Annotated in this window: 59 protein-coding genes, 1 pseudogene and 1 CRISPR repeat array; of the genes and pseudogenes, 21 read left to right on the top strand and 39 right to left on the bottom strand. The window is 37.2% G+C overall.

Going from position 1 to position 56,681, the window contains the following annotated elements; genetic code table 11:
* Nucleotides 1-351: 351 nt before the first annotated feature.
* Nucleotides 352-2,957: a CRISPR direct-repeat array (repeat unit 36 nt; unit sequence GTCTCATTAATACCTAAAATCACAGGGTGCTAAAAC).
* 16 nt (nucleotides 2,958-2,973) lie between these two features.
* The 9 genes and pseudogenes from NC797_RS14615 to NC797_RS14575 form a co-directional block, all read right to left on the bottom strand.
* Nucleotides 2,974-3,990, bottom strand: coding sequence for a hypothetical protein (locus tag NC797_RS14615; protein ID WP_272437547.1), 1,017 nt, complete (start codon nucleotides 3,988-3,990; stop codon nucleotides 2,974-2,976).
* Between the two features lie 12 nt (nucleotides 3,991-4,002).
* Nucleotides 4,003-4,296: a CRISPR-associated endonuclease Cas2 gene (cas2, locus tag NC797_RS14610; RefSeq protein WP_272437546.1), complete on the bottom strand. Its 294-nt coding sequence runs from the start codon at nucleotides 4,294-4,296 to the stop codon at nucleotides 4,003-4,005.
* A 19-nt stretch (nucleotides 4,297-4,315) separates the two neighbouring features.
* On the bottom strand, nucleotides 4,316-5,230 hold the full coding sequence (gene cas1 / locus NC797_RS14605) for a type II CRISPR-associated endonuclease Cas1 (RefSeq protein WP_272437545.1): 915 nt from the start codon (nucleotides 5,228-5,230) through the stop codon (nucleotides 4,316-4,318).
* Nucleotides 5,231-5,239: 9 nt separating this feature from the next.
* On the bottom strand, nucleotides 5,240-8,410 hold the full coding sequence (gene cas9, locus NC797_RS14600; protein ID WP_272437544.1) for a type II CRISPR RNA-guided endonuclease Cas9: 3,171 nt from the start codon (nucleotides 8,408-8,410) through the stop codon (nucleotides 5,240-5,242).
* A 472-nt stretch (nucleotides 8,411-8,882) separates the two neighbouring features.
* Nucleotides 8,883-9,140 carry a hypothetical protein gene (locus NC797_RS18530; RefSeq protein ID WP_272437543.1) on the bottom strand — a complete coding sequence of 86 codons (258 nt, stop codon included), beginning with the start codon at nucleotides 9,138-9,140 and terminating at the stop codon, nucleotides 8,883-8,885.
* A 141-nt stretch (nucleotides 9,141-9,281) separates the two neighbouring features.
* Entirely contained in the window at nucleotides 9,282-10,181 is a 900-nt protein-coding gene (locus NC797_RS14590; RefSeq protein ID WP_272437542.1) for a transposase, read from the bottom strand.
* A gap of 346 nt (nucleotides 10,182-10,527) precedes the next feature.
* Complete coding sequence (ddlA, locus tag NC797_RS14585) at nucleotides 10,528-11,631, bottom strand: D-alanine--D-alanine ligase (protein ID WP_272437541.1); 1,104 nt, start codon at nucleotides 11,629-11,631, stop codon at nucleotides 10,528-10,530.
* Between the two features lie 161 nt (nucleotides 11,632-11,792).
* Nucleotides 11,793-12,965 carry a pyridoxal phosphate-dependent aminotransferase gene (locus NC797_RS14580; protein ID WP_272437540.1) on the bottom strand — a complete coding sequence of 391 codons (1,173 nt, stop codon included), beginning with the start codon at nucleotides 12,963-12,965 and terminating at the stop codon, nucleotides 11,793-11,795.
* Nucleotides 12,966-13,316: 351 nt separating this feature from the next.
* Nucleotides 13,317-14,715: pseudogene (locus tag NC797_RS14575) on the bottom strand (ISLre2 family transposase).
* Nucleotides 14,716-14,964: 249 nt separating this feature from the next.
* Between NC797_RS14575 and NC797_RS14570 the strand changes: the two are divergent.
* Nucleotides 14,965-15,750 carry a carbon-nitrogen family hydrolase gene (locus tag NC797_RS14570; RefSeq protein WP_272437539.1) on the top strand — a complete coding sequence of 262 codons (786 nt, stop codon included), beginning with the start codon at nucleotides 14,965-14,967 and terminating at the stop codon, nucleotides 15,748-15,750.
* 238 nt (nucleotides 15,751-15,988) lie between these two features.
* On the opposite strand, the gene NC797_RS14565 is transcribed toward NC797_RS14570, so the two are convergent.
* Together NC797_RS14565 and NC797_RS14560 are read right to left on the bottom strand one after the other, a co-directional pair.
* The gene (locus tag NC797_RS14565; RefSeq protein WP_272437538.1) at nucleotides 15,989-16,465 is read right to left on the bottom strand and encodes a DUF456 domain-containing protein; all 477 of its coding nucleotides are present in this window, start codon (nucleotides 16,463-16,465) and stop codon (nucleotides 15,989-15,991) included.
* Between the two features lie 131 nt (nucleotides 16,466-16,596).
* Nucleotides 16,597-17,121, bottom strand: a complete 525-nt coding sequence (locus NC797_RS14560) for a type 1 glutamine amidotransferase domain-containing protein (protein ID WP_272437537.1) — start codon at nucleotides 17,119-17,121, stop codon at nucleotides 16,597-16,599.
* A 159-nt stretch (nucleotides 17,122-17,280) separates the two neighbouring features.
* On the opposite strand from NC797_RS14560, the gene NC797_RS14555 reads away from it, so the two are divergent.
* Nucleotides 17,281-18,477 (top strand): CynX/NimT family MFS transporter, encoded by a 1,197-nt coding sequence (locus tag NC797_RS14555; protein WP_272437536.1) that lies wholly within the window; start codon nucleotides 17,281-17,283, stop codon nucleotides 18,475-18,477.
* Here NC797_RS14555 and NC797_RS14550 read toward each other — a convergent pair.
* The gene (locus NC797_RS14550; RefSeq protein ID WP_272437550.1) at nucleotides 18,474-19,442 is read right to left on the bottom strand and encodes a tRNA dihydrouridine synthase; all 969 of its coding nucleotides are present in this window, start codon (nucleotides 19,440-19,442) and stop codon (nucleotides 18,474-18,476) included. The genes NC797_RS14555 and NC797_RS14550 overlap by 4 nt on opposite strands.
* 504 nt (nucleotides 19,443-19,946) lie before the next feature.
* Between NC797_RS14550 and yjcZ the strand changes: the two genes are divergently transcribed.
* From yjcZ to NC797_RS14530, 4 genes are all read left to right on the top strand, one after another.
* Entirely contained in the window at nucleotides 19,947-20,150 is a 204-nt protein-coding gene (yjcZ, locus tag NC797_RS14545) for a sporulation protein YjcZ (RefSeq protein WP_272437535.1), read from the top strand.
* Between the two features lie 105 nt (nucleotides 20,151-20,255).
* Nucleotides 20,256-20,366: a YjcZ family sporulation protein gene (locus tag NC797_RS14540; RefSeq protein ID WP_272437534.1), complete on the top strand. Its 111-nt coding sequence runs from the start codon at nucleotides 20,256-20,258 to the stop codon at nucleotides 20,364-20,366.
* 48 nt (nucleotides 20,367-20,414) lie between these two features.
* Nucleotides 20,415-20,531 (top strand): YjcZ family sporulation protein, encoded by a 117-nt coding sequence (locus NC797_RS14535; protein ID WP_272437533.1) that lies wholly within the window; start codon nucleotides 20,415-20,417, stop codon nucleotides 20,529-20,531.
* A 55-nt stretch (nucleotides 20,532-20,586) separates the two neighbouring features.
* The gene (locus NC797_RS14530; RefSeq protein WP_272437532.1) at nucleotides 20,587-20,694 is read left to right on the top strand and encodes a YjcZ family sporulation protein; all 108 of its coding nucleotides are present in this window, start codon (nucleotides 20,587-20,589) and stop codon (nucleotides 20,692-20,694) included.
* A gap of 121 nt (nucleotides 20,695-20,815) precedes the next feature.
* On the opposite strand, the gene NC797_RS14525 is transcribed toward NC797_RS14530, so the two are convergent.
* The 3 genes from NC797_RS14525 to NC797_RS14515 all read right to left on the bottom strand — a co-directional run bounded on the left by NC797_RS14525 (nucleotide 20,816) and on the right by NC797_RS14515 (nucleotide 23,007).
* The gene (locus NC797_RS14525; protein WP_272437531.1) at nucleotides 20,816-21,295 is read right to left on the bottom strand and encodes a GNAT family N-acetyltransferase; all 480 of its coding nucleotides are present in this window, start codon (nucleotides 21,293-21,295) and stop codon (nucleotides 20,816-20,818) included.
* A 65-nt stretch (nucleotides 21,296-21,360) separates the two neighbouring features.
* Complete coding sequence (locus NC797_RS14520; RefSeq protein ID WP_272437530.1) at nucleotides 21,361-21,780, bottom strand: organic hydroperoxide resistance protein; 420 nt, start codon at nucleotides 21,778-21,780, stop codon at nucleotides 21,361-21,363.
* 165 nt (nucleotides 21,781-21,945) lie between these two features.
* Nucleotides 21,946-23,007 (bottom strand): LysM peptidoglycan-binding domain-containing protein, encoded by a 1,062-nt coding sequence (locus tag NC797_RS14515; RefSeq protein WP_272437529.1) that lies wholly within the window; start codon nucleotides 23,005-23,007, stop codon nucleotides 21,946-21,948.
* A gap of 250 nt (nucleotides 23,008-23,257) precedes the next feature.
* Here NC797_RS14515 and NC797_RS14510 point away from each other — a divergent pair, with 250 nt between their 5' ends.
* Nucleotides 23,258-23,881 carry a LysE family transporter gene (locus NC797_RS14510; RefSeq protein WP_272437528.1) on the top strand — a complete coding sequence of 208 codons (624 nt, stop codon included), beginning with the start codon at nucleotides 23,258-23,260 and terminating at the stop codon, nucleotides 23,879-23,881.
* 218 nt (nucleotides 23,882-24,099) lie between these two features.
* Here the strand turns inward: NC797_RS14510 and NC797_RS14505 are convergent, their stop codons facing one another.
* Nucleotides 24,100-25,416, bottom strand: a complete 1,317-nt coding sequence (locus NC797_RS14505) for an amino acid permease (protein WP_272437527.1) — start codon at nucleotides 25,414-25,416, stop codon at nucleotides 24,100-24,102.
* Between the two features lie 209 nt (nucleotides 25,417-25,625).
* Here NC797_RS14505 and NC797_RS14500 point away from each other — a divergent pair, with 209 nt between their 5' ends.
* Nucleotides 25,626-26,117, top strand: coding sequence for a hypothetical protein (locus NC797_RS14500; RefSeq protein WP_272437526.1), 492 nt, complete (start codon nucleotides 25,626-25,628; stop codon nucleotides 26,115-26,117).
* Nucleotides 26,095-26,592, top strand: a complete 498-nt coding sequence (locus tag NC797_RS14495; protein ID WP_272437525.1) for a hypothetical protein — start codon at nucleotides 26,095-26,097, stop codon at nucleotides 26,590-26,592. The genes NC797_RS14500 and NC797_RS14495 overlap by 23 nt, the downstream gene beginning before the upstream one ends.
* Before the next feature lie 52 nt (nucleotides 26,593-26,644).
* Here NC797_RS14495 and NC797_RS14490 read toward each other — a convergent pair whose 3' ends face one another.
* Nucleotides 26,645-28,060, bottom strand: a complete 1,416-nt coding sequence (locus NC797_RS14490) for a DHA2 family efflux MFS transporter permease subunit (protein ID WP_272437524.1) — start codon at nucleotides 28,058-28,060, stop codon at nucleotides 26,645-26,647.
* A gap of 452 nt (nucleotides 28,061-28,512) precedes the next feature.
* Between NC797_RS14490 and fdhF the strand changes: the two genes are divergently transcribed.
* The 3 genes from fdhF to NC797_RS14475 all read left to right on the top strand — a co-directional run bounded on the left by fdhF (nucleotide 28,513) and on the right by NC797_RS14475 (nucleotide 33,664).
* The gene (gene fdhF, locus NC797_RS14485) at nucleotides 28,513-31,464 is read left to right on the top strand and encodes a formate dehydrogenase subunit alpha (RefSeq protein ID WP_272437523.1); all 2,952 of its coding nucleotides are present in this window, start codon (nucleotides 28,513-28,515) and stop codon (nucleotides 31,462-31,464) included.
* Complete coding sequence (locus tag NC797_RS14480; protein WP_272437522.1) at nucleotides 31,457-31,921, top strand: helical membrane plugin domain-containing protein; 465 nt, start codon at nucleotides 31,457-31,459, stop codon at nucleotides 31,919-31,921. The genes fdhF and NC797_RS14480 overlap by 8 nt, the downstream gene beginning before the upstream one ends.
* Before the next feature lie 576 nt (nucleotides 31,922-32,497).
* The gene (locus NC797_RS14475) at nucleotides 32,498-33,664 is read left to right on the top strand and encodes an iron-containing alcohol dehydrogenase (protein WP_272437521.1); all 1,167 of its coding nucleotides are present in this window, start codon (nucleotides 32,498-32,500) and stop codon (nucleotides 33,662-33,664) included.
* A gap of 438 nt (nucleotides 33,665-34,102) precedes the next feature.
* Here NC797_RS14475 and NC797_RS14470 read toward each other — a convergent pair whose 3' ends face one another.
* From NC797_RS14470 to NC797_RS14425, 10 genes are all read right to left on the bottom strand, one after another.
* Nucleotides 34,103-34,288, bottom strand: coding sequence for a hypothetical protein (locus NC797_RS14470; protein WP_272437549.1), 186 nt, complete (start codon nucleotides 34,286-34,288; stop codon nucleotides 34,103-34,105).
* A 131-nt stretch (nucleotides 34,289-34,419) separates the two neighbouring features.
* A complete protein-coding gene (locus NC797_RS14465; RefSeq protein ID WP_272437520.1) occupies nucleotides 34,420-34,791 on the bottom strand; it encodes a VOC family protein in 372 nt (123 codons plus the stop codon).
* Nucleotides 34,792-34,931: 140 nt separating this feature from the next.
* The gene (locus NC797_RS14460) at nucleotides 34,932-35,447 is read right to left on the bottom strand and encodes a GrpB family protein (RefSeq protein ID WP_272437519.1); all 516 of its coding nucleotides are present in this window, start codon (nucleotides 35,445-35,447) and stop codon (nucleotides 34,932-34,934) included.
* Between the two features lie 323 nt (nucleotides 35,448-35,770).
* The gene (locus NC797_RS14455; protein WP_272437518.1) at nucleotides 35,771-36,154 is read right to left on the bottom strand and encodes a hypothetical protein; all 384 of its coding nucleotides are present in this window, start codon (nucleotides 36,152-36,154) and stop codon (nucleotides 35,771-35,773) included.
* Entirely contained in the window at nucleotides 36,127-36,342 is a 216-nt protein-coding gene (locus NC797_RS14450) for a hypothetical protein (protein ID WP_272437517.1), read from the bottom strand. Before NC797_RS14450 ends, NC797_RS14455 begins: the two co-directional genes overlap by 28 nt.
* Before the next feature lie 199 nt (nucleotides 36,343-36,541).
* Entirely contained in the window at nucleotides 36,542-36,928 is a 387-nt protein-coding gene (locus NC797_RS14445; protein ID WP_272437516.1) for a retropepsin-like aspartic protease, read from the bottom strand.
* Nucleotides 36,928-37,185 carry a hypothetical protein gene (locus NC797_RS14440; RefSeq protein ID WP_272437515.1) on the bottom strand — a complete coding sequence of 86 codons (258 nt, stop codon included), beginning with the start codon at nucleotides 37,183-37,185 and terminating at the stop codon, nucleotides 36,928-36,930. The genes NC797_RS14445 and NC797_RS14440 overlap by 1 nt, the downstream gene beginning before the upstream one ends.
* A 132-nt stretch (nucleotides 37,186-37,317) precedes the next feature.
* Complete coding sequence (locus NC797_RS14435) at nucleotides 37,318-37,500, bottom strand: hypothetical protein (RefSeq protein ID WP_272437514.1); 183 nt, start codon at nucleotides 37,498-37,500, stop codon at nucleotides 37,318-37,320.
* A 147-nt stretch (nucleotides 37,501-37,647) separates the two neighbouring features.
* The gene (locus NC797_RS14430; protein ID WP_272437513.1) at nucleotides 37,648-38,169 is read right to left on the bottom strand and encodes a DUF5412 family protein; all 522 of its coding nucleotides are present in this window, start codon (nucleotides 38,167-38,169) and stop codon (nucleotides 37,648-37,650) included.
* Nucleotides 38,170-38,693: 524 nt separating this feature from the next.
* Nucleotides 38,694-39,197, bottom strand: a complete 504-nt coding sequence (locus NC797_RS14425) for a hypothetical protein (protein WP_272437512.1) — start codon at nucleotides 39,195-39,197, stop codon at nucleotides 38,694-38,696.
* Between the two features lie 91 nt (nucleotides 39,198-39,288).
* On the opposite strand from NC797_RS14425, the gene NC797_RS14420 reads away from it, so the two are divergent.
* Nucleotides 39,289-39,501 carry a hypothetical protein gene (locus NC797_RS14420; protein WP_272437511.1) on the top strand — a complete coding sequence of 71 codons (213 nt, stop codon included), beginning with the start codon at nucleotides 39,289-39,291 and terminating at the stop codon, nucleotides 39,499-39,501.
* A 416-nt stretch (nucleotides 39,502-39,917) separates the two neighbouring features.
* Here the strand turns inward: NC797_RS14420 and NC797_RS14415 are convergent, their stop codons facing one another.
* The gene (locus tag NC797_RS14415; protein ID WP_272437510.1) at nucleotides 39,918-40,148 is read right to left on the bottom strand and encodes a hypothetical protein; all 231 of its coding nucleotides are present in this window, start codon (nucleotides 40,146-40,148) and stop codon (nucleotides 39,918-39,920) included.
* Nucleotides 40,135-40,677 (bottom strand): DUF3990 domain-containing protein, encoded by a 543-nt coding sequence (locus NC797_RS14410; RefSeq protein ID WP_272437509.1) that lies wholly within the window; start codon nucleotides 40,675-40,677, stop codon nucleotides 40,135-40,137. Before NC797_RS14410 ends, NC797_RS14415 begins: the two co-directional genes overlap by 14 nt.
* Before the next feature lie 184 nt (nucleotides 40,678-40,861).
* On the opposite strand from NC797_RS14410, the gene NC797_RS14405 reads away from it, so the two are divergent.
* Nucleotides 40,862-41,125, top strand: a complete 264-nt coding sequence (locus NC797_RS14405; protein ID WP_272437508.1) for a recombinase family protein — start codon at nucleotides 40,862-40,864, stop codon at nucleotides 41,123-41,125.
* 52 nt (nucleotides 41,126-41,177) lie between these two features.
* Nucleotides 41,178-41,684 carry a recombinase zinc ribbon domain-containing protein gene (locus NC797_RS14400; RefSeq protein WP_272437507.1) on the top strand — a complete coding sequence of 169 codons (507 nt, stop codon included), beginning with the start codon at nucleotides 41,178-41,180 and terminating at the stop codon, nucleotides 41,682-41,684.
* 101 nt (nucleotides 41,685-41,785) lie between these two features.
* On the opposite strand, the gene NC797_RS14395 is transcribed toward NC797_RS14400, so the two are convergent.
* From NC797_RS14395 to ltaE, 5 genes are all read right to left on the bottom strand, one after another.
* Nucleotides 41,786-42,217: a VOC family protein gene (locus NC797_RS14395; RefSeq protein ID WP_272437506.1), complete on the bottom strand. Its 432-nt coding sequence runs from the start codon at nucleotides 42,215-42,217 to the stop codon at nucleotides 41,786-41,788.
* Between the two features lie 22 nt (nucleotides 42,218-42,239).
* Nucleotides 42,240-42,590: a VOC family protein gene (locus NC797_RS14390; RefSeq protein WP_272437505.1), complete on the bottom strand. Its 351-nt coding sequence runs from the start codon at nucleotides 42,588-42,590 to the stop codon at nucleotides 42,240-42,242.
* A gap of 19 nt (nucleotides 42,591-42,609) precedes the next feature.
* Entirely contained in the window at nucleotides 42,610-43,074 is a 465-nt protein-coding gene (locus NC797_RS14385; RefSeq protein WP_272437504.1) for a helix-hairpin-helix domain-containing protein, read from the bottom strand.
* Between the two features lie 395 nt (nucleotides 43,075-43,469).
* A complete protein-coding gene (locus NC797_RS14380) occupies nucleotides 43,470-44,390 on the bottom strand; it encodes a ketopantoate reductase family protein (RefSeq protein ID WP_272437503.1) in 921 nt (306 codons plus the stop codon).
* Between the two features lie 70 nt (nucleotides 44,391-44,460).
* Nucleotides 44,461-45,486, bottom strand: coding sequence for a low-specificity L-threonine aldolase (gene ltaE / locus NC797_RS14375; RefSeq protein WP_272437502.1), 1,026 nt, complete (start codon nucleotides 45,484-45,486; stop codon nucleotides 44,461-44,463).
* A gap of 346 nt (nucleotides 45,487-45,832) precedes the next feature.
* Between ltaE and NC797_RS14370 the strand changes: the two genes are divergently transcribed.
* Entirely contained in the window at nucleotides 45,833-46,045 is a 213-nt protein-coding gene (locus NC797_RS14370) for a hypothetical protein (RefSeq protein WP_272437501.1), read from the top strand.
* Between the two features lie 741 nt (nucleotides 46,046-46,786).
* Here NC797_RS14370 and treR read toward each other — a convergent pair.
* The 4 genes from treR to NC797_RS14350 all read right to left on the bottom strand — a co-directional run bounded on the left by treR (nucleotide 46,787) and on the right by NC797_RS14350 (nucleotide 51,178).
* Nucleotides 46,787-47,497, bottom strand: coding sequence for a trehalose operon repressor (gene treR / locus NC797_RS14365; protein ID WP_272437500.1), 711 nt, complete (start codon nucleotides 47,495-47,497; stop codon nucleotides 46,787-46,789).
* 23 nt (nucleotides 47,498-47,520) lie between these two features.
* The gene (gene treC, locus NC797_RS14360; RefSeq protein WP_272437499.1) at nucleotides 47,521-49,206 is read right to left on the bottom strand and encodes an alpha,alpha-phosphotrehalase; all 1,686 of its coding nucleotides are present in this window, start codon (nucleotides 49,204-49,206) and stop codon (nucleotides 47,521-47,523) included.
* An 85-nt stretch (nucleotides 49,207-49,291) separates the two neighbouring features.
* On the bottom strand, nucleotides 49,292-49,780 hold the full coding sequence (locus NC797_RS14355; protein WP_272437498.1) for a PTS sugar transporter subunit IIA: 489 nt from the start codon (nucleotides 49,778-49,780) through the stop codon (nucleotides 49,292-49,294).
* A 204-nt stretch (nucleotides 49,781-49,984) separates the two neighbouring features.
* The gene (locus NC797_RS14350; RefSeq protein WP_272437497.1) at nucleotides 49,985-51,178 is read right to left on the bottom strand and encodes an MFS transporter; all 1,194 of its coding nucleotides are present in this window, start codon (nucleotides 51,176-51,178) and stop codon (nucleotides 49,985-49,987) included.
* A gap of 142 nt (nucleotides 51,179-51,320) precedes the next feature.
* Between NC797_RS14350 and NC797_RS14345 the strand changes: the two genes are divergently transcribed.
* A complete protein-coding gene (locus tag NC797_RS14345) occupies nucleotides 51,321-51,656 on the top strand; it encodes a hypothetical protein (protein ID WP_272437496.1) in 336 nt (111 codons plus the stop codon).
* A 233-nt stretch (nucleotides 51,657-51,889) separates the two neighbouring features.
* Here the strand turns inward: NC797_RS14345 and NC797_RS14340 are convergent, their stop codons facing one another.
* Nucleotides 51,890-52,855 carry a bile acid:sodium symporter family protein gene (locus NC797_RS14340; RefSeq protein WP_272437495.1) on the bottom strand — a complete coding sequence of 322 codons (966 nt, stop codon included), beginning with the start codon at nucleotides 52,853-52,855 and terminating at the stop codon, nucleotides 51,890-51,892.
* A gap of 569 nt (nucleotides 52,856-53,424) precedes the next feature.
* On the opposite strand from NC797_RS14340, the gene ectA reads away from it, so the two are divergent.
* From ectA to NC797_RS14320, 4 genes are all read left to right on the top strand, one after another.
* Nucleotides 53,425-53,919 (top strand): diaminobutyrate acetyltransferase, encoded by a 495-nt coding sequence (ectA, locus tag NC797_RS14335; protein ID WP_334313187.1) that lies wholly within the window; start codon nucleotides 53,425-53,427, stop codon nucleotides 53,917-53,919.
* Nucleotides 53,920-53,985: 66 nt separating this feature from the next.
* The gene (gene ectB, locus NC797_RS14330; RefSeq protein WP_272437494.1) at nucleotides 53,986-55,260 is read left to right on the top strand and encodes a diaminobutyrate--2-oxoglutarate transaminase; all 1,275 of its coding nucleotides are present in this window, start codon (nucleotides 53,986-53,988) and stop codon (nucleotides 55,258-55,260) included.
* Nucleotides 55,261-55,295: 35 nt separating this feature from the next.
* On the top strand, nucleotides 55,296-55,682 hold the full coding sequence (locus NC797_RS14325; protein WP_272437493.1) for an ectoine synthase: 387 nt from the start codon (nucleotides 55,296-55,298) through the stop codon (nucleotides 55,680-55,682).
* 312 nt (nucleotides 55,683-55,994) lie between these two features.
* Nucleotides 55,995-56,603 (top strand): transporter substrate-binding domain-containing protein, encoded by a 609-nt coding sequence (locus NC797_RS14320; RefSeq protein ID WP_272437492.1) that lies wholly within the window; start codon nucleotides 55,995-55,997, stop codon nucleotides 56,601-56,603.
* Nucleotides 56,604-56,681: the final 78 nt, after the last annotated feature.

The following is a 56,681-nucleotide window of genomic DNA, read 5'->3' as shown; positions in this document are numbered from 1 at the left end:
TAAGATAGTTATATAAAAATGAATAAAACACACAAGCCAAGGGATGAAAAAGTAAAGTTTTTCATCCCTTTACAATAGTATAAACACGGACGAAATAGATTATTACGAGAGCAAGGAAAAACGAACGGAAGATCTCGAGAGATTATTAATAAAGAGGAAATAATTACAAACTGAAAACAACGAAATGAAAAAGATATTAGCTAGATAAGGTATTGAGGTAGACCTTTAGAAGTTTATCGTAAAATCCCGACAACATATTGACTATTGTTTATAGCCAGTGGCATTGTGTGTGCCTAACAATGGGCAGCCACGTCATTGCCACTGGCATTTGAACCGACACTGAACCAGACTGCGGACATAATACCTAAAATCACAGGGTGCTAAAACGGTGTGGGAATTTCTCTATAAGATAATGGGGTCTCATTAATACCTAAAATCACAGGGTGCTAAAACCTGGAGTCGTTTTCTTATCTTTTTTCTGTTGTCTCATTAATACCTAAAATCACAGGGTGCTAAAACCGATTGCCTTCTTCTTCAAGAACCGCTACAGTCTCATTAATACCTAAAATCACAGGGTGCTAAAACCTTTGAGTGCGTCAATCACTATGTTATCTGGTCTCATTAATACCTAAAATCACAGGGTGCTAAAACTTGTGTTGAGATGTGGTTTCAAATAATAATGTCTCATTAATACCTAAAATCACAGGGTGCTAAAACAGCGACATGGATTCAAGAAATTACAATACAGTCTCATTAATACCTAAAATCACAGGGTGCTAAAACCACGAAGAAAGATAATCAGTACGATTGTAGGTCTCATTAATACCTAAAATCACAGGGTGCTAAAACTATGTAGACATGATTAAAAAGCAAGGCAAAGTCTCATTAATACCTAAAATCACAGGGTGCTAAAACCAATTGAGACTCGATCGTTATGCATTTTTAGTCTCATTAATACCTAAAATCACAGGGTGCTAAAACTATAAATATTATGCGCCAAAGTTAATCGATGTCTCATTAATACCTAAAATCACAGGGTGCTAAAACGCCAACGTTAGTTGTGTCCGCACTTGTATTGTCTCATTAATACCTAAAATCACAGGGTGCTAAAACAACAACGAATGCTTGAAGTGACTTATGATAGTCTCATTAATACCTAAAATCACAGGGTGCTAAAACGTGACCACAAATTTGTTCATCTTGAAACTCGTCTCATTAATACCTAAAATCACAGGGTGCTAAAACCCATTTGACACCGTTTGGCTCCAACCAAGAGTCTCATTAATACCTAAAATCACAGGGTGCTAAAACCATCAGTTCGGGCGGTTCGGGAGATGCGGAGTCTCATTAATACCTAAAATCACAGGGTGCTAAAACTTCAAACTTTGACTTAGGCTTATCATCCTGTCTCATTAATACCTAAAATCACAGGGTGCTAAAACAAAAATGGGAAACGGTAGGATTATATGTAGGTCTCATTAATACCTAAAATCACAGGGTGCTAAAACCAAAAGCAACTTCAGTAGGCCCACACGCTAGTCTCATTAATACCTAAAATCACAGGGTGCTAAAACCTGGCAATAATTCTAAAAGTTCCTCTTCTAGTCTCATTAATACCTAAAATCACAGGGTGCTAAAACATACATCGAATTTGGCACCGGTAAATTTGTGTCTCATTAATACCTAAAATCACAGGGTGCTAAAACTGATAGCAGTTGTTACCGTATCACCGTTTGGTCTCATTAATACCTAAAATCACAGGGTGCTAAAACATAGTGAAACATCGTTATAGTAACAGGCGAGTCTCATTAATACCTAAAATCACAGGGTGCTAAAACCCATTTCAAAACCGTGTTCATCCATGATGGGTCTCATTAATACCTAAAATCACAGGGTGCTAAAACTGGCTTCTGCGGCAGGGATAGCAAAGGCACGTCTCATTAATACCTAAAATCACAGGGTGCTAAAACCTGCTATATTTTTGTATCGACTTTGCCAATGTCTCATTAATACCTAAAATCACAGGGTGCTAAAACCTACATCACGACTATCCGTTACTAAGTTCGTCTCATTAATACCTAAAATCACAGGGTGCTAAAACTATGTAAATGATAAGGTATGTAATTATCAGGTCTCATTAATACCTAAAATCACAGGGTGCTAAAACTGAAGAAGAGTGGTTAATGTTAGCGAAGAAGTCTCATTAATACCTAAAATCACAGGGTGCTAAAACATAATACAAGTCATACAGACTCTAACTATTGTCTCATTAATACCTAAAATCACAGGGTGCTAAAACGCCATTCTTGACGTAATCGATCTTGTTCAGTCTCATTAATACCTAAAATCACAGGGTGCTAAAACCCTGTGGTACAAGGTCTATGGTAGCTTGTGGTCTCATTAATACCTAAAATCACAGGGTGCTAAAACTTCCAATCCTTTTTCTTTTGCAACTTCTCGGTCTCATTAATACCTAAAATCACAGGGTGCTAAAACAGTAAAAAAAAGAAGAAAATCTCTTTATGGTCTCATTAATACCTAAAATCACAGGGTGCTAAAACCTGCCTGGACCTTACCTTTTGCAAACATTTGTCTCATTAATACCTAAAATCACAGGGTGCTAAAACTTAATTGCGTCTTTTTAAAAGCCAGTTCCAGTCTCATTAATACCTAAAATCACAGGGTGCTAAAACATCGGATTGTCATTTGTCAAATTCCCTACAGTCTCATTAATACCTAAAATCACAGGGTGCTAAAACCTGTTATTACATTTATCGTCAAAATGCTAAGTCTCATTAATACCTAAAATCACAGGGTGCTAAAACCTGATTATTCTCCTGCTGTAATTCCTCATTGTCTCATTAATACCTAAAATCACAGGGTGCTAAAACTTATTCCAGCGGCTTAAACAATGCAGCAAGGTCTCATTAATACCTAAAATCACAGGGTGCTAAAACCTCTAATGAAAATATATCACATTTTTTCATAAACATCCATTATATACTCAAATACTGGTTTATCAACATTTTCAGAGGTTAATTCGATTGAAAAATTCAATTTCAATCTTCTCATAACAAAAACAAATACATATAAATCAATGGATTTAAATAAAATTACATCCGATTGTTTGTAATTTGATACAGTAGGGCTTAACTCGATTAATTCAATATATTTTCTCATTATAAACAAAAAGCTTAACTTCAATTCGTCCTGCGTAAAAGGAAGTGGGCTTTCCCATTCCAAATCATGGATTAGCTCTTTGGTAATCAGTTGCCTTCCATTTTTATAATAATTGTTTCCATCGAATTCATCGGAGAGAAAGCTGTTTGATTTTGTTATGACAAAAACATTTATTTGTTCAGTTATACTCATCAACAACTCTTTCATTTCTAACTGTTCCCTCGGACTTAGTAAATCTTCGGGAAAAACAAAGAACAGTAATAAGGGGCTTTTATACTTGTTTATTAAATAACTTTTGATTATTGGTAATAGGATTTTATTTTGATTCAAAACCTTATTTGATTCATTACTACTATTTTCCAAATTAATATCTAATTCGATTAACTTCATTATTGAATCAACAGTAAGTGGTTTTGTTTTTATCGGAAGATTATCTATACCAGTACCTAACAAGTCTTGTAATAAGGTGTTAATTGTCAACATATACCCATCTGTCTCTATATTGTTAATTAATTGCATTTTAATCTGATCTTTCATTAAGGTTTTTGAACCTAAGGTGGTCTCTTCAGACATGATTTGGTTTGATAATTTAATCGCCAAATAATCACGATAATTAATTTCGTCATAATCTTGTAATATATCTTTAATTACTATAGAATTTTTCAATTTACTCTTTGACTGAAAATATTGAAGGATAGGGTCAATAATTGAATCCAGATTTGTAGAATAATCTATAAAGAGCGAACTGTATGTAGAGAGATTTATTTGATATGTATTGTTTTCTGTATTTACTAACCATTTCATATTCATTAGTATCACCCTTTAAAATTCGATCGTCCTATTTTCACCAAGGATCTCAAGATTTCGATTTTCCTCCCCAACCAGTATAGCCATCTGTTCAAATTGCTTCTCAGTAATTATCATTGAGCGAACATGACCATTTTTAGGCAAAAATCGTCTAATAAGGTTTATTGATCCTTGCGCAGCCTCTTTGTTTAGACATGATTTAATATAGATAGAGTACTGCATCATTAAAAAACCATGTCTTATTAATTCTTTTCTAAATCTATTATAAGTCCTAACCTGTGCTTTTGTTTCTACTGGTAAATCAAACATAATCATAACTCTCACGAATCTATAACTCATACATTTTTATTTTTTCAATACTTGGTAATTTCAATTTTTCTGATTTACCAGAATCAAAGAACTCGAAAATTGAATTCAGAAAAATTTCGATAGCACGTATAACAGTTTGAGACTTATTATCGATTAAGACCTTGGTATGAAGTAAATTAATCAATTTAACTCTGTATTCCTTCGTTAAATAACCATTTGGTGGGGAACTTATCACAAAATAATCAACGATAGGCCGAAATGGTTCAATGATGTCCGAGGCTAAATTATTAGGGTTTCGAACGCCTTTATGGTGAATGCCTAATCCAGGTATTAATCCTTTTGCAACAATAGTTCTTGCTATAGCAGAATGAAGAATAGCATATCCATAATTCAATGCTGCATTTTCAATATAGTTTAGGTTTGAACGGGTATAACCTTCATTAAAGAAACTATTAAAGTATATCCTCGCAGCTTGTCCCTCAATATTAGTTACATCACCAGGCTCAATAGAGCTACACATTTCTGCCATTTTCTCAATGCGATTAATTTCAACTACATTTTGTTTCATTACTATTAACTGATTTAATACTTTTTGTTTTATTATAAATTGCCACAATAGTTGCTTTTTGGGTTCTTCCCAATTGAGTTGTTTCATCATTTGCATATGTTGGCCAAAGTGCCCTGAAACTGGGTGGATTACACATTCAGGTAAGTATTGTTGATTACATAAGAGTACTAGGACATTATTTTTCGATAACTCGACCATTAATCTGCTAGTTAATTTGCATGCCAAATCTTCAATTATCAAAGCAAATATATCTCTTAAGGGAATTTTCACATCTAAATCGCCTTGTACGACTCTTAAATTATCCTGTTGTACAGACATTAGACCAACATTACTTACATGAATGACACGCCACCCCACCCAAGCCATCTCCTTTTATTATTCTTTTGGATAAAAGAATTTTATTTTTTCATTTTTATTGATGTATCTATTTCCCAACACGTCTGTAGAAATCTTATTAAATGAAGAAGTGTTTTTACTAATATATTTAAAGATTCTATTTGTCTTAATATTGTTGATTCTACTATATTCCTTATAATCATTCGTTATATTATTTATTTCAATTTTGTTAACTGTATCTTGGTTAACACCTATTAATCTATACTCTTCTCTATTTATTTCCAATAAATCGTTTTTATATAAGCTAAAAATAAAATTTTTTACATTTTCTATACTTTTAGCCCTAAGCTTGTCATGATAAACTTTTTCATCAAGGATGAAGCCGTCCTTTATTTCGATTAAATCATTGTAACGAATAGTTATAAATTTATAGACCCCATCATCAAAAAAAACATCCATCCTAAAAGGTTTAAGGGAAAGATTTACTACTCGCTTATTTTTCGAGGTGAACTTATGAGACATATCCTTGTGTTCTTTCAATAAAGAGCCATAATATTTCATCGATTTAATAATAGGGCCATTTCCCCTTTTACTATATTTCCGAACAAATTCTCCTTCCTCCTCGTGGAATTTATACAGAGGATTTTTAGCTTCACTATATTGATCCATTATTTTTTTCAGTTGTTCAAATGTCTGTCGATCATTATGATACATCAGCAATTTATCCGGATTCTTATTGATTAGTTTGGATAATTTATCATTGTCTTTATCATACAAATTTTTAATTTTTTCAATAACATATTCCTTGTTATCTTTTTTCCGTGTCGAATATAATGTATCATTCATTAATTGTCGATTCGGCTTCTTATCTATTCTATGGGAGTATTTAAAGTTTTTATAATTTTTCACCGCTTGAATTTTGTGATATTTATCGGTAAACGTTGCTTTGAAAGTAGATTCGTCTAAAATTTCTCCAGTTTCCCTGTCAGCCTTTTTATCTTCTGAAAGAATCATATTTTGATTTACAAATTCACTTTTTTGTTCAAAAATATAACTTGCCATGGCAACAATAAGTGCATCTTCAGCGTGATGTTTAAAATCTACTCCTCGGTCTTTTTTAAACTTCCATAAATTGCGTAAATAGTTCGTGAATGAACCATTTATTGACTTTACTTTTACCCCTTTATTATTTTCTTTAAAAAATGCTGATAATAGAAATAATATTTCACGAGTTGCGTATCTTGTATCAACCAAATTTCGATTAATAAATTCTTTCTGAACATCAAATTTATTAATATCCCGTTCTTCTAGTAAATAATGCAGTTTTTTCTTCGGTATCTTGTCTTTTGACTTAGCTAGCTGCAACACATGTACTTTAAATTTTTCATAGGATACGGATGTCTCGTTGCTACGAAAATATTGAAACGGGGTCATGTTTCCTTTTTGCTGATTTTCTTCTCTTGCTACAAGAACCCGGTTATTCTGTGAATCGTCAAATGAAACAGACCGAGGAATAATATGATCAATTTCGTATAAGCTCGGATTGTTCAATAATTTATCCAGAGGAATTGGTCTCAATGAATATAAACAAAAACCATCCTGAAGGTGCCACAACCGTAGCATATTAAAAAGGCCCTTCGATGCATTGATATCCTTTGATTCTAACTTTTCTTTCACTTGCCTATTTAAAGCAGCATTTTTTTTATTTAGATCATTTAAAAAGTTCTTTTTATCTTGACTGTTTTTTTCTCGCGCTAACTCTATTACTATTTCCTTTGGCGTTCCATATTTTTTCATAATTTCATTAATTACTCGAATTGACTGCTTTAAAGATCTTTTAACTACTGGTGATAAAATCCAATCATCAATGTGATCATAAGGAATATATTTTCTGTTAGTTAATTTAACCTTTTCTGGGCTAATCCCCATTTCAGAGAACAATTCCATTTGATTTTTTGGTGTTGACCATAAATCCGGCAAAATTTGCTTAATTAATTTCAAACTTAGTGAATGAGTTTTGCTATAATTCAACTTGCTTAATTCGTTTAGTTCTTCCTCGTTAACTGGGAGATTTAATTTTTCTAGTTCTTCTTTTACATCCTCAGGTGATTGAAATATTGTTGTTATTTCAGCAATTTGATCCAAAAGATCAGGATTATTAATTAATAACTGTTTTTCAGTTATTTTCCTTACATCATGATAAATTGTTAACTGAGTAAAAATTGGAGTCCCCGACGCATTTACCTTATACCCTTTTATATCATGAACCTCGACATCTAGTTGTTTAGCCAATCTAGTTAATGTTACATTTTTGTATTTTATAAAAACTTCAGATACCATGTTTTCTTTTTCCACTTGGGTTAACTTATCATTTTCATCACGATTTATAACCAAATTGTTCAATTCGTTTAATAAATTAAATAGCTGAGCGGAATATGATTCTTTAACAGCCCTAAGTTCTTCTGGATAATAACTACATCTACCCATCATTTCTTCATACCATTTTTTAATATCTTGATCCCATCCGTACTGACTCCCAAAACCAGGTCCTTCATAGTATTCACGGCGCGTTTCAATTAGATTTATATACTTCTCAATAAATTCAGAATCAATTTCTCGATAATAATTGGCTTGTGTTTTCAGAATCTGTTTAGCTTCTTTAACATAATCCGATGTTTTAAAACGATTTTCATGCCCTCTTACCTGGCCGTTTTTGTCTAATCTTTCTAATTGAAGCTCGCAGACATACCTATCAACTAAGTTTTTTTCATTTCTATTGATTTGTTCTTTTGTAGATAATTCATTTTCATTTTTATCTGCTTCAGATGCCTCTACATTATGTATTCCACGGCGTTTACCTAAATGCACTAAGGCTACGGCTATATCATTTTTTGATAGTTTTTCACTTAAGCCTTTTACACGAATATGATAAGGAGTATTTATATCCCGATAATCTATTTCTTCAACATCATTAATAAGTTCAAATTCTTTTAACAAATTTTTTATACGTTGAATACGATGGCTTCTTCTTCTTAGTAAGCGACGTGTACTGCGATAACTCCTCCTGCCATTATTATTAGATACATCGGCTTCAGGAAACAGCCTTGTTCCCGCATCTACTATCTCTTGTTTCTCATCGATTACTCCCCACCCAACTGATCCAATACCGATGTCTAGACCTAGCGTATAATTCCCATCATTTGTTTTCAAATCTTATCCCTCCATCTCTTATATTTGAATTTATTTCCATTATACCTCTGAGTTTTAATTTTTTCCACAAAAAAAGAACCTGCCATTAAATTGACAAGTTCTTTTAGATCCGGTTTGGATCAAATCCGGCACAATGGCCTTATTTTAGCAGATCCAAATGACCTTAGGTATTAAAAGTAATCCGTCGATTACTTTGAGACATTTCCATAATACCTTAAATAACCTTTACTGTCAACTATAATTTTAAATGAGTTTTGCGTTGTACCTATTTTTAGCGAAAAACGAAAAACGAAAAATCCTCTACAAGGCTCTATTTGTTTAAAAAAAAGCATTTTTTAAGTGGCTATCGTAAATTTACCAAAAATACCCTTATTCCCACTAAAAAATGGACAGACGTATCCTGTTATCCACAAAATCCATTTTGTGGATTTTCAAATTCAAAGAGTTATCCCCATGTGGATAGCTACATTAACTAAGCGCTAGCGAGGCTTCTCATTTTTTTAGGCTGGTTTTCTTTGATCCTGCCCAGTGCCATTGCTAGCATGACACAGAGTGCCAGCCCGCAACGCAGCTTCATTTCGGCCATCCCGCGAATTGTATGAAGCTCAAATCCAAATGAAACATCCAATCGGCTGTTGACACGTTCAACGGCTGTACGCTTGTCATATTCTTTTTCCCATTTATAGCTCGACCGATCGATGGGTGTAAAAATGCGCCGGTCTTCTGACAATGGAATGCGTATCCCTTGCGCAACTGGGCACTGAGCTTGACCTTCACATATAATGCCCATTTGCTTAGCAGGGCAAAGTTTCTTTAAAGTTTGGCGGTCTTTCTCGAATCCACCGTTGCACATTTCCCGTTGCTTTCCAGTTTAAGGGCACACACATGAAACGGTTCCTTTGTAATCATAAACGACATTCTCTCGTCCCACAATTAAACGTGTCTTATCAGGATCTTTCCACATATTACGGATATCAATGACGGGCTTAATTTTATGATCATCCCAAAGTTTAACAAGGAGTTTCGTATCGTCGTAGCCACGATCCGCCGCCATTGTTTCGGCCGTTTCCAACAGCGCCGGTTGCTGCTCATTCATTTGTTTCAAGATCGCATGGCCTTCCGTAATATCTGAGGCGGATGCTTTTGTGACTTTGAAGGTCACCGGAAGTTCGTAAGTCGCATCCACTACAAGATGCAATTTATAACCAAACCATTTCACGATTTTTTCCCAAGGCTTGCCATCTTTATGCACACCATAATACTTCTTCTGGCTATAGTCGGCATCAAGATCCCGACGTCCAACTTCGGTATCCTTTTTGTTCTTATGTTTGGCAAACGACGATATGGCCTTACTATCTATAGCCAAATGCTTGCCGTACTCCGGCAATACGACCGCTATTTCATCTACGAGTGTCTCGAACATTTTATCAATCATCACTTCATGGTCCATAAGCGTTTTTAAAAAGCGCGTATACGCTGAGGCCGTCGGCACTTGCCCTTCAAAGCCGCACATCTCCCGTAGTTGACCGTTACGAGAAAGCTCACGGCGTAATTTTTCAACATTGTCATGCTGGAATACAATTCCCGCCAACACTGAATTCCACATTGCGCGAATTGGATAGTCGTCACGACCTTTTCCTCTGTTCTTTTCGAGCGTTCTCTTCAACTCTTCGTCCGGCATATAGTCAAGCACAAGTCGTAATCGATTTAAATCTCCTAATTCATCAATTTCTTTCCACGAAAACAGACTCATTTGTGGTATAATAGCCATGCAGGTAAACCCCCTAAGTTTAAGATTGTTTTTGTTGCTATTAACATCTTAACCTACTTATGGCGCGGTTTCACCTGTCTTTTTACCTTTTGGGGTGGATCTTATCAATCTCCTTTTTTCTCCTCGCAAAGCCTATTCCCTTGTTCCATTTTGGGGGAAAATAAATATTATACCTCATTCAAACCCTTGAGCCACTTGAATCCTGAGACATCGAAATTAGCTCTAAATGAGCTTCTTACGATGTACACCTTTTTGGTATGGGGATTTAAACAGTATCATGCTGTTCACTAGTTATACTGCGCTAAATTGTTTACCTGTACACCTGTTAGATTTAGGAAAAATGAAATTATTCATCCCACATCACATTTTTTAACTGCATATCCCTTTTGTGCCGCTCCACTGCCAACTCGATCAAACGATTTATCAACTCATGATATGGAACACCACTAATTTCCCATAGCTTCGGGTACATGCTAATTTTTGTAAAGCCAGGAAGGGTGTTTACTTCATTTACAACAAGTTCACCGTCTTCTTTCAAGAAAAAGTCAACGCGCGCCAATCCTTCACATTCTAACGATTGAAATACTTCCACCGCTGTTTGCTTTACCTTTTCTGTTAGTTCTGAAGAAAGTTCTGCCGGTATTGCCAACTCCGCACCTGTTTCATCGATATATTTGGATTCATAAGAATAAAACCCTTTTTTTGGTTTAATTTCACCTGGCAAAGAAGCAATCGGCTCCTCGTTTCCAAGTACAGCACATTCGATTTCACGACCAATAATACTTTCTTCTATGATGATTTTATGGTCAAATTGAAATGCATCTTTAATTCCCTGATGAAAATCTTCCTCATTTTCAACTTTTGACACACCCACGGATGAACCTTGATTTGCTGGCTTAATAAACAAGGGCAAGCCTAGATTACTTTTCACTTTATTAAAGTCCATTTTACCTATTGATTTTCTTGTGAAAGTCATCGATTTTGCAACCGAAATACCAGATTCTCTAAGAAGCCGTTTGGCGATGTCTTTATCCATACACACTGCTGAACCTAATACGTTTGCGCCGACAAAGGGCAAATTAGCTAAGCGCAGCATCCCTTGCATGCTTCCGTCTTCTCCTAATGTTCCATGGACAATCGGGAAAACAACATCGATTTGATCCAAGTCACTAGATTGTGCTGCACTTTTCAATTGACGTTGGTTTTCACCAGGGATCACCGCAATTCCTTGGTTCGTTTTGTTCAGTTGAATGAGTTTTGGATTCTCTTCGTTTAACAAGTAGGAGGTTTGATCACTGATATGCCACTTCCCTTCCTTATCAATACCGATTAAAGCAACGTCGTATTTTTCCTTATCGATCGCATCAACGATATTTTTTGCGGATTGTAAAGAGACCTCATGTTCCGCAGACTTTCCGCCAAAAATAATACCAATCTTTTTTTTAATCAATATACATCTTCCTTTACCAAATGGTTTTCCTTTTTTAGTTTATGTAGGAATAGATAACCGTACGACAACAAGACACTTTTACTTATGAAGGATGTTCAAAAAGTCATCAATGATAAGCTGCGCATCACTTTGTTAGCAAGACTCACTGGGCTTCATAGGGCTTAACGAAATAAGCCTAAATGATCAATACGTTCTACCGCTTCCCTTAACCTTTCTTCACTGTCCAACAACCCAACGCGCACATAACCCTCACCATAGTCACCAAAGCCCTTACCTGGAGCTACGACTACATGTGCTTTTTCTAATAGTAGATCCGCAAATTCCTCTGATGTATATCCTTTTGGAACTGGCAACCAAGTAAAGAACGTTCCTCTAGGAGCCTGAACCTTCCAGCCGATTTTGTGTAATTCCGTAACAAACGCATCCCTTCGATCTCGATACGTCTGAACTAATTCTTCAACAGGCGACTGATCTCCTTTTAATGCTTCAGCAGCGGCTTTTTGAACGGCTCCAAACAAGCTTACATATAAATGATCCTGTATCAAATTTATGCTTTCTATAACAGAATGGTTGCCAACTGCAAACGCAATACGCCATCCAGCCATGTTATACGTTTTCGACATGGTATAGATTTCGACCCCAATGTCTTTTGCTCCTTCTGATTGAAGAAAACTTTGTGGTTTGCCATCAAACCCTAGTGCACTATAAGCAAAATCGTGTACTACACAAATGTTATGTTTCTTCGCTACATGAACCGTTTGATCAAAAAATTGTTTATTCGCGATTGCGGCTGTCGGGTTATTGGGGTAATTTAAAAACATTAATTTCGCCTGATCCAATACGCGCTTTTCTATATTTTGATAGTCTGGCAAAAATTTGTTTTTTTCCAGAAGTGGCATCTTTGCTATTTTGGCGTTGGCAAGTGCAATCCCTGACAGATAGTCTGGATATCCGGGATCAGGTAATAACGCTAAGTCGCCTGGATTTAACAAACATTGACTTATTTCAACTAGACCTGCTTTTGCACCAAATAAAATCGCAACTTCCTTCTCTGGTTCAAGTTTCACCCCATATTCCCTATTATAAAACTCAGCAACAGCCTCCTTCAAAAAAAGATGTCCCTGAAAAGGTGCGTATTTATGGTAAAGTGGGTCATCTGCTGCTTCTTTTAATTCCTCCACAATTGGCTGGGGTGTGGGTAAATCTGGATTTCCTTGGCCTAAGTTGATCACGTCATGCCCTTCACTGGTAAGGAGTTGAACCTTTTTAACAAGTTTTGCAAAAAATTGTTCGGGTAACCTTTTTAATGTAGAAGACTGTTCAAAAGAATGCACACGTTTCACTCCTCAGAAAAACTCCGCTTATCGTCAATCCCTAATGGCAAAAGCCTTGAATTTTTTTTATACTATTCTGCTTAGACCCCTAAATATGCCTCGAAAGTTATACCTTCTGTTATTAAAAATAGTGTAGTAAAATATAGTTATTAATGATAACATCTATTCTGTTTTTGTAAAGACGCGAATGTTTCGAGTATGTGTCAAGTTTTTCTCGACGTAGTTTTTATACCAATGTTTCTGGCACTCTATTTTTGTACACTTTTTTTGACCTACCGCGCTTTCGCTTGCTGTCCAGTAAGTAGTTGTCACGTTCTTAAAAAACAAGAACCTGCCAACTACTTACCGGTGTTATCGAAAACTCTTCAGCAGTTGTCCTCTTGCGCTTGAGTGGGCAACGTATAAGCTAATAGATCCTTGCTTCGCTCCTATTGATGGACGTGTTGGCTGACTCAGAATTTGCGCCATACGAACGGTCTGCTTCACGTGTCGTTGTTTCCTTTCACTTCTCTTTTGATGGTTGAGATAGACATCGCGTAACGTTCCATTTAAAATGCCCTGGATAATCTTTACCATTCCTTCTCCGCCTGCTTTGCTCCAATGCATCCCTCTTTTTTTCATGCGGAAAGAAACGTGTCGTTGATTGGATTCCATTGCCCCTAAGCTGCGCGCATCTTCAGGAGGATTCTCCACCTTTTCTCTCCAATCATAAATGCGTTCCCAGTTATGATCGATATACGTCCGTAACGCCTCTAGTTTTTCTACGCCTTTTTGTTCTTCAAGCGTACTTTCAAAGGTGTCCACCCAAAGCTTGAAATCAGCTTGATTATGTTCTTTTAGCGCTTTTTTTGCGCCATCCTTAAACGTACTCTTCCCTCCGCCAAACGCACGATTTAAAGCTTGTGAAACATGGTAGGGATCTAATTGGTTTAAGACTGGGTATTTCGATTGCGAGAACGCTTCTTGAAACTTCTCTGCGGTATATCCTGCACCACCATCACTATTACTCACAACTTGTGTATCTTCTAACGAATATTGATGGGCCGTAAAGGCTTGAATCTCTTTCCAAAACTCCGCGGTAGGTTGTGTTGTCATAATCACTTTGGGGTTCCGTAAAGAGACGCGTTTCCCGTTTTTATCCCAGCCTTCATGTACAACGGCATGACGAACTTCCAAGCCTTTTTTCTTCTGTGTCCCCCGCACAAATACACCATCTGCCTCTGCATATAAAAAGTCCACTTTCTTTCCTTCTGGAAGAAAATCCGCCTCTTCCAATTCAATCACCATGTCCTCATCCGCTTTGGCCTGGGCTTTGCCTACACGCTTTACAATACTCCCAACCGTTGTATGACTGATGTTTACAGCTGTCCATTCTTTTAAGACGCGTGCTGTTTCACGGTAGTCGGTTTCACTGGCCATTTCCGCCACCTTCACTTCCACCAAAGAGCTATGGCGTTGGTGCTTTCGTAGTCCTAACCATTCATCAAAAGGATGCCTACAATTGCCGCTTTCATCCCTCATCGATGTGTGACGAAACGTCACGCCCCCAAAGGTAAACTGAACTGTTTTATCGTCGTCTCTTATTACTGTCCAACCTGATTCTTGTTTTTGTTCTTTTATCACTTGATCCAACGTCCCCCAACAGAGAAGCAAACAGATCATGCATATACATTTTAACGTTTTCTTCTAACTCGATTAAGCTACTTGTGCTCTTTATTAATTGATATAAATTTGATATAATCTTTTCCATGAGAAGGCCTCTTTCTATAAATGTACTAGCTGGTCAAGCATACATTTATGATAGAGTGCCTTCTCTTTTTTTACTAGAAATTAGCTCCAAATACCCTCGAGAAATATTTTACACATACATGTTTCGACAGATGTAGTATAATGTGCCCATAATCTTATTAATACGAGTCGCGGTTCGTCAGTTGTTGAAGAATAAGCTGAAGATGGTATTTATAAGGATGAAAATAGTAATGTCGAAAGGTGGCTAAGTATGTGCTTACAGATTGCTTTACTACAAATTGATGTTGCCTTTGGCGATCCTCAAGCTAATTTTAACCACGTCGAGGTGAAACTTCAAGAAGCAGCCAAGAATGTTGACGTCATCGTTTTGCCGGAACTATGGACGACTGGATATGACCTTACTCGCTTAGATGAAATTGCAGATCCAGAAGCACAGGAGGCTTTTTCATTTTTATCGAAGCTTGCCAAGCGGTATCAAGTCCATATTGTTGGTGGTTCCGTTGCAAAAAGAGGCGAGAACGGAGTAACGAACACACTACTTGTTATTAACCGGAAAGGGCAGCTTGTCAAAGAATATAGTAAGGCACACCTATTCCGACTTATGGACGAGGAAAAATATTTGATCGAGGGGCATGAACGCGGGAACTTTGAATTAGAAGGACACCCTAGTGCAGGGGTGATCTGTTATGATATCCGCTTCCCCGAGTGGATTCGTACCCATGTGATTGACCAAACAAAAGTATTATTTGTTGTAGCAGAGTGGCCCAAACCACGAATCGACCATTGGCGTGCACTACTCATAAGCCGTGCCATCGAAAATCAATGCTTCGTTATTGCCTGTAATCGGGTTGGCTCCGATCCCAATAATGAATTTGGCGGTCACTCCATTGTCGTCGGTTCTTGGGGGGAAATCATCGTTGAGGCTGCTGAAGAAGAAACAATCTTGTATGCAGAAATCGACCTGGACCAAGTGGATGAAGTAAGACAACGAATCCCCATTTTCTCAGACCGCAGACCCGATATTTATAAGCTGTAGAAACTTTAGCTCCCTTTCTCTAACCATTGTGAAAGGGAGTTACTATCATTCGGATATCTAGACTGGATACGCTTAACTCCCAATGATTACAAGCAATTTTGCCTTGGATATGCTTAACTTTCTTCTGAATGCGAGCATCTTTGGCTCAACTGTAAACAGTCCTCTTAAAATCCACCTCCACCCCATGGCGGAACGTTTCCGTTTTTCTATTTCGATTTGCTTTTCCATCTTTTACAGTCTAAATTTCAATCAAGAACCACACTATCATAATAACTTGAATAACAATCTTAGCAATGGAGCCTCCAAGAAAGCCCATTAGTGACCCAAGAGAGGCCATCCATGCATCTTTTGACGTTTTTCTCTGCAACAATTCAACGATGAACACAGCTGCAAATGGAACGATGATGATTCCAAATGGTGGGAGTATAAATGAGCCAACAATCACACCAATTGCTGCTGCTCTTTCCCCCCATTTGCTTCCTCCAAACCTTTTCACAAAATAACTGTTCGCAATTATATCTGCGACAATAAGTAGACCTGTAAGCAGAACCATTGCTACCCAGAAAATGGCTGATAAATTCGATCCATCAAGAAAAAAGAAATATAACAAGAAACCGATCCATAATACAAGAGGACCAGGAATGATTGGAAAGACAATACTTACAAAGCTAAGTACGAAAAAAACAGCGATTAATATCCATATGAGAATATCCATTGGCAAACCACATCCTTTACTTGTGCATAGTATGATTATAACCTAGACTTTTGCCAATACAAAAATAAGGATCAATGAAATAAAGGAAGATCCTCCTTATATTTTCACCATGTTAATCATCACCACCCGATTTAACCTTCCGCTAGTAAATCCGCGAATTCTTTTACATATGGAGGTAAATCAGGCGGGCGGCGGCTTGAAACGATATGACCGTCGACTACTACCGCTTCATCGACCCATTTTGCTCCCGCATTGGTCATATCATCTTTAATTCCAGGTGTGCTCGTTACTTTTCTACCATGTAAAATATCAGCTGAGATGAGCACCCATCCCGCATGACATATCTGTCCAATTGGTTTTTCTGCTTCATCCATCTTCCTTACGAGTTCTAACACTTCAGGGTACCTTCTTAGCTTATCTGGTGCCCATCCACCAGGGACTAAAATAGCATCATAGTCATCAACGCTCACTTCTGAAAATGCCAAATCCGATTCAGCTGGAACTCCGTATTTCCCTACATATTTTTCCTTCGCTTTATCTCCAACTAAATCTACCTTGGCCCCTTCTTCCCTTAGGCGGAGAACGGGATACCAGAGTTCTAAATCTTCAAACTCAGGCCCAACAAGGGCAATCACTTTTTTATTTTGTAAACGCATTGTTTGCCTCCTTCTTTTCTACCTTCTTAAATTTTAACATGTTCAACCGGAAACAACATGTGTTTCGGTTTGTTGTACCAATTTTTTATATTGAGTACGATGGCGAGCTAAATTATAATGAAACGATACAACGTTAAAATAGTAGGGGAGCTTTTTCTTATGAGTCATTCTTTAAACAAATCAGAAAATAAACCTGTGAGACAAATGCTTCTGATCACAGGTATCATACTTGTTGCCTTTAATTTACGTCCAGCCATTACGTCGATTGGGCCACTATTAGGGACGATCCGGGATGATATTGGATTAGCTAATTGGAGTGCTGGGTTAATCACAAGCCTCCCCTTATTAGCATTTGCAGTTATGTCACCAATGGCGCCAAAATTCGCTAATCGATTAGGCAATGAACGGACACTACTAATTGGACTAACCGTTCTTCTAATTGGAATTAGCGTGCGCTCGATAGCAATTACTCCTACTCTTTTTATCGGTACTACACTAGTTGGCCTTGGCATCGCGATTTGCAATGTATTGTTACCTGGGGTGATTAAAGATAAATTTCCTGATAAGATCGGCATGTTGACCAGTATTTATTCCACCTCAATGGGAATGCTTGCCGCCACTGCGTCTGGTTTAAGCATACCACTAGCAAATGGTTTAGGACTAGGATGGCAAAAATCATTATTTAGTTGGGCTGGTCTTGTTGCAGTCGGGATATTGGTATGGATCGTTCTTATCCGAACAATCGATTCACCCCGTCATACGCCAATAGTAAACAATTCTGTTGCAAAACTCTGGTCATCCATGCTCGCTTGGCAGGTCACACTTTTTATGGGTTTACAGTCGTTTATGTTTTATGTCACGATATCCTGGTTACCTGAAATTTTAAACGATTTTGGGCTAGCAATAGCAACTTCAGGCTGGCTACTATCTTATATGCAATTCGTCAGCTTACCTGCAACATTTCTTTCTCCTATCCTTGCTGGCAAGTTTTCGAATCAACAAGGCATTGTTGTAGTGATTGGTTCCCTCTCCATTGTAGGGTTTGGGGGATTATTCTTTGCAGATACACTAGTAGCAATGATCTTGTTCATCACCCTAATTGGTATAGCACAAGGAGCAAGCATCAGTCTGTCGCTTGCTTTCTTAGGTATGCGTGCGTCCAATGCAAAACAAGCGGCAGAACTATCTGGTATGGCTCAATCAATCGGTTATTTGTTAGCAGCAATTGGGCCTATGTTCATCGGCTTACTATATGATTTAACCAACAATTGGACGTTACCACTTACTACGCTTTTAATCGTAGCAGGGATGATGATTTTCTTTGGTTTAGGAGCTGGTAGGAATAAGGTTGTTTAACGCGCAACCCAAGTAAAGTTATCAAGCAATGCACGCACTTCATCTGTTGACTCTGTGCTCATCAATTGATTTCTTAATTCACTCGCCCCTTTAAACTCACGGACATATATCTTGAAAAAGCGACGGAGAGGTTTGAATGGACGCGGTTCAAATTCCTTTGAATATTGATCATGGAGGTCAAGTTGCAACCTTAAAAGATCAAGCAATTCATTACTACTATGGTCTTTTGGCTGCTTCTCAAAGGCAAATGGATTTTTAAAAATACCGCGCCCAATCATAACCCCATCAACACCATACCTGTGAACGAGATCCAAGCCAGTTTGACGGTCAGGAATATCCCCATTGATCGTCAAAAGTGTATCTGGCGCCACATGATCACGAAGTTTCTTAATCTCCGGAATCAGTTCCCAATGAGCATCCACATTACTCATTTCTTTTTTTGTACGTAGATGAATAGAGAGATTAACGATGTCTTGTTTCAACAAGTGCGCAAGCCAGTCGTGCCATTCATCTACATCCGTGTAACCAAGCCTTGTTTTCACACTTACAGGCAATCCTCCCGCTTTTGCTGCTTGTATTAGATCGGCGGCAACTTCTGGACGACGGATAAGACCGCATCCCTTCCCCTTTGGTGCCACATTAGGAGCAGGACAGCCCATATTTATATCCACACCGCTAAAACCTTCTTTCGCCATTCCAATACTCATTTGGCGAAAATATTCGGGTTTATCCCCCCATATATGAGCCACAATTGGTTGTTCATCTTCTGTAAAAGTCAAACGCCCACCAACGCTATGGCGCCCCTTTGGATGACAATAGCTTTCCGTGTTCATAAACTCTGTAAAAAACACATCAGGTCTAGCTGCCGTGCTTACTACATGTCGGAAAACAACATCCGTCACATCTTCCATTGGTGCCAATATAAAAAACGGCCGTGGTAAATCACGCCAAAAATTATCTGTCATATTCAAATTCAAATCCTCTCATTAACGGGGCACATGGACAAACCATGATGTGACCCCAAAAAATAAAAACCAAGGATATCCCTGCTTCCTTTACACTTATACCATGTTTAAGTATTTTTTATCAACTAGTTGATTACAGCCACTGAAAGTCATTATAAACATATACAAAGTTAGAGTAGCGTTCTAAAGTATCAAGATTTCGATCTCGAAATGATTAATAGAATGTTGAGGCCGAATGAGTGCGCGTTACCTTCAATTTTACCTCTACATGGGTTCTCATAAACCGAATGAGAGCGCATTACCGCCAATTTTACCTCTGCATGGGTTCTCATAGGCCGAATGAGTGCGCATTATCACCAATTTTGCCACAATTTCTAAAATCCCTTCCTAATTACATCAATTAGCAGATACCCGCCTATTTTCTTAAAAATTAGACGTTTGCTTCACTCAGAGAGGTCTTCCCTACATAAGTTATTAGTACCAAAGCAAAGGAGGTGCTTAGCGATGGGTTGGTTTGGTGGCTACGGCTACGGCGGCTATGGCTATGGTGGCCATGGTTATGGATTAGGAGGTCACGGCTATGGTGGCCACGGCTATGGTTGCGGACACAGCGGAAGTAATGGTTTTGTACTTTTAGTTGTGTTGTTTGTTCTGCTTGTAATTATAGGTGGAACCTCTTATTCAATAGGTGAAGTAGCTGGTGAATAATCCCTCTAGACATTCATTGAGTTTTTCATTCATTGATATAGAGGCCCATTCAATCGGTACAAAAAAACCATAAAATATAGTAAATCGTGAAGGAGGTGACATGACATGAGTTACGGTGGATTTGGAAATGACGGGTTTATCCTTTTAGTCGTAATTTTCGTACTATTAGTCATCGTTGGTAATAACTACCCTATGGGTGGTGGATATGGATATTAATCTAAGATTACCATTAGGCTAATTTTTAAGAAAGGGGGGTATCATGATATGAGTTACGGCGCTTTTAACAATAACGGGTTCATTCTATTAGTAGTGCTTTTCGTACTACTAGTCATCGTTGGTAACAATTACCCTATGGGCGGTGACTGGGGTTGGGGTACCTAATCCCAGTTTCAGCATGAACACACCATAACTTCTGGAAAGGAGGGTATGTTCACCCATGAGTTACGGCGCTTTTAACAACGACGGGTTTATTCTTTTAGTAGTGCTTTTCGTGCTATTAGTAATCGTTGGTAACAACTATCCTATGGGCGGTTGGGGTTACTAAGACCAACCAATCTATCCCTTGATTAACCTAATCGTTTGACTTTCACTATGGTCGGCTATTCAAAACTTGGCAATTGTCATTTTTGATAGCCGCTTGCCATAGTTCTTCCTTCTTTTCTTGCTTATTCGTCCAATATTAACGATAGTCTTCTCATTTTTGAATGCATTTCCATTCGTTCTTGCATGTAATGAAGCCTTTCCTGATCATAATCCCATATATCTAACAAAATTTCATCTGCACCAATTTTTTTTGCATGATTTTTGACCTTATGGAATAAGTGATGGTCAATTCCTTTTGCAGAGTAAGCGGAACGAACACACAACTCATCTATTAAGATAATATTTCGTTCGACTTGACCCTTCCAAGGTGACGTTTTTCGACCTTCTATCATTACAAATCCAACGATATCGTCTCCTTGCACAACCACAAAAAGCTCTTTGTTTTCACTTTGAATCACTTCTTCAAAATTGGATTGGATCATCGGAACTTCTGTACTTCTAAAATGATGGGGAGCATTTTCGAGATGTCTCATATATGTATCTTTATACACTTCAAGCACCTGTTCATAATCGCTAAGCAGCCCTTTTCTGATTCGAAACATTTCATCACCTTCTCTTTATAAATGGCATGCGAAACCCCCGCCATTGGAAAAGCGAGGGTACTCATTTATACAGCCTTCACATTAAGGTTAACGTCAATGTTACCTCTTGTTGCTTTTGAATATGGACAAAACTCGTGCGCTTCCTCTGCAAGTTCTTCAGCCTCAGATTGGCTTACACCTTTTATTTCCACATTCAACGTAACACCAACTTTAAAGCCATTATCGCTTTGGTCTTTCAGGAAACTTACATCTGCTGTAATGGTTGAATCTATTTCTTTGTTACGGTTAGAAGCCTTTAAATTAAGTGCACCATCGTAGCAAGCAGCATATCCTGCCGCAAATAGTTGTTCTGGGTTGGTGCCCTTTTCCTTAGAACCACCAGCAGGATTGACAAGATTAAGATCAATTATACCATCATCAGACTTAACATGCCCGTCTCTTCCACCTTTAGCAGTTGCATGGGAAGTAAATAATACATCGCTCACAAAAATCACTCCTTTATATAGTGTGTTTAGCTTATTTCGACGAAAAAGTCAAAATTCCTTCATCCATACATTATTCTATTCCATACAATAGGTATTCCTCTTGGGTTCATCGTTTAAACCTTTCTTATGACTTTGCTCTTCCTATTTTGAATTTTAACCTTATGTTTACTCAGGAATCACTAATTCTTGACCAACCAGTAAATAATCATTAGGGTCTATTCCATTTGCTGCTGCGATGGCGTCTATGGTTGTTCCATACTTTTGTGCAATGAACCATAAACTGTCACCTTGTTCTACGACGTGAGATTGGCTTCTTTCCTTAGGTTGTTCAGTGCCTGCTCCCTCTTTACCTGGAATGATCAATTCTTGTCCAACCCATATATAGTCGTTAGGGTCTATACCATTTGCTGCTACAATGGTATCTACGGTTGTGCCATACTTTTGTGCAATGAACCATAAACTTTCACCTTGTTCCACGACGTGCATTCGTTTTTCGTCGTTCGTTTGTTTAAACCGGATTCTTGACCAATCAAACAACGACCCAGGATCCGTTTTCCTTTCCGGTGCATACTCATCGTGTCCTACAACATGTTTTCTGTTTCTAAGAACGGAAGGATACCTGTCAAAAATAGTTTCCAACAAGAGGTTTAGGGAACGGTATTGAGCATCCGTATATCCAATATCAGAAGGGTTAATTGAATCATACGTCTTACCCGACATCATGGATAACATTTCATCCCTTGTTCCTACTGCCAAAAGTTCAATTCCAATCGAATATTCGTTCATTTTGTTTTGGTACGTTGGAAACTCTGGAAGATTTCCTTTCCCTGAATGAAAAGCGACACGGCTCTCGTCCACCAACTGATAGATCTCCCCATCTCTTCCAATCATGTAATGGGCAGATAAACCATAGTCAAGAAAAATACGATACACGTCTTTTGCATTGTAAGGGTCATTTGGTTTCACTCCAGCATTTGAAATAAAGTGAATCATAACATGCGTCACTTTCTCTGTTCGAGTTTTTGAATTTTGAGATGGGAGAGTCGCGTCGGTAATTGGAACATCCCTCTTTTGATTTGAGGCATTATCCCCTACATGTGAAGACTGTTGAATATCGTTTGTAATGGTTCCATCTAGGTCATTATTTGTATGTGGATTATTATTTACTGTACATCCCGAAAGTAGTACCCACCCAAGAGCAAACAGGAAAATAGCTTTCTTCTGCATGAAATCCCTCCTTACTTTCTTGAAAAGCGGTATTTATTTTAGCAAAATAAACGTATTTTTCATGGATGAAACCTGATTATTATAGTTTGCGGTTTTGAATGTGAAATATGCTACCACAACATTGCTTCATGTGCGCCAAATCATGTAGAGCGTTTAAACAAATCAATGCGTTATTTTTTTGTGTTAACTTCCTTATCCTCCGAATAGAATGTGTACAAGCATATGTATAATTCTTAAAGGAGCCTGACACATGACTATTTATTTGAGCTACATCTTATTGGGATTATCTTTAGCCGCACCAATTGGCCCAGTAAACGCTGCACAATTAGACAGGGGAATTAAAAGTGGCTTTTTCTATGCTTGGCTTGTTGGCTTAGGGTCTCTGGCTTCCGACATATTGTTCATGCTTGCTGTTTATTTTGGAGTTGTTCATTTTTTAGAAACGCCTTTTATGAAAACCTTCTTATGGTCATTCGGGAGTTTCGTTTTAATCTATTCTGGAATTGAAGGGATTGTTGGGGCAGGAAAAGTACAATCAAATTACTTCCGACAAGGGGACAGTGCCACGAAGTCTTTTTTTACTGGCTTTTTAATGGCCTTATCCAATCCACTCTCCATTTTGTTTTGGTTGGGGATATATGGTTCTGTGTTAGCGCAAACTTCACACTCCTATGACCACTACCATTTGCTCTTATATAGTAGCGCCATTCTTTTAGGGCTGATCGTATGGGATGTGTCTATGGCCGCAGTATCAAGTGGTTTCCGCAGATTACTTACAGACCGTGTGCTCAAAGGTATTTCAATATTTTCGGGTTTATCGCTAATAGGCTTTGGGCTTTACTTTGGTTATCAAGCCGCTATCATGCTGTTGTAGATTCGTATAGCCAGTGTGCGGATACGGTACGCCGGCTATACTATTCCCATAATACAAAAAAAGGATCAACACTCCATATAAATTGGAGTCGATCCTTTTTTTCTTATAGTGCGTGTTCAAAAAGTCGCTGAATTAGAAGCAAGCAGTCAAACGCTAACCGAGCACGTCGTGGACATGCAGAAACCAGCTTATCATTTGGTGACTTTTGGAACATTCTCTTAAACTTTTTCCCATTTCTTCCGCATTAAAAAGGTAATCACCCCAATGAGTACCACAAACAATAAACTGACGAAAAAACCTGGTTTACTAGATCCATCTACTAACGTCCCTCCTACTGCAGCAAGAATTAACAAAGTCCCCACATACCGTTTAATATGTTGAAATGTAGAAAGTTTCGTTAATTGTTTATAAGAGAACAAAATAAATAACCAAGTATATAAAAGCATTAGACCGGCAGCGGTTGTCATGTATTCGTAAATTCTTTCTGGTAATAACAACGAGACAATAATAGATAAAAGAAGTCCAGACACGGTTAATCCTAGTGCGTGAACTGGTAAGTTTCTTTTTCCCACCTTTGCAAAAAATGCTGGTGCATCCCCGTCCTTCGCTAAAGTTACGATCATTGTGGTTATGGCATACAAGGAAGCTGTCATTGTTGAAAAACCTGCGATCACTAAAGCACCATTAAAGACATGCGGGACAAAGGAAAGGTCATATTTCTCTAGCGCAATGATAAACGGACTCTCATCTGTCGAAAATCGGTCTATTGGTACTAAAAAAATAGCTAGGATTAAAGACAATAAATAAATGACGGTTAACACCATAAGCATAATCTTACCGGCCTTTGGTGCCTGCTTCGGATCTTTTAACTCATTGGCCATGATGCCCATAACTTCAATACCACCAAAAGCATAAAAAGTATAAATGAATGCTGTCCATGCACCTTTAAGCCCATTTGGCATGATCCCACCATAATCAAAGGTGAATGCAACTTTCTCTTTCTCACCACCAAGGAAACCGAATATTGCTGCCCCAGCAACAAGAATAAACATGACGATTGCAGCGATCTTAACAACAGCAAAAATGTTTTCAAATCGTTCAAAGCCATTTACTCCTGTCAGAATCACAATAATACCTAAAGCGCCATAGATTGTAGCAAATACCCAAAGCGGCACGTTTGAAAACCAAAATTTCGTAAAAATGCCAAGGGCCGTTAGCTGACTACCCATGATGAGCATTTCTGATGACCAATACACCCACCCATTACTGAATCCAGCCCAATTTCCAAATGCCTGTTTTGCATAAGAACGAAATGACCCTTGTTTTGGTTGGGATGCTGTCATCGTAGCTAAAGCATCATAAACAATATATGTTCCTAAGGCTGCTAATACAAACATGATTAGGACAGATGGACCAGCCTTTTGTATGGCGATGCTAGATGCTAGAAAGTAACCAGTTCCAATAATACTTCCGACCCCAAGTAGAGAAAGCTGCCACCAGGTGATCTTTCTCTGCTTTGATTTTCCGTTTTCCACTTTAGCTACCCCCATTTCATCTGGCTTATTTTTGCAGATAAAAGAAGGAATTATTCAATTTAGATTCGTTATCAAAAATGTGCCGCTTATCATTTGGCGAGTGACTTTTTGAATACGTACTTTCAAATTTATTTTCAATAACATAGATGATCCATGGTTAAATAACCAAAAATTACACAAATTAAATATTAAATATTGGAGGTGATTCGATGGCTTTGCCACTTATTACTACTATAACGATTATGGCCTTGTTTATTTTATGGTTACACGATAAAAAACTAAGCTTTTTGCAAAATTCCATTGTTTTTATGGTATTGGAGATTATCGTTAGAAATAATGCTACGTTACTGACGATGGAACTAAAATGGATAGATCCAACCGAAAATTCATTTTTAAACATATTCTTTTTAATGCATCGGGAAATTATTACACCTCTTTTTATACTTCTGTTCGTTAATAGCTATTTATTATTATTTTCTTTGAGGAAAAAAACGCTTCTTTTCCTAATTTTCCTTACTCTCATGCAAGGAATGGAATATCTGGCTGTTTATTTTGGTGTAATAAAGTATGTGGAATGGAACTATGTGTATGCCATGCTTTTAAACACCGCTTACCTTCTAATCGGCTTAGGGATTTCTAAGATAACACTATTACTGGACAAAAACGGGGTTCATCAAAATGGTAGTCGTATACGAACGTGAATTTGATTGGAATGAATGGTTTGTTATTATCGGTGTTGTACTATTAAGCTTATTCGTATGGGTTGCCCCAAAGATTTTTTCATTATTGGAATCCATAGCTTTTTACTTGTACGGTGTATTTTTTGGTATGTTTTTTGATCATACCATTAGTGTGCGACCTTGGGATTTTTATGATGTAAATGACTCGTCAGCATATCAACTGATAGACTTCTTAAGTTACGTTATGTACGGTCCATATAGCTATTTTTTTCTGTATTTTTATGTGAAGTTTAGAATCAAAGGGTTTTTGAATATCCCTTATGTATTAGCTTGGACATGTATTTCCTTGTTAACTGGATGGATCGGCGTACAGATTGGGTTGTTTCATTTTGAAAAAGGTTATAACCATTACTGGTCTTTGCCTATTTATTTATTTGTCCAGATATTGCAGATTGCTTTTTATCATATTATTAAAAACAGTAAGGATTCAACATAAACGTACAAATGGGTTTGATTTCGTGACGGAATCAAACCCATTTTTCCCCTCGTTAACTCCCCTCTCCTTCGATTACTTTGTACTCTAAGGGTTTGATGAAGAAAGAAAGAAGTAAGGAAACAATAGACAAAATGGATGCAACAATAAAGGCAACATTAACCCCATGGATCATTGATGTTGGATTTGAAATATCTGCAGAATTCAATGCTGCACTGGTCATAATGGTAACCAAGATTGCTGTTCCAATCGATGCTGCGACCTGTCGCATCGTATTGTTCATCGCTGTACCGTGTGGAATTAACCGGATTGGTAATTCATTTAATCCTGCTGTTGTAACAGGCATCATAACCATTGACATACCAAACATTCGAATACCAAACACAACTGTTATGTAGGTCAATGAAGTGGTGGTCGTTAAATTGGTGAACATGAAAGTCGTGACCGTCATAATGGAAAGTCCAGTGATTGCTAACCACCTAGCCCCAACCTTATCAAAAATTCTACCTGTAATTGGAGACATAAAACCCATCAATAGTGCTCCAGGCATGATCATTAAACCTGATTCTAAGGGAGAATAATCCAGCATATTTTGCATATATATTGGTAAAATCGTTTCGGAGCCAATCAACCCAATAAAAACAATCATTCCAATAATGGTAGTGATTGTAAATGTCTTATACTGAAATACTCTAAATTCTAGGATCGGCTGTTCCAGCTTAAATTGCCGTAAAATAAAAAAGGTTAAAGAAATGGTGCCAACAATTAAACTGACAACCACCTGTATACTCCCCCACCCAGTATTTCCAGCACTACTAAAGCCGTACAATAATCCTCCAAACCCTAAGGTAGAGAGAATAATCGACAAAAAGTCAACCTTGGGATAGGTTTGCTTTGTTACATTTTGCAAGACAAAATATGCAATGACAATATCGATGATTGCAATTGGAAGAATCACAAAAAACATGTATCTCCATGGTAAATTCCCAATGATCCAGCCAGAAAGCGAGGGGCCAATTGCTGGTGCAAAAGATATAACGAGCCCAACCATTCCCATTGCCGCTCCTCGTTTTTCTAATGGAAAAATGATAAGAAAGACCGTCATCATTAATGGAAGCATAATTCCAGCACCACTTGCCTGGATAATTCTACCTACCATCAGAATAAAAAAGTTTGGTGCTATCCCACAAATTACTGTACCAACGGCAAAAATAGTCATTGCTGTTATAAAAAGTCGCCTTGTCGTAAAAGTTTCAATTAAAAAGGCTGTAATTGGAATCATGATCCCATTCACTAACATGAAGATGGTGGTCAACCACTGTGCAGTGTTTTCGGTTAAATCTAAGTCACTCATTATATAAGGTATTGCAGTTGCTAGCAATGTTTGATTTAAAATAGCAACGAATGAACCAGCCAACAATATCGCTACAATGGTGAGATTACTATTCTTTTGGGTATGATTTATTCCCATACATCTTCGCTCCTTTTTGAATCTTTGTTGTTTCATAAGATTGATCTTAGTTATCTGCACAAGGAATCGCATTTCTGTTTCTGAACATATGTTCGTTGTTTCACAACTATAAATCCTTCGATAATATGTACGTCAAGCAGTTTTCGTTTTTGCGTCAGTAAAATTTTTGATGACTTGCGATGCGAGTATTATAGAAAGGATCACAGCGCATGTCAATTCACTCACATTCGTTTGTGTTGTAATGCATGCCTCCCTGTTTTGAACTGGTGTTAATAATACCGGTGTTTTCTATCATATGAATAAGGGTATAGATGAATTAAACTTACTCTTGAAAGCTTTTACATAGAAAGGGGAATCAAAATAGCTTATGAGACCAAACAGCGTCTTATCACAAGAATGAAACATGACTGGGCAACGGGAATATTCGGGGTATTACTTGGGGAGGGGATAAAATGCATAATCAAGATCATATCCTCATTACGATTAATGGGGAAGAATTTTTAGCAGAACCCGACCAGAATTTACTAGATTTTATTAACACAACTGGCGAGTTTGTACCACAGATTTGTTATAACGAATCACTTGGACCAATACAAACGTGTGATACGTGCATGGTTGAGGTTGACGGACAAATTGTACGCGCATGCGGGACGTACGTATCACCTGGTATGCAAGTCAATACTACCATTGATCAAGTGAATACAGCGCAAAAAGAGGCACTAGATAGAATTACGGAAAAACATGAATTATACTGCACTGTTTGTGATTATAATAATGGCTCATGTGAGATTCATAATACAGTTGCAGCATTTGGAATGGAGGAACAATCAAGACCTTTTGAGTCAAAGCCTTATGACGTTGATCAATCAAGTCCATTCTATCGTTACGATCCCGATCAGTGTATTTTGTGCGGACGTTGTGTGGAAGTCTGCCAAGATGTTCAGGTGAATGAGACACTTCTAATTGACTGGGAACGGGAAAAGCCACGTGTCGTATGGGATAACGATGTCCCTATTGATCAATCATCTTGTGTAAGCTGTGGGCAATGTGTAACTGTCTGCCCATGTAACGCATTGATGGAAACGGAAATGGTTGGGGAGACTGGCTATATGACAAACCACAGTCCTGGACTATTGCGGTCCATGATCGATTTAACAAAAAAAGCGGAACCTGGTTATGGTCCATTGTTTGCGGTGTCTGATACCGAAGCAGCAATGCGTGAAGAACGTATTGAAAAGACAAAAACCGTTTGCACTTACTGTGGTGTCGGATGCACGTTTGATGTATGGACAAAGGATCGAAAAGTACTGAAGGTCGAACCTCAGCATGACTCACCTGCAAACGGGATTTCTTCATGTATTAAAGGGAAATTCGGCTGGGATTATGTAAATGCAGAAGAACGCTTGACGAAACCTTTAATTCGTGATGGCGAATCTTTTGTAGAAGTAGAATGGGATCAAGCATTAAGCTATGTTGCAAAGCGTTTTTCTGAGATTAAAGACGAAAATGGTGCAGATGCACTTGGGTTTATCTCATCGTCTAAAGCAACAAATGAAGAATCTTATTTAATGCAAAAGTTGGCACGACAGGCAATCGGAACAAACAATATTGATAACTGTTCACGCTATTGTCAATCTCCTGCAACGAAAGGACTGTTCCGCACCGTAGGACATGGAGGAGATTCGGGATCAATTGACGATATTGCCGAAGCTGAAATGGTGATTACGATTGGATCTAACACAACAGAGTCACACCCCGTTTTAGCCTCTCGAATTAAGCGTTCGCAAAAATTATTCGGTCAAAAATTATATGTATTTGATTTACGAAAGCACGAAATGGGGCAGCGTGCCGATCAATTTTTCCAACCGAAAAGCGGTACCGATTTAGTATGGTTATCTGCAGTAACGAAATATATTATTGATCAAGGTTGGGAAAACCGAACATTTATTAATAAATGGGTAAATGGTTTTGAGGAATATAAGGAATCCTTAAGCACATTTACTCTGGAATATGCAGAAAAATTAACTGGTTTAACGAAAGACGATTTAATTGGAATTGCCAAACAGATTGTTCGTGTTGATAAGCTTGCTATTTGCTGGGCAATGGGTGTAACACAACATCAGCTTGGAAGTGACACGAGTACAGCAATCTCCAATCTATTATTAATCACTGGAAACTACATGCGAAACGGTACAGGGGCATACCCATTACGTGGACATAACAATGTGCAAGGCTGCAGTGATTTTGGTAGCATGCCGAATTTCTTGCCAGGTTATGAAGAAGTAGAAGACGATACTGCCCGCAATCGTTATGAAAATGCTTGGGGCGTAAAAATTCCAAACAAACCAGGAAAAGATAACCATGAAATGATCAAAGCTATTCATGACGGTGAGCTGCACTCCTTATATGTATTAGGTGAGGATACCGGTATAGTAGATGCAAATATCAATTACGTAACAGCAGCATTTGAAAAGCTTGATTTTTTTGTTGTCCAAGATTTATTTTTAACTGAAACGGCGAAATATGCAGATGTTATTCTACCAGCAGCACCAAGCTTAGAAAAAGAAGGAACCTTCACAAATACTGAACGTCGTATTCAACGATTATACAAAGCGCTTGATCCTTTAGGCGATTCCCGTCCAGACTGGGAGATTATCATGAATCTAGCAAACAGATTGGATTATAACTGGAAATATGCCAACCCAGCTGACATTATGGATGAAGCTGCATCACTTGCACCATTATTTGCTGGTGTTCGTTATGATAGATTGACTCAATATAACAGTCTGCAATGGCCTGTTCATGCAGATGGTACGGATACGCCATTGTTGTATGCAGATGGATTCCCTTTTGATGACCATAAAGCAAGACTATATCCACTAGACTTTGAATTAAAACATGATACGAATGAAACATACGATTTGCATGTAAATAATGGTAGAGTCCTTGAACATTTTCATGAGGGTAACATGACCTATAAATCAACAGCAATATCTAGTAAAATTCCGAATGCATTTATTGAAGTTTCACCTGAATTAGCCGAGGAACGTGGGATAAATGAAGGGGCAAAAGTGAGGCTTACATCAGAATCTGGAGAAGTTACTGGACTGGTTCATATTACAGACCGCGTACGTGGCAAGGAACTATTTATACCACTGAATGATAACGGGAAAACAGCAGTGAACTATTTAACAAACAACAATGTGGATAAAGATACGAATACCCCTTCCTACAAAGAGATAGCCGTAAAAATGGACGTTCTGAAGCAGAAAGGGAAAAGCCCTCTGAAATCAAATAATTACCGACGAGGGAACCCGCAGCCACAGATTGGTGTGCAAGTAGAACGAAAGTGGGATCGTGAAGACTACATTTTTCCGGGAAGTCAGGTGAAACAAAATGGCTAGTCCAATTTCAGATATAAAGCGAATGGAGCTTTCAGAAGCGGATGTCCACAAACAAAATTTGGATGAGGTTACAAAGGCAGTCAGCGATAACAAGGAAGCTATTTTAAAAGGCATTGACTTATTAGCAACAATCAACAAGAGTGGAACATTGGATATGGTGAATGCCTTTGTGAAGCACAAAGAGGAAGCGCTAGAAAATGTGATGGGTGAGCTAAACAAACCACAATATTCCGCTACGTTAGAGAATCTTAGTAAATTATTCTTTTTTGCTGGTGAATTAAATGTTGATGAAATTCAATACTTCTCCGAGAAGTTGAATCACGGAATGGAAGTAGCAAGTACAATGGAGGATTCCGAAAAAACATCGTATATGGAACTTTTTAAAGCATTAAAGGATCCAGAGATTAACCGAAGTATCACAATGCTACTAAAGTTTCTACGTGGAATGGGAAAATAATAATACAAGTCTTGTCCCGACGGTTGGTAATCCAGCTGTTATCGGGGCATTTTTTTTGCAAGATCAGAAATGGTTGATCCCCAAGGAGGTGAACTGAGAGGCCAGCCGTTAATTGCCGAAAAGCCAGCCAATATAAGCACATTTATAGCAAATAGCGGCCTCTCAGTCCGCTTAACCAAAGAAAACAGGCTATTTTTCGAAAATAAGGGTCTCTGAGTCCGCATAAAAAATTTAGCGGACTGAGAGGCCGCTATTTGGCCAAAAACCGTGGTATTGACGGGTTTCGCGGACTCAGAGGCCGTTAATTGCCGAAAAGCCAGCCAATATAAGCACATTTATAGCAAATAACGGCCTCTCAGTCCGCTTAACCAAAGAAAACAGGCTATTTTTCGAAAATAAGGGTCTCTGAGTCCGCATAAAAAATTTAGCGGACTGAGAGGCCCTTATTTGGCCAAAAACTGTGGTATTGACGGGTTTCGCGGAATGTGAGGTGGGCGTATTGTTCTTTTCCTTGTATCAAATACTTTACATGATACACATTTTTCTTCATGATAAACAAAGGAGGCGATTTCACCTATGGAAAACTTTACATATTACAACCCTACAAAATTAATTTTTGGAAAAGGTCAGCTAGATAAATTGAAAGAGGAAGTTCCACAGTACGGAAGCAAAGTGTTAGTTGTTTATGGTGGTGGAAGCATTAAACGAAACGGTCTTTATGATCAAGTGTTAGCATATTTAGCTGATATGAACGCGGAGGTCTTTGAACTTTCTGGAGTCGAACCTAACCCACGTGTTACAACTGCCAGAAAAGGCATCAATATATGTAAACAAGAAGGAATTGAATTTCTTCTAGCTGTTGGCGGTGGAAGTACAATTGACTGTACAAAGGCCATTGCAACAGGCGCAAAAACGGACGAAGACATTTGGGATATCGTTACAAAAAAGGCGGAGGCAAACGACGCGTTACCATTTGGAACGGTATTAACCCTAGCCGCAACAGGCTCTGAAATGAATGCTGGCTCTGTTATTACGAACTGGGAAACAAACGAAAAACACGGTTGGGGTACACCATATACTTTTCCCAAATTTTCTATTCTAGATCCAGTTCACACGTATTCCGTCCCAAGAAATCAAACTGTATACGGGATCGTTGATATGATGTCCCACGTCCTTGAACATTATTTTCATCACACACCAAATACGTTACTACAGGATAGAATGTGTGAAGGAGCATTACAAACCGTAATGGAAACAGCCCCAAAGCTTCTTGAGGATCCTGAAAATTATGATTATCGTGCGACGATTATGTATAATGGGACAATGGCATTAAATGGAATGTTCAACATGGGCTATCATGGTGACTGGGCAACTCACAACCTAGAGCATGCTGTCTCAGCTGTACATGATATACCGCATGGTGGTGGGCTAGCAATTTTGTTTCCAAACTGGATGAAATATTCTTTGGATGAAAACGTTGAACGCTTCAAACAGCTTGCTGTCCGCGTTTTTGATATTGATCCAGAAGGAAAATCAGATCGAGAAACAGCACTACAAGGCATAGAAAAACTCCGTGCATTTTGGGATAGCATCGGTGCACCTTCCCGACTAGCTGATTATGATATTAATGAAGACAGTATAGATGAGATGGCTCAAAAGACCGTCATTGCTCGCCCAGAATACGGCAATTTTAATAAACTAAATATAGAGGATTCCAAAGCGATTTTTCGTGCTTCACTATAAATTAAAATAAAATGACTCCTTTGACTACAAGTTCGTGTTCAAAATGTCGCCGAATTAGAAGCAAGCAGATCTTATCATTTGGTGACTTTTTGAACAACTTCTTTAAAAAACCTCTTCTGATAGCGTAAGTAGTTCACTTACCGTGGAGAAAGTATCAATGAGTAAAGATAATCCTTACTCAGAAGCGATGTTTCGGACACTCAAATATCGGCCTGATTTCCCAAAAAGGCACCCTATAGTTTAAGTTAAAAAATTTGCAACGACTATTGAATTTACCATAAAAAAAGATTAGAAGTAAAATCTAAATCTTTAACTAAAAAGTTGAGGGATATAGCTCTAACTTATCCATATCCACAATAAATCGATATTGTTTTAGTACATAAGTCACAATTAAAGAAGTTGTAATAAGTTGTCCATCATATGAAAGTTTCATTAAATTCATCTCACTTTCATCAGGGGATCTCTACGAATATGAATAACAAACTCTTCATTTGAGGTATGATACACAACTGTTTCTTCTTCTGCTTTAAAAAACTCTTTATTAGCATCTTCGTCTGCAATTGGGCGTATTGGTGCTACTTCATCAACAATTTTCTTATCACCTTCTTCATGATAATCCAAAATTGAAACTAAAAGAAATTGATTTGTGAATAACTCTCTGACTTCTCACCACTTCATCTTCGCATTCCTCCTTTTCCTTTAATTATACTGGTTACCCCGCTTGTAGAATAAGAAATAGAGTTAAGAAATAGAGTTTAGGACATCCCTAAATCTTGAATCATTTCCACTCTGTTTCCGAATGGGTCTCTGAACTCAAAACGTTCAAAACCCGGTATTGGTACCCCTTCAATTATCTGAATGTTATTTTGTTCTAACATATTTCTCCAGTATGATATATCCTCTACTTGATAAGCTAAATGAGCTTTTGTTTTTAATCGGTCAAAACCATCTTCTGCACCTATATGTACATCTCTATCTCCGACTTTTAACCAGAATCCTCCACGTCCTTTTAGTGATTTGGGCTTTTCTTTCTCAGGTAGACCGAGAAGCCCACAATAAAACTTTTTTCCCTCTTCTTCAGCTTCTTTTGGAATAGTTATCTGAGCATGATGTAAACCAAGAATCATAAAATCGCACCGCCAATTATCATTTTAAATTTTTGATTATCTTTTATATAAGATTCAACATCTTAAATATAAACTCCTTCCTCCACTAACCTGCTTTGTTAGCGAAAAAAATTGTTTAGTAATCGTCACCCTTAGTTTAATTACCGATTCCTTCTCCACTTTTCTGCTTTATTATCAATCTCTTTTATAAAATGGTTTTTTCCTTCTATATATTTTTCAATGTTATTAGGGAATTTTCCAGCCAAGTTTTGTTTTAATTGACTGTATTTCACAGCCTCTTCTGGATGTGCTATCATATAATCTCTAAATGTTAGATGACGACTAATTTCCTCATTTCCTTGTTCAAAAATGTGAACGTGATGAGTCCTATTGTCACCACCCTTTCTAAAAAAACGTCTCCTTGAAATCCCGTTTTCACCAAGAACTTCATAACCTAACTGCTCCATATCGTTATTAAAATTATTAACATTTTCAATGTTAATGACTTCAACCATAATATCAATTACTGGTTTAGCATTTATATTTGGTATTGCTGTACTCCCAATATGAAATATATTTAAAATCTCCTCTTCAAATACATTTTTAATTCTTTTACTCTCTTCTCGAAACATCTTAGACCATTCTGCTTGATGGGGCAGAACCTCAACCTTTCGCATAAATACACCTCTTTTCAAAATAATCAATCCTTTAAGTCCTTCTTTTACTTTAATAAGTCCCTATTTCGATAAAAAAGTAAATAATTCCTTTAAAAATATATTTTCATTAATTTCGAATGTTCGATTGATTTAATAGTGTCCCTAGTTTATTTTCCTTGAAAAAATGCGAAATATAAGAATGAGCCTCGTTTTTGGATTCAGAATCTGGTAAAATAGTAGCCATAAATACATCCCTTTCTGGTTATGGTTGTCCTAACTATATTTTACCAAATCGGGATGTATTTTTGTGTGTTTTTTTAATATTATTTCTTGGGAGATCTCAGTTATATCAAGGGATTACAAATGGTTTTTAGCTGCGAAAGTTGAGTAAGTAATTTTATCTCTTTAATCTTAGATTTATCGTTTATTTCAAAACACTTCTCATCGTTTAAAGTTTCGTAGATACAAATGCTTTTTGGAAGCTCTTCAACCCAAGAGGTTGATTTATATATAGGAGTTTTATCAAACATAACTTCTGTTTCTTCTTCAAACTGATTATAACTTGCTGATATCAGCAACTCACCATCAAAACCTTCTTTTCTCCAATGAGAATAAAAACCAGACCAATCGTTTTCATTATCGTTATCATCTAAAGCTGATTGTACATACTCAACTTCCCAACCAAGGGTAGGAAGTTTACTCATATAAAAATCATAAATTTTTCCCAATGGTTTCCCCTTATTACATATTCATTTTGAGTTGGTTTCAACCCCTTATACAAAGGAATATCTTTGTGTTGTTCTGGAATAATAGACATCCCCTCATAAGTATCATCAGTGGCTTTTTGATAGGAAAGCCAACCCATAGTAATTAAAATCGTAATGCACACATATAATAATAAACTTTTTTTATTCACTTAATCCCCCCTAATTATTTTTCTACTAAAAAAGCATTACTTGAATAAGAGTACAGGAGCCGTTGAAACGACAACTCCTTGTTTCAATCTTGCCCCCGTTACTTTAAGTGAAAGTCTTCACAAAATTTAATTGCCCCTTACATTAAAGCTGTAACATAAAAAAACAGCAAGTATAGAAGTGCACCTAATATACTTGCCATTAGCAATTTGACTGTAATAATAATTCGTCTATATTTATAACTGCTTTCAATTTTTGTAATAAGTCCAATCCAATGATACCATCCAAATCAAATCCGTAATTCATTGGACCTATTTCTAAAGCAAAACCTTCTGTTTGCATATTTCCAATTTTTACTGAATCAACCGTTTTAGAGTAGACAAACTCTGATCCCCCAACTCCACTTATACGATATATCATATCATTTTCTTCTGCTACAATCCCTATTGACTCTGCTAAGTCAGTTGATACAACTGTACTTCCTGAGCCAGTATCGACTAAAACACGTTTAAAATGAAGCAATTGTCCGTTAAATGTTAGTTCCATATCCGTAAGCAATAAACCATCTTCAATAATTAGTTTTTTCACTATCTCCTAACACCTACCCATTTTTTCTCAATGATATTAGGCTTTTTACGGCTAGTATGAAGAACATATAATTCTCGATTAGGTTCTTCTCTATGAATTTCTTGATATCCCTTCATCGCCTCTGGAGAATTAGCAAATTTCTTCAGAGGGGCAATCTCATCTAAAATACGCTCACTTTCCTCATTTGTATGTGCTTGTACAGCTTCTATTAACACCCATTGGTCTGGAAACGCTTGGCACACATCTTCCCACTTCATAACGACTCACCTCCAGAAATATTTACTTATATTGTACCATGAAAATGTAAGGGTGGAATAACACTGATTAGCTCAACAAAGGTGCAAATCCTTATTGAAGATAAGCATCCCAATAGTTGAAGAAGTTATTTTCTAATCATTGTCTAAATCATCATCTAAAAAGGATTTTTTATTTTTTTTAATATCATACTTATCCTCAATATATCGACCAATTATTGAACTGTTGATACCTCTCCTGACTGCTGTTTCTATAACGATATACAGTATAAATAAACCAACTAAATATAAAAAAATAGAAAGACCGATACCCACCATAAAAAACCCTCCAATATTTCAAATTCCTTCTACAGTAAGATTTCATACGCTTTATTGAACACTATGCTTCGTTAGTACAATAACTTCAACAAAAAATCATCAATCCCTTCTTGGGTCAACGCTACCCGTTAGCACAATAAGAATTTGTTAATCCGAAAAAGTTTCCCCTTTATTCAAGTCCAAAGCATGGTTGTTAATTATGATGGTATGGTTATTTGTCCATTCGACATCTGCTTTGTGCATATTGTTATCATCATAGATATTTTTCTTAAACCAAAGGGGGCCATTTACTATTCCTAATACACCAATGGAGGTAGCAGCTCCGCCATTTACAGTATAAAAGTCGATAGTGATTTTAGAATCGGGTGACTTTATAGTTTTAATGGGTTCTCTCGTAAATGTATTCACTGCTATCCCTAATATAAGAACTGCTGAAAGAGAGAATGTCACTAAGACCGTCAGCCAACTTCTCCATCTTGCCCCCCTGCTTCTTTTGTCCTTAAATCCTACAATCCCCATAACAAAAGCAATAACTGTAAGTAACCATAAAATAGAAACAGGCGGTGATACTGACCAAGTTTGGTTATTAAAAGCATATATAGAATGTAATGAAACCAATAAGGATAATAGACATAAAAAGAATGACCATAAATTGTATTTTCTTTCCAACAAATCATCTCCCCTTAGAAGTTCTCTTATAATTATCACTTTAGCCCTTATAATTAACTATTCCGATCCTTTAGTGAAAAGTGAAATTCCTTATTTAACAATCGCATCCTTTTTAGTTTAAGTGTACACCTTCACAAAACATCATCTTTACAAATAGTTGACAATAAATTTTCATAAGAAAAGACCATAACTAATTGTAATGGTCAAATGATTTCATATATAAGTTTTATTTAGTTTTCACCAGGAAAAAGGATAGCTAAGATAACAACATCATTCTCAATCAAGTGTAAGTTTTCCTTTGCCAAGAATAGAAAACTGGAATACAGAGTTATCACTATTCATATTCGAAATATATTTCATAAGCTCTTCTGAAGATTGAATTTTTCCCATACTAATAAATCACCACCATTTATATCCTTGTTTTTATAATATCATATCAAGCCGTTCATGTAACGAATCAAAAATACTTATTGTGGTAAAGGAAGCATCCAATAGTTGAAAAAGAATTTTATGAATTTAAAAATTTATTTAAATTCAGCATTATAAATACGCTGACCATCCTTGTTAAGTCCAATTAAATTTGATGTTCCATATGTCCAAACCAAATACCAATAAGACGTGCCGTTATGATTTACAATTGTTGCTTTCAAAACTTCTCCACTTAATTTTTCCACTTGGACCTTTTCAATATTTGGATCATTGATTTTACCAAAAAGAACTTCTTCATTTTTTTCCCCTTGATGAGTGAAACCAAAGGATAATTTTCCAGCGTTATTTTCTGAAATGTCACTTGACCCTTTCCATTTATTGTTCACCTGACGGTATTCTGCCGCACTAACCTTATTATCTTTATTTAAGGTGTATAGAATAACTGCTTCGGTTTCGTCATTAAACTTCAAGACCTTTATAATATCGTTATTTGTATGTTCACTTGTGAATGTATCTTCTAAGCTTTTCGGATTATTACAGCCTACTAGCAAATTAGTAATAACAAATACCATTAAAAATAGATAAAATCTTCTTTTCACCTTATCCCCCCCTGTATTTTTTCAACGCTACAATAATGTTATTGGAATTCAAAACATTGAATCGAAAGAAAAAATTGTAAGTCTCAACAATATGGTGACACAAAAAAACAGAATTCAAAAATCGAATGCTTTGATGGTATATCGTTACTTTGATAAGGATATTCAAGTTGAAAGAGTATCGGCACATCATTTTGGAGTAGATGGGATAAATGAAGTTAGGTATGCGATTTGTAAGGAAGATGAATTCGGCTATTGGTTTATGTGTTTTGAAGAAGAATTTGAGAGGTTGAATAAGGAAGGTTAAGTTTTTATATCCACACCTTCAAATGATCACTCTTATTTATTCATGACAACCAAAGTGAACTTATCCCAAAATAAGTACCTTACTCCACAAAGTTGTCCACAAAAACGATTGTAAAGTAGATTATCCACAGAATTTTGCAGAAGTGTTGCTTTAGATTATACTGGTTTCATCTCATTAACAGTACTTGATGTTTAAATAGCGTTATGGACGTAATAGATTCATATGGCCCGGAAAAAGCGGACCAAAAAGTAGACATGGGCCGAAAATTGGTCCGCAGCTCGAATTCTGGACCGCAAATAACGGTATGGAATATAAAATGAATGGCTGCGAGAAAACTGCTGCTTTTCCTGATTTGTAAGTTGCGGCTCTTATAAAACAAGGAAGGAGTAACTAATCACTGTATTAGCTACTTCTTCCTAGTTTACCGTACTATTAGATTTTTTCACATGAAGTGCCCGAATTCGCTCCGCCCAATATGTTTCATCATAATGGTGAACATACATTGGATCATCTGCTAGCCTCTTTAAGAAATCCGACTGAACTAAAACGGTAGATGCCTCTTTTCCAAAATGTTTTTCTAGTTCAAATTGAACATCTAAAATGAATTCCATGTCCATTTCATCGAAGTTATATTTATTTAATGTCAATGCGTTTCACCTCCATGTATTTAATACATTTTATTGCTTGTAATGTGTTTAGTGATAGTTGGTTACTGATTTCTGTATAGGGCATGATACCTTGATGAAATTGTTCAAAACTAATTCTCTGACTTTCTAGTCGCTTTAGAAGCGGTACAATCTTTCCGTCCGCCAGGGGACCACAAACATAATCATCTTGATGATATAGACCGCCACGTTTACCAATTCTTCTACAATTATAAACAAAGTTGGCCCATAGTGTAGAAGGATTTTCAAACTCTTGCCCATTTAAACGGCTTAGTTTTTCAATATCTAATTCCAGCACAATAATAGTTGGGAACAACATTTGGTTCATTTCTTTATAGTCGTTAAATTTCTTTAATGCCCACTTTTCTGCCTGGTTCATGTTATTTGTCACATAGAACCCTTGCCCAAAATCTGTGAATGTCCTACCTGCTGTTATATCTATATTGCCCACAATTTTATCTGCATAATCACTGATTGTGCCATGATAACTAATATTAAATTTTTCTAACAAGTTCCTGCTCCTCTAATTTCCCTTTCTTACATTATAGCATATTTTCTGGGGGGGAATTACAAGTGAGTTTATTAGATCTATTTCAGAGAACTCTACCTGGGGAATCAGGCGACGATTTGAACAGGGAAAAGTCGCCATCAACGATACAAAAATTCTAGGATATGCCAAAGATGAAGATGGCAACTTGATCATTAACGAGCCACAAGCCAAGATTGTTAGAAGGATATTTAAAGACTACCTTGATGGGAAAGGGCCAAATCGAATTGCTAGAGAGCTTGAGGAAGAGCATGTTCCAAACTGGAACGGAACAGCAAAATGGTATGAAGGCAGTATTAGAAAGATGTTGAGTAATGAGAAGTATAAAGGCGATGTCCTTCTTCAAAAGACCTACACCGTTGATTATTTATCCAAGAAAAGAGTAGAGAATACCGGTCAAGTTCCACGATGACAATCACCCCGCGATTATTGACAAAGACATGTGGGAAGCCGTACAGCTTGAAATGGAAAGAAAAAAGAAATTTGCTGAGAAACATGGATTTAAAAGAATAGACTATGGAACCACCGATAATCCATTTGCAGGAAAGGTGATATGCAGCGATTGTAGCAGCGCCTTTGGCAGAAAGGTTTGGAACTCCAATGATGATCGATTTAGAAGGAAAGTATGGAGATGTAATAAGAAGTATGCAGAGAAAGGGAAAAAGGGCTGCAACAATACACACATTGAAGATAAGGTACTCTACCAAATTTTCATCAATGTTTTTAATGCCATAATAGAAAACAGCGAGTATTTTATGCAAAAGTGGGAGGAAAAGTACACCAGCGAGAACCAACTCGAGAAATATAAAGCCAAGCAGTTTATTGAAATTATAAAAGATGCTACACCAACTACAACGTTTGATGCGAATTTATTCTTCAAACTTGTAGAGAAGATGACGATCTACAAAGATGAAAAGGTGATTGTGACTTTGCTAGATGGCACAGAAGTTGAGTGTCAAATTGACAAATAAGAAAAGGGCTTGGAAATAGCTCCAAGCCTCAATTGCTTCCTCCACTAACGCCCCCGTTAGTTTAAGTGTAAAGTTTCACAAAGTCATTAATACTTATAATCTTACTTTATAATTAACATTTCATTATTTTCAAATTCCCAAATATCAGCATAAGCTACCTCCCAATGATAACCATCAGGGTCTGAAAAATAGCCACTGTAACCACCCCAAAAAACATGTTCAGGGGATTTGACTATTTTCCCACCTGCTTTTTCAGCTTGCTTCATTACTTCATCTACTTCTTCAACCGAATTAGCATTAAAAGCAAAGGTAATACCCGAAAATCCTTTGCTAATAAGTTGTTCATTTTCTTTTATATCTTTTGATAATTCATCTAATGGATATAGAGCCAATTTGGTTCCTTTATTGTTAAAGAAGACAATACCTGGACTTTCCTCTTTAACAGAAGTTTCAAATCCTAAACCATCTCTATAAAAGATTAATGATTTATTAATGTCTTTTACTCCCAATGTTATTATGTTTATCCTGTTCATTTTAAACAAACTCCTTTAACATTTAATTATCTTGTACAAATCCTAATTCATTTCCATCAATATCTCGAATAGTAAATTTTCTTGTCCCATAAGGAGTAGAAAATAGCTCTTCCACTACTTCAACTTTGTCTTTTAATTGATTCCATAAATTATCAACATCGCTTACATTAAAGTTAAATCTACCGTGAGAAGGGTAATTTTCATCCTCCATAATTGCAAAAATAGCACCACCAGAATGTTCAAAATGAATATAATTCGGTTTATCTGGAGGGTATATTGCTGATACCTTAAAACCTAAATTGTTTGTATACCATTCTCTTGCAAGTATTAAATCTTTTACATTAACCCGTACATGCATAAGTTTCGTTTGCATACTTTTCACTCTCCTATATTTAATCAAACCATGCTTTCTTCGGTCTTGATTGAGGGTAGCCATTATCTTTACGATACTTTTTTCTTTCTTCAGTAAAGTCAAACCATTGTTTATCACAATTAGAAGTATTAGCGAAATAAATTACACAACGTATCTGGTCCTCCACACACCCATCAGTCCAAACTCCAAGGTTTTCTTCTAATTTGTCGAATAGATAAGCTCCGTCTTTATCCTTTATGTCATTTAATGAATAAAGCTGAAGGTTATAAACTAATTTCTCGGCTAATTTGAATCCAATTGAAGGTACACATTGGAAAATTGCTAAGCCCCTTAATATTTTTGCTCTTTCAATTGATACATCTAAAACCTTCGATATATGTTCTAACTCTAAACTATGTATTGCACTAATCTTAATCTTGAATTTTCTTAGGGAATCTTTTTCGGATTTGGTTAGTGGTAACTTTGGATTATAACTTGAGCCCAATTATACACCTCCTTACAATTAAATATATCTACTTATAGTATAAGCGAATTGCATTCGCCATCAAGCCATTAACTGAATATTCCTTCTTCAACTATCCTGCCCGTTAGTTTAAGTACATAATTTCACAATATCTTATATCTATATTCTAACATGTATTTGAATTACCCTGATAACATCTGTTAGTGGTCGGTTGATTTGCGTGCTAATTAAACTGTGTTAATTACAAGTAAACACTGATATACCAACGAAAAAAAGCATACCAATCAAAGTGCGATTTGGTATGCCATTTAATCAGTTATTTAAGTTTTTCTCCATCAAAAGTGAACTACTTACTGATAGCAGAAGAGGTTTTTGCATGCTAAGAAAGTATAAAATACCTTATTTTTTGGATGGGTTTAAACCATTTCGTTTTCAAACGGCTTTATCAGCCCATAAGTTGTTCTTGTATATGGAAGATCTAATCCAATTTTTTCAGCTAATCGAAGCGCTCCCCCATGCAAGTGATCTACCTCTAATGTTAATCCTTTCCGACGATCTTGATGCATGGAAGAGGTAGCCTCATCAGGTAGTCCTTTTAATTTGTTTAGGGCATTTTCAACATGTTCATCCGTTAAAGGTATCTCATAACCATTCGCTAATGTTTTCATCTCTTGCAAAAAATTCTTGACTAGATCAAACGTTTCCTTGTAATTTCGAATCTCGCCAATCGGCAGATTGGAAGCAGTGGTGATTCCAGAAAAGGCAGTAATAAACATGTATTTATTCCATAGTTCCTCCGAAATGGATTCGCTTAATTTATTACCTATTTTTGCATTCTCTGAGATTCGGTCCAATTCTTCTACCACAGATTGCTGGGAAGGGTGTAATACTCCATAAACCAAATCATGAAAAGGACTTGAATGAACTACATGTCCTTTATCGTCCAGTGTTGAAATAATGAAGGATAGCCCACCAAGCACAGATTCTTTACCAAGCTCTTGCTGAAGAATGGGTATATGCTCGATTCCATTTAAAATCGGAAGGACTTTAGCACCTTTATTCACTAAGGATTTTAGAGTATCCATTGTTCCATCGAGGTGGTATCCTTTTACAGCAAGAAGAACAAGATCAGCATCTTGAATATCATTAACTTCTTCTACGACTTTTGGATCACTTACCTTGTACTCACCTTGTTTACTATGTAACTGAATACCATGTTCACGTATTTGTTTCGCTCGCTTCTCCCTTACCAAAAACGTAACATCTTGCCCGACTTCAGTCCATCTAGCACCAAAGTACGCTCCTAACGCACCTGCACCAAGAACAACGATTTTCATATAATCACCCCTGTTTTCAATAGTATTCGTAAAGTATATGCCTTTCTAAAAAAGTAAAGCACAATATGAATTAGCTTCTCAACAAACTTTGGACACAACTTAGTACGTGTTGAACATCTTCATTAGAAACACCATAGTTCGTCACCATTCGAAGCGTATGCGGACCAAACGCTACCGCTAGGATCCCTTCTGACTTTAATGCTTCAAGGAAGGCATTTGCCGTATATCCAGCACCTTCTACATTCACTAAAATAATGTTTGTCTCAACGATATTTTCTATCATCAATCCATTTACTGCGGCAAGTCCATCCGCTAGCAACTGGGCATTTTGGTGATCCTCTACTAAGCGTTCAACACCTTCTTCCAACGCAACAAGACCTGGTGCTGCAATTATTCCCGCCTGTCGTAGTCCACCACCTAGACGTTTGCGCCATTTACGAGCATGCTGGATGAACTCCTTTGTGCCTGCAATGATGGAACCGACTGGCGCGCCAAGACCTTTTGATAAACAAAATTGAACCGTGTCTGTGCACGCTGCATACTGACTAATTGGAATACCCGTTGCAACAGATGCATTAAAAAGCCTTGCCCCATCTAAATGTATAGGGATATTGTTTTGGCTAGCAATTTCAGCTATAGCCTCCATGTTTTCAAAAGGTAGAATCGCACCGCCCGCCTTGTTATGTGTATTTTCCAAACAAATCAACCCTGTTTCTGGAAAATGAATGTCTTCTGCACGTATTGCCGCGGCTACATCACTCGGATTCATCGCCCCTCGATCTCCTTGTATCGTATATGGCTGTACCCCAGCTAGTGCCGACATGGATGCACCTTCGTAGACAAATAGATGTGCATTTGCTTCAATAATGACCTCATTTCCAGGGTTGCAATGAGTTAACACAGCAATTTGATTACCTTGGGTGCCACTCGTAACTAATAGAGCCTCTTCCTTGCCAAGTAACTCGGCAGCTTTTTCTTCTAACTTATTAACGGTTGGATCCTCACCATAAACATCATCTCCAACCTCTGCCTCGTATGCAGCTTTTCGCATTGATTCTGTTGGCTTCGTTACTGTGTCACTTCGTAAATCTATCATACCCTCGACTCCCACTTTTTCTCCCATTCTACTAGAAAAAACACTGGGATACCATATTTAAGATTGATACACAAAGGAAAGGGCACCTTATCGATAGTATTTTGTGGTTTCTCCTGAGTAAATAAAGGTTGGTTACCAGAGCCGGATATCGTAAATCTTATTGGCAAGAGCAATGGAATAGATCGTTTTTTATACATGTAGTCACCCTTTTCTAGTTTCTTAAAATATCTGGATATCCAGCTATATTTTATAATTTATTTTAAAATTTTTAATTTTCAATAAATAATAACTGAAATTTTATGATAAAATGGGATTTAATACAAAAAATTATGTAGGGAGGATACCAATGATTTTACCATTTTTACCTTATTTAATTGAGTTAGTTTTATTTTTAATTGGGATTTACTTTATAGCATTAGGAGTTTGGGAACACAAATTAGGGACAAATAAAAAACATTTAATTACTTTTTTTCTTATCGGGGCACTGTTTATTGCGATAAGCCAATCGTTCTTAGAATTATGGGAATTATACAAATTACTTTATTCCCAAGCGAATTGAACAACTTAGTAATGCTCTTGAGAACTCGTTCCCCAGCTTTTCGGCTTTTAACAAAGATGTTGCAGTGAACCTCTCAACTCATACGGCTCCCATTATTCATCGCCGGTAGTATTCTATGTCCACTCTTTCTGACAATATCTGTCCAGTCTAATGCTTATTAATTATCTGTTTTTTGTATAATTATAAAGAATAGATGCAATCCAATTATAGAGGTAGGTGTTGAAAAATGAGGAATAATAGGGACAACGACAAAGATAATGATTTGTTTGACCGAGCATTTTTCGGAAGTCCTGGAGTCATGATAATAGTAATATTAGTGATTATAGTAATTAGTCTAATTGTTAATTATTTTAAATGAACCTTGGTGACTACTTAGACTTTTCGCCACACCATGAATCATATTGGTCGGGGAGCTAAAATTGTTTTATACAGGGATTTCAAAAAACAAAAAAATAGAAATTTAAAGAGGTTCATTCTTCATTCGGAAAAATGTATGATCAACCATTACACTTTCAACCGATGTCTTATGAATAGGTATATGAAAAAATTAATGGTGCAGACATTTCCACACTGACAAAGGGAATGGAGAAGGGCTACTTTTAGCCCTCTTTCCAACACGATAATCCGAATACCCAAAAATTACTTGGCGAATACACTTTTAGTACGTACAACTTCCTATTTTGTTATTTGAAACCAACCTCGGACAAATCCCTACTCACGCACTTTCATTAGCGTATTCTTTCAATTTCTTCGTGCAAAGTCTACAAAACGAAATTTATCTGGTCGATGCCTGGACTCTGTATACTGAAAAACGGTTGCATCGGACATGTAGACAAAACTCCGTATAACGACAACTTGTTCATGTCCTTGTAAATCAAGGAATTCTCGATCCTCTTCAGACACTTTTTCCACTACGATCTCTTTTTTGGCAAAGCTTATATCCTTCTTTAATTCCTGTTCAATGTATGCATAGATAGAGTGTTCACATATCGATTTTGTTAAACCAGGAATGATGTCTTCCCTAATTAGTTCCTTATCCAGGATAATATTTTCTCCATCAATTTTCCTAGTTCTCGTTACTTTCCAAATCATCGTTTCGTCAGAACAATGAAGCATATTCTTTACAGATGATTCTGGTTGAAACAAAATTAACTCATGTACCTTTGTACGAACGTTTTGTCCAAGTCGACTAGATAATTCTTTAAAACTCACTAATCCAGAAACAGGAAATTCAAATTTGTTACGGTCAAGAACTAATGAGCCCTTTCCCCTTACTTTTTGGATAAACCCATTTTGGGATAATAAATGGAGCGCTTTACGAATTGTCTCCCGTGATGTTTCGTATTCCTCTGCTAATTCATTTTCGGAAGGAAGCTTATCCCCGTTGCTGAGAATACCAGACTGAATTTTTTCTACTAATTCCTGATAAATAAGATCATATTTATTCTTCATCGGCGATCACCACTCTAAGTATATCAATTCTTACCAATATAATATACGACAGATTCATAAGGGCGAAGTTTTAACTTACGATAGTCTGTAGGGGTATCCTTATAATTGGAAATAAGTACATCAACCTTATCCCCTTCAATGGAAATGTTTTGCGGTAGTGCAAAATTCGTTTCTTCCCCATAAAAATTGTTGACAACGAGTACTGTTTCTTTTCCCTGCTGTCTAATGTAAGCAAATATTTGATCATGATCTTCTAGAATTAACTGATAATTTCCATCTGTAATAATCCCATATTCTTTTCTCAGTTGAATCAGTTTCTGATAATGATAAAAGATGGAATCAGGGTCATCTAATGCGGCCTCTGCATTTACTGATTTATAATTTTCTGCTATTGGGATCCAAGGGGTACCTGAGGTGAAACCAGCATTTTGAGCGGCATTCCATTGGACAGGCGTTCGTGCGTTATCACGTGATTTCTGTTTTAAAATAGCCAAAATAGAAGCCTCATCGATTCCGTCCTGTTTCATCATGTTATAAACGTTGAGAGATTCCACATCTCGATATTGCTCAATCGATGCAAACTTCGGATTGGTCATTCCAATTTCTTCTCCCTGGTAAATATATGGCGTACCTTGCATCATATGAATCGTCGTTGCCAGCATCTTTGCGGATTCCTTTGGATAATGTTCATCATCGCCAAACCGAGACAATACTCTCGGCTGGTCATGGTTACACCAGAACAATGCATTCCAACCGCCTCCACGATTCATCTCGGTTTGCCATAAGGAAAGGATTTTTTTTAACTTATAAAAATCAAAATCTGCAACGGTCCATTTTTCACCGTTTGGATAGTCTACCTTCAAGTGGTGAAAGTTAAAGGTCATGCTTAGCTCTTTTCGATCCGGGTTCGTGTACTTGATGCAATGATCAATCGTTGTTGAGGACATTTCCCCAACAGTTACTAAGTCATATTTAGCAAAAACTTCCTTGTTCAATTCCTGCATAAACTCGTGAACTCTCGGGCCATCTGTATAATATTTACGGCCGTCACCAGGTGGAACCGATCCGTCATCATCAGGGAAACGTTGATCTTTCGATATTAAATTAATCACATCCAGGCGAAAACCATCGAGCCCTTTTTTCGCCCAAAACCGCATCATTTCGTAAATCTTTTGGCGCAATGCTTCATTCTCCCAATTTAAATCAGCTTGGGTTACATCAAAAAGGTGAAGATAGTATTGATCCGTTATTTCGTCGAACTCCCATGCCGAACCACCAAACTTTGACTCCCAATTGGTAGGCTCTGCACCATTCTGACTATCCTTCCATATATAAAAATCACGATACGGATTTGTCTTGGACTGTTTTGCTTTCTGAAACCACTCATGTTCCGTGGATGTATGGTTCACAACAATATCCATCATGAGCTTCATGTTTCTTTTGTGTAGAGCTGTAATTAAACGGTCTACGTCGTCCATTGAACCGTATTCCTCAAATATCGCGTAATAATCACTTATATCGTACCCATTATCATTTTGTGGGGATTCATAGATAGGCGTTAACCAAATGACATCAACCCCTAGCTTTTTTAAATAATCCAATTTTTCAATGACACCTTGTATATCCCCAACACCATTGCCTGTCGTGTCATGAAAGCTTTTTGGATAAATTTGATAAACTACCGCTTTTTTCCACCACGGTTCCGACATACCGATCACCTCGAGTTTATATGCTAGTCATGTAGTAAATTAGCCATGTTTCTAGTCTGGCCCATTTGAAATGAGGTTCTTTCTTTTATGCTTTTGTTACATGTAGTAATTCAGTTGAAGCTGCTGTTACGCTTTCTTCTTGTAAAATTTCAACCGAATACTGATCACTGTTTGTTATGATGACAGGTGTAACCGTGCTTGAGGCCTTTTGTTTGATTAAGTCTAAGTCGAAGGAAACAAGTGGATCACCAACTTTTACTTTGTCTCCTTGTTTGACATGTGCTTCAAAGCCCTCGCCGTTCATACCGACTGTTTCTAATCCAATATGAATTAGCAGTTCTATTCCACTTTTACTTTTCAAACCAATTGCATGCTTTGTGGGGAACACCTGCACAATTTCTGCATCCATTGGTGCAACCACCTTGCCTTCAGCAGGTTCAATCGCAACCCCTTCCCCCATCATTTTTTGCGAAAAAGTTGGGTCTGGTACTTCTTCTAATGAAACAACCTTCCCTGTCGCTGGTGCTTTAATATAAACATCTGTTTCCTTATTACCAAACAAGCCTTTTAACATCATGTGTGCCTCCTTCATTGTACTCTTATTTGTATTTAAAACTGGGACCCCTCTGGATTTCCCGACCATGCCAATTGTTTAAATAATATAATCAAAGTATAACTTGTATATACAAGTTTATCAATTGTAATCTGTCTTTTTTCTAATCTTACTTTATCCCAATTCCCTTTAACTATTAGTGCGAGTTCGTCATAATTCCATGTATTACGAAGAATGTTTCAGACTTCCTTTTGATCGTTGCACACGAGTTTGGTAAAGAACAAACAACCCCATCACCAATACGACAATTAATGCACTAAAGAGATACAAATAAGTAAAGCCTAGGGAAGAAACAATGATTCCGAAAATGAATGATCCCACAGCAATACCAGAGTCATACAACGTAAAAAAAGTGGCTGTAGCATGACCGCTTCTTGCTTTATTTGAGGATTGGATGGCCATTGTTTGAAAGCTTGGCACTAACGCACCATAACCTAAGCCAATTAACCCTCCAGAAACCAACAGCATCCAGGCTGACTGGGTAATGCTTAGAGTGATTAGTCCGATTGCAAAAAGAAGTAAACATGGCAGAATAACATATGCAGGCCCGCTCAAATCAAAACGTCTACCGAGATATGGCCTAGATAGGATCATCATGATCGCGAAAACGACAAAAAAGTAACTTGACACGGTGGATAGACCAACCTCATTTGTAAAAACCGATAAAAAGGAAACCACACTAGAATAAGAAAAGGCAACCAAACTGCTAATGAACGCAATCGGCATCGCCTTTCGTTCAAGAAGATCATGAAAAGAAATTTTTTTTGCTGGATGATGAACTGCTTCACTATCAGCTGGAACCTCAATAAGAAAAGAACACCCTGCACCAATCACCATGATGACACTTAAAAGTAAAAATAAATCAAAAAATGGGTAATACTGCAAAAGTGTTAAACCAATAAACGGCCCAACAACAATCGCAACATTCATTGACATTGCAAAATAACCTAATCCCTCACCCCGCCTATCATCTGGTACTAAGTCTGCAGCTAATGCCCCAGTTGCAGTGGTCAACACAGCAAACGATAAACCGTGAAGAAAACGAATAGCTAACAGTAAAAAATAAGTGTTGGTAAACATGTAAAACACTGTCGTCACCGCAAATAGAATCGCACTAATAACCAATCCATTCTTTTTCCCCATAATTTCTAGAATTTTCCCCGAAAAAGGCCGAATCAAAATTGCTGCGATTAACATTACTGTTACGACCAAACCACCTTCAGCCTCTGTACCTGCTAAATCATCGATTACATATATCGGTAAGGTTGTTAGCAGCGAATAAAACACTGTAAAAACAATGAATTGAATTAAAGAAATACTAATAAAGCTTCGTGTCCAAATGGGTTGTTTTTCCTTCATATCGTTCTCACTCCAATTTTATTTGTACATATTTTGTCTTAACGTAGATGAAGCATCTTATGTTGAAAATTGCGATTAAAAGAGATTTACAAATTGCTCAATCTGTATTACTATGTAATACTACCAATACATTAAAAGAAGGGTGTGGGATGCGATCAAAAAGATCATCAGTATTGCTAGTCTCATTATCTTTCTATTCACGCTAACAAGTGTTCATTTCTCCATTGTAGAAAGAGAAAATCCAGTTAGTGATGTTATTAGTAAGTCTTCTGACGTATTTTCTGAGCAGGTTACAGATGAACCTAGCAGCAGTAAATACCCTTCTGCCCTAAGTCTGATACTACCTCCAATTCTTACACTATTCTTTGTAGGATCCATCTTGCTTTGGCGTCGGTCTTTAAAGGATCGTTTAATGCAGATCTTCTTGCTCGCTGTTTTCTATCAATCATCCTATTTTTCTTCTTCTAATGGTACCTAATTGATACTAGTACCAAAAAGGAGGAACAATACCGATGATGTTATTTGTTCGATTTTTAATGATTGCGGCTTTTTCTTTTACTGCTATTTGGTTATTCATCTTCCAAGGGATTGAGATTTTTCAATCCTTTATGAGTTACTTCCATGAAAAGTAAGACCGTTTCATAAAGGAAACAACCGCACTTATCACGGTGCGGTTGTTTCTTTTTTTATTGACAATTCCTTTTTTAAACACTACACAACTACCCTTTGTTCCTGTGTTTTTTTGTTGTAATACCTGTCAATTAGGAGACCAAAAGGCGAGGCCAACACCTGTTGAAACAACATACCTACTACAACAGGAACTGCGACTGGTGGCGGAAAATAGGCAATTGCAATAACTGCACCAGTAGAGATATTTCTCATTCCACCAGTAAATGTCATCGTCATAATATCCTCTTTTTCCCGTTTTAATAGCCCTCCTATTACCCAGGAAATAAAATAACCCGAAAATGCGACAAAAAACACCACAATTCCGATCATTACTAACTTTAAGTTAATTTGAATCAAATAAGGCGCAATTACTGCACTATTTAGAATAACAACGGTTGCCAATGAAAGCTTTGCGAAGGGTGCCAGTCGTCCAACCCAATTTTCTTCTACTCTTCCTTTGGTAAAATGATTTAAGCTCATTCCGATTATAGAAGGTATCACAATCATCCCTAATAAACCCTTCATAATACGCCAAACATCCATTTCGATTCCGCTCCCAACTAGTAAAGAAAGACTAGTAGGAACAATAACTGGCGAAAGCATTGTATCGATTAAGATGATCGACAACGTTAAAGCAATATTCCCTTTGTAAAGGGATACCCATATGAAACTAGTAATCCCAGTAGGAATAATAACGGATAGAATTAGTCCAGTGATCGTATAAACATCATCTTGAAACACAACCTTCCCGATCCCTAACGCCCACAATGGCATGATCACATGGAGGATAGTGAGAACAATTAGAATTGGAATGGGATGTAAAATGGCCTTTTTCATTGAATGGAAATTTGAACTCAAACTTCCAGAAAAGGTCATGAATGCAAAAATCCAAGGAACAAGAAAAGAAAAATCTGCTAAATAGTTGGCAAGTAAAACACCAATTACTACACTTGCAGGAGTGATCAATGGCATTCTCTTTTGTAGTTGCTGGTTTAAACGTATAAGCAATATCACATCTCCCCATTTACATTCATATGGTCAAAACATTACTCCTTTTATCGCTCGATATCAATAAGTTTGCACCCGATCATCCTATGGGTATTTTTACTAATTGAAATATCTCTAGTGTTAATTATTTAAATTAATTATTAATAAACATTTATTTTTAAAAGATTATATTATATTTATAAAGCAGATCCCGAATTTGGTAAACGCATTGCGGAAGGATTAGGATTATCCGTTCCCCAAAACGCATAGTATTTCAGTGTTTACCGCAAATTAATAATCTACGAAAGATAAAATCTAGATCTATTTCTTTTGATCTAACAGTAGGACTTTCATCCCGAAAGTTTTAAAATAGTTAGAATACTTAACAAAATCGTAGCATTTTTAACGCTCGCCTTTCTGATTGCTAGTCATCCCTAATAGCCACGAATAAAGCTTGTTATTCAAGCTTAAACTGGTTTGATTATCCTGTTCCTTACACCTATGATAATACATGTAGTTTGAGTTATCATTAAATAATTGAAGCGAAGGGAGAATTTAACATTAACAGTCAAGTTGTAGAAGCGCCGCAAATAGCAGCAACGAAAACGATTGTTTTTAAAAAGCCTACCGTAGAAGATGGTGCAGAGATGTGGGAATTGGTGGACAAATCAACACTCGACCAGAACTCTGCTTATAAGTACATTATGATGTGTGAGTTTTTTTCAGAAACATGTGTTGTCGCTAAACAAGAAGGTAAATTAGTTGGTTTTGTAACCGCATTTATCCCTCCTGAACGTAAGGATGTGGTATTTGTCTGGCAAATAGGAGTTGACCCCTCACAACAAGGAAATGGTATTGCATCAAAGCTCCTAACTGAACTTATCACCCGAAAAGCTTGCCAGAATGTTCGCTTTGTTGAAGCAACAGTTACCCCGTCAAACAAGGCATCCAAGTCATTATTTCGACGCTTTGCCCGTGATAACCAGACCAAATGTAGGGTAAGCGAGTGCTTTTCAGAAGACCTCTTTCCAAGTGATGAACACGAGGAAGAACTGAGCTTCCGAATAGGACCAATTCATTCATAAATTCACCATTTGTGCGGTGTGATTAAATACCGATTTAAGAAAGAGAATCTTAAGGAGGAACATAATTTGAGTCAAACAGATAAAAGCATTTTTGAAGAATTCGAATCAGAGGTCCGCAGTTACTGCCGTAATTTCCCAAGCATTTTCACAAAAGCGAAGGGCTACAAAATGTGGGACGAAGCAGGTCAAGAATACATTGACTTTTTTTCTGGGGCAGGTGCACTAAATTACGGCCACAATGATCCTGTAATGAAATCAAAACTTGTTGAATATATATCAAATGATGGGATTACACACTCCCTCGACATGGCTACATCCGCTAAAGCAGAATTTATATCTAAGTTTAATGACGTTATTTTAAAACCACGTAAATTGGATTACAAAATTATGTTCCCTGGACCTACAGGAACAAACACCGTGGAAAGCGCCTTAAAGCTAGCAAGAAAAGTAACTGGTCGTACGGATGTTATCAGTTTTACGAATGGGTTCCACGGTATGACAATTGGATCCCTCTCTGTTACAGGAAATGCAGCTAAACGTAAGGGGGCAGGAATTCCGCTTCATCATAGTGTAACAATGCCATACGACAATTTTGTGGATAACAATAGTTCACTAGACTACCTTGAAAGCTTTCTAGAAGGTGGTGGTAGCGGAGTTGATATTCCTGCTGCAATGATCTTGGAAACAGTTCAAGGGGAAGGCGGAATTAACGCAGCCAGTTTTGATTGGTTAAAGAAAATCGAACAAATTTGTAAGCGTTGGGGGATTCTCCTAATCATCGATGATGTTCAGGCAGGCGTTGGACGAACAGGTACGTTCTTTAGCTTTGAACCAGCTGGAATTACTCCTGATATCGTTTGTATGTCAAAATCATTAAGCGGATTCGGTCTGCCTTTTGCCATTACATTATTTCATCCTGAACTTGATATCTGGTCTCCTGGAGAACACAATGGGACATTCCGAGGCAATAATCACGCCTTTGTTACTGCAACAGCAGCATTAAGTTACTGGGAAGATAAAGAATTTGAAAAATCGATTCAAAACAAATCAAAAATGATTCATGATTTCTTAGTCAAGCTCAATCAAGATACTCCTGAACTAAACGGAGAAGTATGCGGCCGTGGATTTATGACAGGTATTGTATCTGAAGTGGATGGTCTGGCCTCAAAAATTACCGCTGAAGCGTTCGAACGAGGATTAATCATGGAAACTTCTGGTCCAAATGATGAAGTATTTAAGCTATTTCCACCTATCACAATTGACGAAGATGGGTTGAAAAAAGGATTTAACATTATCGAGGAAAGTGTTAAAAGTATTTTAAAAGAACCTGTTACCAATTAACAACAATATTGCAACACTATGGGAGGAAAACGATCATGAAAGTGATTTCACTAGAAGATGTACAAGGAACGGAACACGATGTGGATGGCGGTAACTGGATTAGCAGACGCCTCATTTTAAAAAAGGATGGCATGGGCTATTCTGTTCATGACACAATCATCAAAGCTGGAACCGAAACACACATTTGGTATCAAAACCATTTAGAATCTGTTTATTGTATCGAAGGAGAAGGGGAAGTTGTTACACTTAAAGACAACAAAGTATGGCCGATTCAAAAAGATACCCTTTATGCACTTGACCAAAACGATGAGCACCTCCTACGTGCGACAACCGATATGCGGATGGTTTGTGTATTCAATCCTCCGATTACTGGAAAAGAAGTACACGACGAAAATGGTGTGTATCCCGTCGATGAAGATTAACATTGGATATTGCGCAAATGAAGAGAGAAGGCTTCTCTCTTCATTTGCGCGCTTTTAAGAGGATTCATATTAAATGCATACGCCTGCGCTACTCAAAATTGCGCCACCTCGACCTGCTTGCGATGCACAGGACATGCTAGTGGCGACATTAGTCGACCTTCTAATTTGTCGACTTTTTGAACACACACTTTAACGTAAACATTTTGTCTAATTGGAAGAATTCCCAACAGTTATATTTTGAAAATTCATTATAATTGTATTATTCTATTTATATGGGCGTACAAGCCCTAACATAAAAGGGGGAAATATTGAATGCTAAAAAAATCTATGTTGATACTTTTGCTTGGGCTATTCCTTGTTGTTTTAGCCGCATGTGGTACATCAAGCGAAGAAACAGGCGGCGATGGTGGTGAACAACCAGCAGATACGGAAGAAACGGAAGATACTGGTTCCGATGCAGAAGCAACTGAAGATGATAGTGCAGCTGACACAGAAGATGATAAAGTATATACCGTTGCAACGGATAACGGATATGTTCCTTTTGAATACCTTGACGAAGATTCTGGTGAACTTGTTGGTTTTGACATCGACTTAATTAAAGCCCTTGCTGATGAAGTTGGAATTGAAATTGATATTCAAGCGATGGAATTTTCTGGAGTCGTTGCTGGTATTGGTTCTGGCCGATTTGATATTGGGATTGCTGGCATGACCATCACCGAAGAGCGGAAGGAAAATATTGATTTTTCTCAGCCATATTATGACGCTGGTCTCATTCTTGCCGTACGCAGTGATAACGATGAAATTAAATCAGTTGATGACCTTTCAGGAAAAACCGTTGCAACCCGTTCTGGATCCACAAGCGAAACGTATATCCCGAGTTTGGCGTTAAATTTTTCCAATTGCAGTCGTATCAAGGGTTAGAGGCATGTAGAAAAAAGCTTGTTGTCACTACATGCTCTTTTTTAGTTTTTCCACTATTTTTTTAATGCTTGTTTGCTT

The organism is Terrihalobacillus insolitus (genome assembly GCF_028416575.1).
Taxonomy (GTDB): Bacteria; Bacillota; Bacilli; order Bacillales; family Amphibacillaceae; genus Terrihalobacillus; species Terrihalobacillus insolitus.
The sequence above is the reverse complement of the archived record's forward strand: the minus strand, read 5'-3'. Positions and strand labels throughout refer to the sequence as shown.

Excerpts from the sequence above, each read along its gene's own strand:
- NC797_RS14320 (WP_272437492.1), top strand. The coding sequence starts at position 55,995 with ATGCTAAAAAAATCTATGTTGATACTTTTGCTTGGGCTATTCCTTGTT.
- fdhF (WP_272437523.1), top strand. The coding sequence starts at position 28,513 with ATGCATAATCAAGATCATATCCTCATTACGATTAATGGGGAAGAATTT.
- NC797_RS14460 (WP_272437519.1), bottom strand. The coding sequence starts at position 35,447 with ATGCGAAAGGTTGAGGTTCTGCCCCATCAAGCAGAATGGTCTAAGATG.
- NC797_RS14440 (WP_272437515.1), bottom strand. The coding sequence starts at position 37,185 with ATGAAGTGGGAAGATGTGTGCCAAGCGTTTCCAGACCAATGGGTGTTA.
- NC797_RS14395 (WP_272437506.1), bottom strand. The coding sequence starts at position 42,217 with ATGAACAGGATAAACATAATAACATTGGGAGTAAAAGACATTAATAAA.
- NC797_RS14380 (WP_272437503.1), bottom strand. The coding sequence starts at position 44,390 with ATGAAAATCGTTGTTCTTGGTGCAGGTGCGTTAGGAGCGTACTTTGGT.
- NC797_RS14535 (WP_272437533.1), top strand. The coding sequence starts at position 20,415 with ATGAGTTACGGCGCTTTTAACAATAACGGGTTCATTCTATTAGTAGTG.
- ltaE (WP_272437502.1), bottom strand. The coding sequence starts at position 45,486 with ATGATAGATTTACGAAGTGACACAGTAACGAAGCCAACAGAATCAATG.
- NC797_RS14420 (WP_272437511.1), top strand. The coding sequence starts at position 39,289 with ATGGTGACACAAAAAAACAGAATTCAAAAATCGAATGCTTTGATGGTA.
- NC797_RS14480 (WP_272437522.1), top strand. The coding sequence starts at position 31,457 with ATGGCTAGTCCAATTTCAGATATAAAGCGAATGGAGCTTTCAGAAGCG.
- NC797_RS14390 (WP_272437505.1), bottom strand. The coding sequence starts at position 42,590 with ATGCAAACGAAACTTATGCATGTACGGGTTAATGTAAAAGATTTAATA.
- NC797_RS14510 (WP_272437528.1), top strand. The coding sequence starts at position 23,258 with ATGACTATTTATTTGAGCTACATCTTATTGGGATTATCTTTAGCCGCA.
- NC797_RS14540 (WP_272437534.1), top strand. The coding sequence starts at position 20,256 with ATGAGTTACGGTGGATTTGGAAATGACGGGTTTATCCTTTTAGTCGTA.
- NC797_RS14495 (WP_272437525.1), top strand. The coding sequence starts at position 26,095 with ATGGTAGTCGTATACGAACGTGAATTTGATTGGAATGAATGGTTTGTT.
- NC797_RS14550 (WP_272437550.1), bottom strand. The coding sequence starts at position 19,442 with ATGACAGATAATTTTTGGCGTGATTTACCACGGCCGTTTTTTATATTG.
- NC797_RS14525 (WP_272437531.1), bottom strand. The coding sequence starts at position 21,295 with ATGTTTCGAATCAGAAAAGGGCTGCTTAGCGATTATGAACAGGTGCTT.
- NC797_RS14570 (WP_272437539.1), top strand. The coding sequence starts at position 14,965 with ATGTGCTTACAGATTGCTTTACTACAAATTGATGTTGCCTTTGGCGAT.
- NC797_RS14560 (WP_272437537.1), bottom strand. The coding sequence starts at position 17,121 with ATGCGTTTACAAAATAAAAAAGTGATTGCCCTTGTTGGGCCTGAGTTT.
- NC797_RS14370 (WP_272437501.1), top strand. The coding sequence starts at position 45,833 with ATGATTTTACCATTTTTACCTTATTTAATTGAGTTAGTTTTATTTTTA.
- NC797_RS14435 (WP_272437514.1), bottom strand. The coding sequence starts at position 37,500 with ATGGTGGGTATCGGTCTTTCTATTTTTTTATATTTAGTTGGTTTATTT.
- NC797_RS14530 (WP_272437532.1), top strand. The coding sequence starts at position 20,587 with ATGAGTTACGGCGCTTTTAACAACGACGGGTTTATTCTTTTAGTAGTG.
- treR (WP_272437500.1), bottom strand. The coding sequence starts at position 47,497 with ATGAAGAATAAATATGATCTTATTTATCAGGAATTAGTAGAAAAAATT.
- NC797_RS14355 (WP_272437498.1), bottom strand. The coding sequence starts at position 49,780 with ATGTTAAAAGGCTTGTTTGGTAATAAGGAAACAGATGTTTATATTAAA.
- NC797_RS14325 (WP_272437493.1), top strand. The coding sequence starts at position 55,296 with ATGAAAGTGATTTCACTAGAAGATGTACAAGGAACGGAACACGATGTG.
- NC797_RS14400 (WP_272437507.1), top strand. The coding sequence starts at position 41,178 with ATGGAAAGAAAAAAGAAATTTGCTGAGAAACATGGATTTAAAAGAATA.
- NC797_RS14350 (WP_272437497.1), bottom strand. The coding sequence starts at position 51,178 with ATGAAGGAAAAACAACCCATTTGGACACGAAGCTTTATTAGTATTTCT.
- NC797_RS14590 (WP_272437542.1), bottom strand. The coding sequence starts at position 10,181 with ATGGCTATTATACCACAAATGAGTCTGTTTTCGTGGAAAGAAATTGAT.
- NC797_RS14465 (WP_272437520.1), bottom strand. The coding sequence starts at position 34,791 with ATGATTCTTGGTTTACATCATGCTCAGATAACTATTCCAAAAGAAGCT.
- yjcZ (WP_272437535.1), top strand. The coding sequence starts at position 19,947 with ATGGGTTGGTTTGGTGGCTACGGCTACGGCGGCTATGGCTATGGTGGC.
- treC (WP_272437499.1), bottom strand. The coding sequence starts at position 49,206 with ATGTCGGAACCGTGGTGGAAAAAAGCGGTAGTTTATCAAATTTATCCA.
- NC797_RS14500 (WP_272437526.1), top strand. The coding sequence starts at position 25,626 with ATGGCTTTGCCACTTATTACTACTATAACGATTATGGCCTTGTTTATT.
- cas2 (WP_272437546.1), bottom strand. The coding sequence starts at position 4,296 with ATGTTTGATTTACCAGTAGAAACAAAAGCACAGGTTAGGACTTATAAT.
- cas1 (WP_272437545.1), bottom strand. The coding sequence starts at position 5,230 with ATGGCTTGGGTGGGGTGGCGTGTCATTCATGTAAGTAATGTTGGTCTA.
- NC797_RS14565 (WP_272437538.1), bottom strand. The coding sequence starts at position 16,465 with ATGGATATTCTCATATGGATATTAATCGCTGTTTTTTTCGTACTTAGC.
- NC797_RS14490 (WP_272437524.1), bottom strand. The coding sequence starts at position 28,060 with ATGGGAATAAATCATACCCAAAAGAATAGTAATCTCACCATTGTAGCG.
- NC797_RS14475 (WP_272437521.1), top strand. The coding sequence starts at position 32,498 with ATGGAAAACTTTACATATTACAACCCTACAAAATTAATTTTTGGAAAA.
- NC797_RS14615 (WP_272437547.1), bottom strand. The coding sequence starts at position 3,990 with ATGAATATGAAATGGTTAGTAAATACAGAAAACAATACATATCAAATA.
- NC797_RS14555 (WP_272437536.1), top strand. The coding sequence starts at position 17,281 with ATGAGTCATTCTTTAAACAAATCAGAAAATAAACCTGTGAGACAAATG.
- NC797_RS14515 (WP_272437529.1), bottom strand. The coding sequence starts at position 23,007 with ATGCAGAAGAAAGCTATTTTCCTGTTTGCTCTTGGGTGGGTACTACTT.